A 57671-nucleotide genomic window follows, 5' to 3' on the forward strand; every position below is an offset into this window, starting at 1 on the left:
CTTGGCACCCCTTGTCCTCTTCGTCCTGATTGCAACGATCAGCCCAGGTGGCGCGACGACCCTTGCTAATGCCTCAGGAGCGAACTTCCATGGGGCCTGCCGACTGGAACGGGATCTGGGACAGGTTCAAACCATACGCTTTTGTCTATGACTTCTTGACCACAAATTCCTTGTTATTGAACGCGTGCGATCCACCCCGTCGTGAAAGCAATCCTTTGGCCGTCCGCCTCTACGAGCGACCGCTGGGTGACTGGCCGAAGCTTTCCTTGTAGCGCCGGGCAAAATGCGAGCGTGAGGCGTATCCGGCGGCCTCCGCTGCGGCAAGGCTCGATGCGCCAGCCGCGAGTGCTGCCTGACCAGCCCGCAGGCGCTCGATGCGAAGGATGTGGCGGAAGGACATTCCCATGATCGCAAGTCGACGGCGAAGTGTCGACGCCCCGAGCCCAAGGCGGTCGGCGGCCCTCCTGACCGTCCAGTCCTCCGATGGCGCGCTTCCGATAAGCCAAGCCACTTCATCAGGTAGGCTGGCCTCGAACAATGGACGGGCGGCTGCGAGCGGCCGCAAAAGCGTCAGCACCTCCGTTAATCGCACGGCCTTGACCGCATCCCCCAGCGCCTCGCTGGCGATCCCGGTTGCTGCATGAACGAGTGTTTGAACCAGATCTGAATCGAGCGGTATGCGGAACTGACGGTGACCGTCGCCTGTACTCGTCTTCTCGCCTCCCATCAGTGGCGCCATGCCGGCCGGCAGCGCCGGCACCTCCAGCAACAAGGATTCATAAGAGGAGGTCGGCCCGGCCGGAATATTGACGATGTCCATCGGCACATGCGCCGGCAGAACGAAGACAGTGCCCGGCTGGAAGAAATGCGGCGTGTCGCCAAGCCACACTTCCTTGCGCCCCCTCAACATGATGCCGATGAGGGGGCAGGGCAGCTCGATCGCCTTCAGACGCTCCCGGTCCAGGGAACAGTAGGAAAAGAGCTGGTGGCCGTGCGCATATCGTCCGGCCGTGCCGTCCGGCGCCATTATCGGCCGCAGGCGCTCCACGAGCACGGACCTGAGATGGTCGTCATCGCTGCTTTTATAATGAATGTTCATGGGCGCAACGATAACGCAGGTCGTGCCGATAAAAAACTGCATAGGTGAGCGTTTCGGGCTCGAAATCGTTCGAACCGGACCCTCCACGGCGAACGGGATGCGTCAAAAGCGGTCTCCACACCCAAGGAGACCAGAATGAACCCGATTGCAACAATCCTCTTTTCCACCGCTGCCCTGGCGGCATCCACGGCGCACTCCGCCGAGGTCGAACTCTGGCGGCTCGATTGCGGCGAAATCGAGGTCCGCGACCTATCGCTGTTTTCCGATACCTACAATCATGTCGGCGAGAAGCGGACGCTGACCGACAGCTGCTATGTAATCCGTCACGACCGGGACTACATGCTATGGGACGCCGGATTGCCGGCCGCTCTCCTCGGGGCGAAGCTCGATTCAAAGGCGGTGCTTGCGCCAACGCTGGCGAGGGACATTCCGACCCAGCTCGCCGAAATCAGCCTCAAGCCCGAGCAGATCACTCGCCTGGGTATCAGCCACAACCATTTCGATCATGTCGGACAGGCAGCATCCTTTCCGCAGGCAACGCTGATGATCGGCGCAGCCGATCTGGCCCAGTTCAAGGCCGATCCCCTGCCCTTCGCCGTCGATCCTGCCTTCATCAAGCCGTGGCTCGACGGCGGCTCGAAGGTTGACGCCATCTCAGGCGACCGCGACGTCTTCGGCGACGGCACGGTGACCATTCTCTCGACCCCCGGCCACACGCCTGGCGAAACAAGCCTGCTGGTTCGCTTGGCAGAAACCGGACCGGTCGTGCTTTCCGGGGACGTCGCGCATTTCGAGGAGCAGTTCCAAAACCGTGGCGTACCTGGCTTCAACTCCGATCGCGCCGAAACGCTGGCATCGATGGAACGGCTGACCGGGATCGCTAAGGCGCTGGATGCCATCCTTATCGTCCAGCATGACGCCAAGGATATCTCCAAGCTGCCGGCTTTTCCGACAAGCGCCAAATAGCGAGACCCGCTATACCGGCCAGTTAACAAATTGGCCGGTTGCTTTCTTGCCGCCTGAGCTATGTCAGGGAATGGGTCGCTCGTGACGACCGTGGCGATAAACAAGCCGTCACGGCCAGGCGCCGTCGCGGTAAAGTTCCTTACTCCCGAAACACATGATTACCGCACAAGCATCGAACCCCGAGAGGAGTCCGGCGCGGGAATGCCTCGGTGATACTGAAGATCGCCTTGATGGCGATCAAACCGTCGACCCCACCTCTTGCTTCGCAAGTCGCCAACTACCAGCAACCAACTCGTGGCTAAAGGCGATCGCCGGCGGGTCCTAACTCGGCGACCCAAGCCCATTGCGGGTGCTCCGAGCTTTAAGCCGGCCTTTCAAAGGCATGCTTATGCTGAGCGCTCGCAACAGGTGCCGTATAGATCTAGCTCTTCACACCATTACTGGGCGGGAGGCACCTTGTTGAACATGTACCGCGCGATCTTCCACTCGCCGCCATCCTTTTTGAAAATGAACAGCTCGCGATTCTCTTCGGAATGGGATTGATTGTCTTGCAATACGGTGACCCTCACCTGCGAATGCGATCTCGCGAACGCGAAGTCTCCGGTAACGACTACCTCGTCGATATCGATTTTGGGCTCGAGTTTGATTAAACCGAAGCCGTGGTCAAAGAAAGCCGTAAGCTGCTCCGCCCCTTCCACCGTTGGGGCGTCCGCTCCCATCAGCACGGCATCCGAGGTGAACAACGCAACCACCCCATCGGGTTTCGACTGCTTCAGAGCGCCGATATATTTTTCAATAAGCTGCTCAATTTGGATTTTGTCTGCCTGGTTATGTGACATGCGATTTTTCCTTACACTTTGCGTTCTTACCTGAACGAGCGACAGAGATAGACCTCCGCAGTCGGGTGTATTAGCCCGTACATTTCGATTATATTATCCGCCTGAGCGGATAGTGAATGGAGCGGTCTGTGGACTTGAATGGTGCGAAGATATTCATTCGGGTCGTACAGCTGGAAAGCTTCACCAGAGCCGCGGCTGAATTGGGCCTTCCCAATTCGACTGTGAGCGACAGAATTTCCGACCTCGAGAAAGCGCTGGGGGTAAGGCTTCTAGTGCGGACGACCAGAAAACTCCGTCTCACCGACGCTGGAAGCATATTCTTCAAGAAAGCCGAGCTGGCTGTGGCTGCCTTGACAAGCGCCGGCGAAGAAGCCTCGTCATTCCAGCGACATCCATCAGGCACCCTAAGAATCACAGCGCCCGTCGACTTTGACTACACGTCTATCTGCGAGGCGGTGATAGAGTACGCCAATAAGTTCCCCGACGTGAAAGTTGAGATGCTGCTGACGGACCGCCTCGTGGATTTGATCGGTGAAGGGTTTGATATCGCCATCAGGGCAAGTCCGCTCAAAGATGCAGGGTTTACGACAAAACGATTGGGAGAAGCCGGGCTGATACTGGTTGCCTCTCCCCGATACCTGAAGCAGTCATCCGCGATAAGTCAGCCAGGCGAACTGGCAATTCATCAGTGTCTTGTCGTTTCGCCCGAGCAGGATGCCAACAGCCTTGCCACTTGGAATCTGGTTTCCGCTGACGGCGAAATAGCCAAGATAACTCCGCGAGCCCGGATTTCATCGAATTCCGTTGGCGCAATCAAGCACCTCGCTCTAATCGGCGAAGGAATTGCCCTCATGCCGCCAACTTTGGTTCATGGCGACATTTCCAGGAAACGGTTGATCCGTGTACTTCCCGAGTGGTCAACGGCCCCGTGGCCGAGCTACCTTGTGTATGCCTCTCAAAGGAATCTCTCTCCGAAGGTCAAAGAAATGATTCCGCTGCTCGAGCCCCGTATCCGAAATATCATATGGTAAGCAATGACATGACATGGTGATCATAAGGGAATTTATGGAACTTCAGCGTTCAAGTCTGCAGAAATTAGCAGTCCTGAATCAGGCCGTTGTGATTGCCGTTCGACGCACATCCACATGTTAAAACCACGATTAGCCCAGTCTTGCGGGCGCTCGAATCTTGTCAAGCCACATGCTTAACAGCCAACTAAGACGCATACGACCGAAGGTTCACTTACACGAGAGTTCGGCCTGGCCGTCCTCCAGGAGCGAACGCGACAGACTTCGTCCTGTAATTCCGCAAGGCCCTAGGGTCCGGACTCGTTACAGCCACCAGATGACGGCAGCTGCGAGTGCGATGGCGCTCATGAAGTTTTGGATGTTTCGGTCGAAGCGCGTTGCAATGCGCCGCCAATCCTTGAGGCGGCAGAACATGCGTTCGATGACGTTACGCTTTTTGTAGACGGTCTTGTCGTATTCATACAGGATTTTGCGGTTCTTGGGTGGCGGGATCACGGGTTGGGTGCCACGCGCTTCCAGCCATTCACGCAGAGCCTGACTGTCGTACCCGACGAGTTCGCCAGAGGGCGGCATGGCCGCGATACACAGCTCAGCGACCTTGCAATCGTTGACGTTTCCGGGCGTCAGGAGCAGGACGCACGGGCGGCCTTTCTCGTCGCAGACAGCATGGAGCTTGGTGTTACGTCCACCTTTCGTGCGGCCGATACCATGGGCCAAGGCCCCCCTTTTCCACCGCCCGCACAGCGATGCACCTTGATGCAGGAACTGTCGATAAACAGTTGATCGGGTGCGTCTTCGGACCCGGCAAGTGCGCTGAAAATGCCTTCCCATATACCGCGCTCTGACCAGCGGACGAACCGGTTGTAAAGCGTCTTCTTCGGTCCGTAGACATCGGCGCAGTCGGCCCAACGGCCACCAGATCGCAGGGCATGAACGATCCCACTCAGCACTCGACGGTCATCAACGCGCTTCATTCCCCGCACATCCGTGGGGAGAAGCGGCGCGATCCGATCCCATTGCGCATCCGAAAACCAAAAGAAATCAGTCATATCGTTGCCTCCAAAACAGAGACACTGAATCACCCTTGGACCGATTTGGGAAGCCAGTTATTGGGTCCGGACCCTAAGCTTGACTGGGAGTGTAAGCCGCTTGTATCGTAAAGTACTTCGAAGATCGCGGACACGTCGCTATTACCAAGCCCCCTATCCGCGGCTAGCTGGTAAACTTCCCGAACACCTTCATATAGCGAGGCAGGCATGCCTTGACTGCGCGTGTAGTCTATCACGATGTCGATAGATGCTAAAAATGCGCCAACTGTAAAGCGGGGCTTGTATTCCCTGTCACCCATTGACGAGATGGCGACGTCCGCTCCGGGGATCCGCTTATTAGGGTTATCAGTGAAGATACCCGATAGTACGGAAAGGGGCAGCCCCTCCCGTTTGTAAACGGCTGCGGGATAGGCGATTGAGATCATCTGGAGTGCGTAGGAGAGCCAATTTGCCATCTCGGCTTTCGTAGCGTTACCGCATTCTCCAACATAATCCACTCGTTGACCGAGCTGCATAAATATTCCCAACCAACTATCGAAGTCCTGCCGCGGCCCTGCCAGCACAAATCGCGCTTCAGCAGCAAGTATCTGATCCGGGTACCCCATTATGCTCACTTCAGAAAGTCGGGCCCCCGAACGATTGAATGTTTTTTCAAGAGAGATGATCTCGTTCAACGAGGTATAACTTACGGACATCAGACGCTTCGCACTAATATCGGCGTCTCCCAGACCGTTGACGACCGCCTCCCGGATTGCCTTTTCGTCCAGCAGCACGATCATCGCGAATTCTGAAGCATTGATCGCTTCTACTGCCGTACCGGCGACCTTTGCTCCGATTGCCACTAGTGACTGTAGCCGTTCCGCAGTTCGATTGAATATCGTTACGTCATAGCCGCATCGTATGAGCCGTTCCGATATGGCCGCTCCCATGTTGCCCGTGCCGATTACAGAGATTGTTTCTTTCACTTAGTCCTCCATGCGCAAACCGAGAAATTGCAAGGAACATGACATTATTAAAGTAGTAATGTCAACATTTTTATGAGACGATTGCCCCTGCATAGTTCGTCCTCACTTGCTCGTGTACGACCTGCGCGCGGATGTAAGGTTGGATCTGCCTGACTTAGGCCAGACGGGTTTGGTGTAAACCCTCTGGCCGACATGGACGACACTCAGCAAGAAAGGACTCATTGACTGATGGCAGCATTCCACAGACCATGCTCACCATGCTGTTTGGAAGAGTGGCGCCTGCGAATGCCACATTCAGGCAAATGGAGAAGTTGTTAAAATGGATGACACAGATCAAACTGATCAGGAAGCGCGCGTCATTTGTGCGGCTGGCTTTAGCTGGATCGATATTGGTCCGCCGTTTAGCCGAGGAGCCTTTGGGAAATCACCGGCCTATGCGCTCTATAAAGCGTCGAATGCGATCCTCATCTCCTTGTGCGCCCCTGTATTGAACTTCGTCAGAGCGAAATGACCTGTGTACTTGCGCTGGCTGGCCCTTGCGGTCCCGCCAGGTGTGGACTGGATGTGCATGCGCTAGTAATTACCTTTTAAGTAAGATAGTTGACATTCTTATAATTGGCGGCTGTATGTTGTTGCCGGCCTGAAGAGGAACAATGGTGATGGAACCACTCTCACTGCGCCCTACCCCCGAGATCATCGCCGACAGAGTTCGATCTCAAATAGTCTCTGGTAAATTCGCCCCTGGAGAGCGCCTGCAGGATGCCAAAATATCGCAACAGCTAGGAGTGAGCAGAGGTCCTGTACGCGAGGCACTGCAGCGCCTTGTCCAAGAAGGCCTTTTGATCAACACCCTGAACCGCGGCGTCTGCGTCGTAGACATCAGCGTGGACGATTTACTGGATGTATTCACTGCGAGGCGCGCCGTCGAGAGGGAGGCTTTTTTAATCGTGTTCCGATCCAAGCCCGTAGCTCTTTTTGAAAAGCTCCGAAAGGTCATTCACAGCATGGAAAAGGCCGCAGCGAACGACGATTGGCGTGCCGCAGCAAACCATGACATTAAGTTCCATACAATGATCGTTGAGGCTTCCGGAAGCCCACGATTGTCGCGTATCTACGCAACACTCGCGGCGGAAAGACACCTTTGTATGTCGAAGGAATTTGCTATCTTCCGAGACCTGAACAAACTTGCGAGTATGCACCAGCCGCTCGTGGAAGCGCTGGAAGGCGACAGCCAGACTACGGTCGTCAAGGTTTTGGACGAACATCTTCGAAGCGGGATGGAGTTGGCCCAACCCGGTAAACAATCCCTCGCTTCATAAGCGAGCGGATGGTCGACGATCAGCCGAGCCTGGAAAGCACTGCAACCGTGATTGCGTCCGTCTTATGCTCGCCCGGAACGGTCCCGATACCGTCAGATGTGACCATCTCTACAGCGGTCATAACACGCCTAGCGGCATCCGGTTCACCGAGGTGTTCCAGCATCATCGCGCCCGACCAAATCGCCGCGATCGGATTGGCAATACCCAAATGTGCAATGTCGGGAGCGGAGCCGTGAACGGGCTCGAACATCGACGGGGCCGTTCGGCCGGGGTTGATATTGGCAGAAGCAGCGAAGCCCAATCCGCCTTGGATGGCCGCACCAAGATCTGTCAGGATATCTCCAAACAGATTCGAAGCGACAACAACGTCAAGGCTCTCAGGAGCCATTACCATTCTCGCCGCCATGGCATCGATGTGATAGCTCGACACCTCGACGTCCGGGTATTCCAAGGCCAACATATTGGTAATCTGGTCCCAGAACACCATCGAGTATTTCTGGGCGTTAGACTTCGTAACAGAGGCGAGCTTGCCGCTGCGCTGTCGCGCCTGGTCGAACCCAAAACGCAGAATTCGCTCGACGCCCCGGCGGGTGAAGATTGACGTCTCGACAGCGACCTCGTCACTGGTCCCTTGATGGACCCGTCCGCCAGCTCCCGAATATTCACCTTCCGTGTTCTCGCGGATGCAGAGAATGTCGAAGTTGCCAAACTTTAGCGGCCCCTGAACACCTGGTAAAAGTCGATGCGGGCGGACATTGGCGTACTGGACGAAAGCCTTTCGGATAGGAAGCAGCAAACCGTGCAAGGAGACGGCGTCAGGCACCTCAACGGGCCAACCCACGGCACCCAGCAGAATCGCATCGTAGCCACGGAGGGTTTCGATCCCATCCACCGGCATCATGGCGCCTGTTTCCTTATAGTAAGCACATGACCAGGGGAACTCCGTCGCGCGAAGAGCAAACCCATAATTTTTTGCAGCTGCCTCCAGGACAGCCCAAGCGGCCAGTGTGACATCGCGACCGATCCCATCTCCTGGAATGAGGGCGACTGAATATGTTTTCAACGACATGTTTTTCCAATCGGGTCTTGGCACTTCAGATCCTGTAAGTGCATTCGAGAGTAGCTATGCTTTTTTGAGTGCGTTCTCAAAAGATTTGAGAAAGCTGTCGACGTGCTCGGCTGCGCAAATAAGAGGAGGACGAACCTTCAGCGTGTCCTCGTTTGCGCCGGTAGTGCTGATCAATACAGCGTCATCCCGCAGGATATTGACGATTCTCAGTGCGGCCGCTCTACGCGACGCAAGGTTTTCGTCCAAACCAACGTCGATACCAAAAAAAAGACCTGCGTTTCTTATGCCTCGTATCACCGATGTTCTCTCGGCAATCGCTTCCAAGCCCTCTCGCAGCCTATTGCTCATCGCAAGTGCGCTGTGACGAATGTTATCGCGCTCGATGACGGTTAGGACGGCACCTGCAGCGGCAATACCCATGGTATTCCCGGCAAACGTATTCACGTATCGAGCGGTTGAACCAAAGCGCTCCATGGGGTTTTGCCGCCCGACGACCGCGCCGATCGGGAAGCCGTTACCCATCGGCTTTCCGAGCGTAACTAAGTCGGGTACAATCCCGTGCCGCTCAAAACCCCACATATGATCACCTGTACGCCCAAAGCCTGGCTGGACTTCATCAGCGATGAGCAGCCCGCCGGCTTCCCTCACTGCCTCCACACCTCCCGTGATAAAGCCTGGAGGGTCGACCCATACTCCATCGCTTGAGAAAATGCTGTCCATGACCAGAGCTGCCACACCGATGCCGCGGCGCGTCAGATCGATGATCGCCGCACGAACCTGTGTCTCGAAGAAATCGGCTGCTTGCGATGCTGGCACGCCCTCTGGACCCGGAAGAGACACCATTCTTACAAACGGACTGAGCTTTACCGCGTCGCCCAGGTTCGGCGAAATAGCAGCGATCGCCGCGCTGGTGCCGTGGTAAGCATAGGATGAAACGATCACGCCTTCATTATTGCTGATCAATCGAGCGACTCGTAGAGCAAGGTCGTTCGACTCGCTCCCGGTGCACGTGAAAACCACGCGGTTAAGCTCCTGCGGAAAAGTCGCAACAAGACGCTCTGCGTAGGAAACCAGGCTGGGCTCAAGGTAACGCGTATTGGCGTTCAAGCGACTGGCCTGCTCGGCGATCGCTGCGGTCACCTCGGGATGGCAGTGTCCAAGCGACGGCACGTTGTTATAAAAATCGAGATATGGCTTGCCGTCAGGATCGTACAGCCACATCCCCTCGGCCCTGACGAAATGCACCGGCCGTCGGTATTGAAGCCTATAAGACGATCCTAGCACATTGTCACGTCGCGAAATCAGTTCCGCCTCACGCGCTGGAACATCAGCCTCACCAGGTATGTAGCGATTGGGCATAAGATCTGTAGACATGGCTTCAACCTATGTTGGAGAGGGGACGAAACGCCTGTTGTCGCGTTGCTGTCCGAAGCAGTTACTGTTCAACGAGAGCGGCGAATGCAATCCAAAACACTCGCCTCAGCTTCCGCGGGAGCTAAAGCGGCGAGGATGCTCAAACCCCGCTCAGCCCGGGAGACGTTTTTCTTGATATAATCCGCATCAGCTGGAAAGAGATGCGCTCTCCAGTGGTTCACGAGAATGAGAGCGCTTTGCCGCGCCCGCATGAGGGGAACCAACAAGTTTGTTTCCAATGTCGAGAGTGCAAAAACGGACGCATAGCCGGCAATCAAGTCCTCCGCTCCCCCTAGGGCACGGTTTGTATCCGTCACCAAATGGCTTGCCGCGATTGCAAGATCCTGGATTCTAGGACCAAAGGTGCCATCTCCGAAGTCGATAAACGCAACCTCCCTATCGAGAAAAAACACATTATGCGGGCTCGGATCGTTGTGCGTAATCTGCCATTCGACCATCGCTAACTGCGGCTCGACGATTTTAGAGAAGTCGCTCATCGAGGAGCGGACATGTTCACTAATAGCCCCCGTAGGCAGATATTGCTGCAGTTGTGTCAAGTGCGACCAACACCCGATGTGCCACAGGATCGGCCGATATTTCCCCGGTACGTCGAGAGGTCGAAGTGCAAGATTAAGGTGTGCCAGCGCGCGACCGGTTTGGTAGTACGCATCGGGATTCGCGCCTAGACTGTGAAGTTGTCTGCCTAGAAGTTTCGTTTGGAGATATCCGGAGAAATCAGCTTCCTCAAAGGTTAAGCCGCCGTCAATCGTGCGTATAATGGTCGGAACGGTAAAGGTGTACGAGTCTTGCAGGGCCGCTATTGACGTTGCTTGAAAGCAAAAACTATCTCGCGCCTCGGCTCTTGCCGAAAGTTTCAGGATCAAGCTCCTCCCGTCCCAGGTTATGACCTGAGCGGTGAATTCAGCCTCGGACGATAGCGCAGTGATCTCTCCTTGCAAGCCATAATGGCGTAGCAGAAGCTCGGCCACAGTCGATATGCTGGGAGGATTTGGAGGCATTGAAAGCCCCTTAGACGCCGCCAGGAAATAGTCTTCACTAGCCGATGTCGAGAAAAAGTCCCGGGGCTTGTCGTCCAACGTGTTTGCGGCTTCCGCGTAAGCATCTCCGCGGTTGGTCTTCAAGTCCTTCATCGATCGAATTTCCCTGCCGATAACTATAGGCCCTCGCCGCGCGACCCGTCACCGCGCAGCCTTGACCTTACGCCCCCTACGTCCCGCACATGGGACATCGGCTTCGACAGCTGAGTCGAAGCCTGTCACGGCGCACCTACTTTGCAACTTCCAGTTCGTACGGATTTTTTGCCGAACTCACGCTGCCTTCAACCGTCATCTTGGAGATGCGTTTAAGCCCTTCCTTGACCAAGGGAACGGTCTTCTCGGGATCAGTTACGACACTGCCATGAGCGGACGCGATGATCCGGGTCGGATATTCTTCCTCAATCATCTTCCGCAGTCGCTCAAGCTCAGGCTCAGCGCTTTTAAGACGCGTCCAGTAGAGCGCGTACTCGAGAAAGATCCCGGTAAGCTCGGGAATTGGCAGATCCGGGATTTCTTCAGCGAATTTACCGCATTGCTCAGCCTCATGATAGTGGCCGAACCCGAGCCCGTCAGACGAAAACAGTACCTTCTCCGTCGGGTCGTAACCCCAAAGCGAATTTACCAGATCAAGCAAGACGGCCTCGACAAAGACGAACTTTCGTTCGCCCAAATCGATCTCGTCGCCCTGCTTGACAGTCACGAAACGATCGACATGCTTCGGGAAAATCAACTGCATGTCACGCATGTCCCCGATGCCACGGGCATTGGGGTAATGATTAAGCCATCGTCCGAGGTTGCCTGAATGCGTTACCTCAGGATGCGTCGGGAAAATGTACTCCGGTGCTGGAACACCTTTAGCGACCAGACTTTCCACTTGATCCCTGACGACAATCCAGTCCTTGATATGGCCCGTATCGACGAGGATGCTGCGTTCCTTTCCTGACACCAGATAAACTGACGAATAGGAATGCTCCAAACCGGCGCGAGTTTCCCAAAGAAAACAGTCACCCAGCCAATACACGCCCTTTGCTATTTCGCGTGGTAGGCGATGATGGACGATGCCGTGCGGGTCACAATGGTGAGACTTAACCATTCAAGTTCTCCTTTCCGTCGAGTTTACGAAGTGCATCGATCACAAAATCTCTGTGGCGAACAACTAGATTGCGCCCGGAAATTGCGCAGCCTATTGTCGGCGCAATGTGCTCAATGTCGTACTTTTCAAAGGTTTGCTGCACGAATTCACGCAACGGCTCTGTGTCGGCACCTTCGATCCATTTGAACTTCGTTCGCAGGTGCTCGGTTACGTCGTCAGCGGTCGTGCTGTCCGTTTCTTCCGTCACGACGCGCACACCAGGCTTAGGCGCCATTACGTGAGAGAATGCATCAGACGTGAAAAGCGTCCGACTTGTTGCATCGTAGAGCCATGCCGCATTGAGCAGTTTCAGCTTGGCGTTGATTGTCTCGAGAACGCGCCCACCCGACAGCGCGACTTCGCCGTCCGCCCCAAACATCTTTGATTCGTAATTGGGCACAGGAAGCGGCTCTTCGGTGCGAAGGTAGACCCAGTCAGACGCCGCAAAGTGAGACCAAATCTCGCTTACCGGAAACTGATCGACGATCACATCTGCGTTCGCCATACTGTCAAATTCAACAGCACGGGTGAAAACGATCTTTAAATCGTTAAGCCCGAAAGTCTTCAGCTGGCCGATGAGTGCATCTTCGATAATCGGATAGTTGGTATCAACCAACAGCCCCTCTTTTCCTTCTGTGAGGAGATATGCATTAAGCGCGGCATCCCCCTTCCGCCCTTTTGCGACCCAGTGGATGTCCCCGTTTTGAGAGACAGTTGCACCCAGGGCATAAAGCTTCCCGGCGACGATTGGAGCAGGCGCTCCGTCTGTAACTTGTGTCACTTTACTCTCCAAGACTGGCAAGCCATCAACAGTAGGAATGTCAACATTATGCAGTTAAAGCACTATTCCGTCCAGCAAAATCTTGACGTTGTCCCGCCGTAAGTTTGCGTTTGATTGGGTTTGCTGCGGCCACCGTTCGGCGGCCGCAATTGCGACCTGTGGGGCCTCAGGCGTGAAGTTTGATCCAGGTGGACTTCAGGTCGCTGTATTTTTCGATCGCATGCAACGATTTGTCTCGACCGAACCCGGAGCGCTTGAAGCCCCCGAAGGGCGTGGTAATGTCGCCGTCAGCATAGTTGTTGATTGAGACGACGCCGGCGACCAAGGCCTTGGAGGCAGCAATAGCCTTGTTGATGTCACGGGTCCAAATACCCGATGCGAGACCGTAATCCGTGTCATTGGCTATTTTGATCGCCTGATCGAGATCAACGGCTTCAAGAATTGACAAAACCGGTCCAAAGATCTCCTCCTTTGCGATCGTCATGTCATTGGTCACGTGGTCAAACACCGTCGGCTCAAGGAAGTAGCCGTCATAGCCGGCAACTCGGTTGCCTCCCAGTTTAAGTGTGGCACCCTCGGCCGAGCCTTTTTCGATGTAGCCTTGAATTCGCTCCATCTGGGTGTCGCTTATGACGGGCCCAAGCTCCGTCTCTGCGTCCAACGGATCCCCAACCTTATAAGCTGCTGTCAGTTTGAGAACGCGCTCAACGAACTCTTCCTTGATTGAGCGCTCCACGATGAGGCGCGCGGCCGCATCGCAGGACTGGCCGCTATTGTGAAAAAGACCCCAAGCCGCAGAGCGGGCAGCAGCGTCAAGATCAGGCGCATCCGCGAGAATGATCAGAGGCGATTTGCCTCCGCATTCGAGCGTCACGCGCTTCATGTTCGACTGCCCAGAGTAAATCATAAACAGCTTGCCAACTTCGGTGGAGCCGGTGAACGCGATCGCGTCGACATCCATATGCAGTCCAAGGGCACGGCCAGCCGTTTCACCATAGCCCGGTACCACGTTGAAAACGCCTTCGGGGATTCCGGCTTCCATCGCCAGCTCTCCAAGCCTCAATGCACTCAGCGGCGACTGCTCCGCGGGCTTGATGATAATGGAATTACCAGCCGCAAGAATTGGGCCGATCTTCCATGAGGTCATGAAAAGAGGGTAGTTCCAGGGGACGATCGCTGCAACGACACCAAGCGGCTCTCTCCGGATCAGCGAAAGGGCATTCGGTGCGGTAGGCGCAATTTCATCGTAGAGCTTATCGATAGCTTCACCGCACCACCGGATAGTTCTGGCACTTTTAGGCACGTCCATTACTATTGCGCTTGATATCGGTTTTCCGGCATCAATTGTGTCCAGGAGAGCAAGTTCCTCCAGGTTAGCTTCGATAAGATCCGCGAATCTGATCATGCGCTTTCTACGGTCGTCCGGTGCCATTTTGGACCAAACACCTTTGTCAAAGGCGGCGCGGGCCGCAGCAACGGCCCGATTGACGTCCTCACCGTCGCATTCGGCAACCTCAATGATAGGCTTGCCCGTCGTCGGGTTGATCGTCGGGAACCGTTTCCCGGAGGCTGCTGCTACCGCTCTTCCGCCAATAAACGCGTCGGTGCGCAGTGAAAGCGCAGCCGCCTTCTTCGCCCAGCTCACTGAACCATTCTCATTTATCGCCACGATATTTCCTTTCTCGAATAAGCTCCGAAGCCAGCAAAACCAGCCTTTCAGATGCCGTGAATTGTAGAGATGTTGACATTCTACGTTTTGCGTGTCAACGATCCTTTATCGATTTACATACTTGAGGGGCCCACATGCCGGATAAGAAAAAAGTTGTCGCGCTGATTCCAAACGAGCACGTCAAACTCGAAATCCTCGCAAGTGCATCGCGTTTCGCGGATATGGTTTACGTGGGGACCGACAAAGAGGCTGAACTTGCCCTACCTAACGCCAATGCCCTTTTTCTCTGGGATGTTTCAACGCGAGTCATCCGGGATAATCCGCATTGGGTAAACCTCGAATGGATCCACACTGCAAGCATTGGCGTCGACGCTATTCTGTCGGAAGAGGTCGTCTCGTCAGATGTGGTTGTCACACACACACGCGGAGTTTTCGAACGTCCAATCGCGGAGTATGTGCTCGGCCTGCTGATCGCAATCACCAAGGAGTTCTATCCAACATACCGCTACCAGCAGGCAGAAGAATGGGTGCCTCGGTCCACTCGCTCAATAGCGGGGCAGACTGTCGTGATCGTGGGACCCGGAGCCATCGGTCGTGAAATTCATCAGATGTTGTCGGCCGTCGGCTACAACCTGATTGTCGTGGGCCGTAACAATGTGGAGCGTGACGACACTTTTGGCCGGGTCTACTCGATAGACAAATTTAGCGAAATACTTCCAACAGCCGATGCCGTGATACTTGCGATGCCTTTGACTGCGCAAACGCGGAACTTCATGGATGGGCCGCGTTTCTCTTTGTTGAAACCTGGCGCGACCTTTATCAACATTGGTCGGGGCGGGCTTGTCGATGAAGTAGCTTTGATGCACGCGTTGGAACAGGGGCGCGTCGGCACCGCCGCTCTCGACGTATTCGTTACCGAGCCACTGCCAAAGGGGCACCCATTCTGGAAAATGGAACAGGTCATTGTCTCGCCCCACATGTCGTCGGACCTCCATGACTACCCGGTTGCGGCCGCCAAGCTTTTTCTATCGAACCTAGAGCGTTGGGCCAACGGGCAGCCGCTCGAGAACATCGTCGACAAGCGGAAACTTGCCAGCGGCGGCGTCAAATAGCGGCGGCGTTTTATTAGCGGGGCTTTCGAACTGAAGAACAGCATTGCCGACCGTTGCGATCCTCCTCGGGTCTAAATGCACAGACGCAAACTAGGGCTTGGTAGGGCCTAAAGGGAATGACAATGAGAACAGTTTCATACTGGCTTGACGATTCTTCAAGGCCGCACTTTGAGGCGCCACCGTCAGTCTCGGGAGAAGTTGACGTGCTTGTCGTAGGCGGCGGCTTTACTGGTTTGTCGTGCGCTTATCACCTTGCCCGAACCGGTACGGCTGTCGTGGTTGCCGACGCCGGACGTATCGGCGCCATGGCGTCCGGTCAGAACGGTGGACATCTGAACAACGGTCTCGGGGGATCCTATCTGGTCGCAAAGCAGAAATACGGTCAGGAGCTCGCCTGCGAACTCTATCACGCCTATGATCGTTCGGTGGATTTGATTGAAACGATAGTCAAGGACGAAAGCATCGATTGTGAATTCAGACGCGTCGGTAAATTAAAAGCGGCCGTTAAGGCTTCACACTTCGAAAGTCTGAAGTCACAATTCGAGGTGATGATCAAGGAAGTGGATGCAGATCTCGCCCTTGTGGGACCGGAGGCGATCCGATCAGAAGTTCAGACAAATAAGTTGAGCGGCGGTCTGCTCTACAAAAAGTCTGCACAAATGCATATGGGCCGTTATTCCGCAGGTTTGGCGCAGGCAGTAGTTCGGCACGGTGGGCAGGTGTGGGAGGAAAGTCCCGTCACCGAGATCACACGCGTGGGAAATCGATATCGCATCCAGACACCGCGTGGAACCGTTACGGCGCGCGAGGTCGTGCTCGCGACAGGTACGTCCAGGATCGGCCCCTTTTCGTGGTTTAAGCGACGGCTGGTGCCTGTCGGAAGCTTTATAATTGTGACGGAACCACTCGCCCCGTCCGTCATCAACCTTTTGATGCCAAACCACCGGAATGTCACAACGACAGCCAACATTGGCAATTATTTCCGCATCCTTCCCGATAACCGTATGCTTTTTGGTGGTCGAGCGAAGTTCGCTGCTTATACAGGCGAAGGTCACGCAAGATCATGCGAGGTCCTGAGCACGTCTCTTAAGGAATTTTTTCCCCAACTGGCGAACGTCAAGGTCGACTATTGCTGGGGCGGAGCGGTTGACATGACTGCAGATCGTCTTCCTCGAAGTGGCACCTACCGCGGTATGCCATACGCGATGGGTTACAGCGGTCATGGTGCGCAGTTGTCGACATACATGGGTCGCCACCTCGCGCAAAAGGTCTTGGGCCACCCGCAATACCTTCCATTTGAGGATCTTCCGTGGCCAGCAATACCCGGTTACTTCGGTTGGCCCTGGTTCCTGCCCGCTGTCGGCGCGTACTATAGGTACAAGGACCGGGTGAGCTAGCTTTTCAAGGCGGCATCGACAGATACATTCTGACGCGGCCAACGGGCGGGAGCTTTCGGTGAAAAAAAGACCGAAGTCAGCCGAGCAACGATTGCAGGCGCGGGGGACGGTGAATTCATCGCCAGTGCAAATCGAATTTTTTTGAAGTTTCTAGGCTACAGCGAGAGACACAAGCCTGTCGCAAGGCATCCTTTGTTGTGTCGATCGATCGCCCCATCAAATCACTCAAAGCCTAAGCAACCATCATTCGACAGGCGGAAATCATGCTTCATCACAGTCAAAAGGAGATCGAGCGCATACTGAAGCTGTCTCGTCCGCACGGCGCAGGTAGAAAGACATTGCTAGAACGCGTGACATCACTGCTTCGCTGGTGCCGACACTTGCGAAACACCCTATACATCGACAAAAAGCCTTGAGGTCCAGATAGGCGCGATTGCACGAATACCGGGGAGTTTAATGTGAATTCGCACACCGACGGGTGTCAGTTGATGACCAAGCAATGGTGGGCTATCGATGAGATTAAAGGGGATATATGCCGCCGTAGCGCCCGGCGCAGTCAACCGCGTCGAAAAGATTCCACCCTCTCACATAGGCGCGAAATCAGGCCATCGACAAAGCAATTGGTATGGACGAAAATCGGTTGGGGTATTTGCGAGCTCTACACCCATTCTAGAAAATAACCGGGAGGAAGGGCTTGAGTGTCCGTTCCGGAAGTTCGATGAACTCGGACAACTCGTAAGCACATGGTAAATTACCGCAGCTTCATCCGGCGATGAGTTGATCACCGTGGGTCAGTTACGAAAACGGCAAGCTCACGGGGCACTTGGCTGGTTCGCTCCGAAACCACTGCCGATGAAACGCGAAATTCAGCAAAATCGCGCTCGGAAGCGTATATTGCTGTCGGTAAAGTATAATACCAACCGACAGTGAGTGTGACTCTTATGGGGGATTCCCATGGGCCGACGAATCTGAATCTCTTGTGCAAACTGGAGGTTTGCGATGGGTTCAGCGCTTTGCTTGCGGTCGGATTTCGCCGGAGCCAGGTTGCGCCTTTTGGCTCGGCAGACACGTGATGCCGATCAGGCGCGACGGCTTCTGGCGCTTGCATCGATCTATGATGGCGGCTCGCGCGCGGATGCAGCTCGGCTCGGCAGCGTTACGGTTCAGATCGTGCGCGACTGGGTGGTGCGCTTCAATGATCGCGGGCCCGACGGTCTGATCAACGGCAAGGCTCCGGGCAAGCCTTCTCTCCTGAACGACGAACAGCGAGCGGCCTTGGCGCAGGCCATAGAACGCGGACCGACCCCGTATCTGGATGGCGTTGTTCGCTGGCGTCTGTGTGATCTGGCACAATGGATTTGGGAAGAGTTCCGCGTCTCGGTGAGCGAGGAGACCTTGGGCCGCGAAGTGCGCGCCATGGGCTATCGCAAGCTCTCGGCTCGTCCAAGACATCATGCGCAGGATCCGGAGGAGGCCGAGGCATTTAAAAAAACTTCCCCGCCGCTGTGGCAGAAATCGCCGCAGGTCCCGCCAAGGGCAAAGTGATCGAAATCTGGTTCCAGGACGAGGCTCGTATCGGGCAGAAGAACAAGATCACCCGCCGCTGGGCCAAGCGGGGATCAAGGCCATCTGCGCCCCATGACCAGCGAACGCGCTCGGCCTACATCTTCGGTGCGATCTGCCCCAGGCAGGGCAAGGCTGATGCTCTCGTCATGCCCTGGTGCGACACCCATGCCATGAACCAGCACCTGATCGAGATATCCCGCAACGTCGCCGATAATGCACACGCCGTGCTCATCATGGATCAGGCGGGATGGCACATGCCCAACAATCTCCTCGTCCCCAAAAACATTACCATCCTGCCACTGCCGCCCAAATCACCCGAGCTGAACCCCGTCGAAAACATCTGGCAGTTCATGCGGGACAACTGGCTCTCAAACCGCGTCTTCAAGTCCTACGAGGATATCGTCGACCACTGCTGCTACGCTTGGAGAAAACTCCAGCAACGACCATGGAAAATCATGTCGATCGGCAGACGCAATTGGGCACAAGGGTTCTGATCAATGACGGTTGGTATAAGACGTAAAGAAGCCGAACAGGGGACGTAATTGATGTTCAACCATGAGCGAATGATGATCGCCTCCCCCTGTCGCTGGGTCGTTGCTTGTCAAGTCCTAATCAATATCCCGGCCACGCCGAGATAAAACGGTTGAGATCTTGATGATGATGGAAAGGATTCCCACCTGCCCAATACACGAGTTTTATGTCCGGATAAAAGTAGATACCGCCATTGTAATCAAACCTTCCACCCGGGTTCAGAAGCATGTCAGCGATACGTGCGACCGGAATGAATTCCTCAACCGGGTTCTTGCCTTGCGGCAGCCTCGGTCCTGAAACGCGTAGCTCTTTGGAGCCTATCGAGTTCAACGTCCCGTATCCGAGACGGAAGCCTCCTGGTGTACCGATCTGGCCCAAATGAGACGCCAGGGTAACCAGCGCCCAATAGGCCTGTTCCCCGTGGCTCTGCCGTTGAAGGGACCACGAGGCGTTGATTATCGTTTTCGAAGCAGCCATATCCCGCGCTAGTTGGACGATCGTTTCAGACGGGACGCCGGTGATTGCCGATGCCCATTCCGGCGTCTTGGGCACTCGGTCGCTTTCTCCCAGGATGTATGCCCTCACCTCTTCCTCGCCGGTACAAAACTTCTCCAGATAGGCGCGGTCGTGCAGATTCTCAGTCACGAGGACGTGGATAAGCGAAAGCATAAGCGCAACGTCAGTGTTCGGGCGGATCGGTATCCAGTCCGAAGAACCGTCGATATCTTGCCTAAAGGGGCTAATGTTGACGATCCGCACTTGCCTCGATCTCATCATATCGAGAGCCTCGTGCACCCGATGGCGGCTCGCACCACCTGAGTCATCTGCGTGTTGCGTAGCGGAATGCCACCGAAAGCGACAAAAATCTGGGTGTGGTTGGACAGGGTATCCCAATCGGTATGCTGCTCGAGAAGTTGTTCCATCGGCGCCACCACATGCGGCATGATTACGGATCCCGCGCCAAAACTGTAGGAATCGCGACCGCGCACATACCCTCCGATAACGTTTAGAAACCGGTGAATTTGACTCTGAGCGTGGTGAAAGCGACCTGCGCTTCCCCAACCGTAGGAGCCACCAAATATCGCGCGATTCCCGCTGGCGTTTTTCACACGTTGGAGCTCCCCCGCAACAAGATCGAAGGCTTCGGGAACCTCGACGAACCGTTCATTTCCCCTACCTTCTCGATGAGCGCCTGGGCCATGTCGGAGCCAGCTCTAACGGAACGCTGGTCGCTGCGCAGTGACTGCACCTCAGATGAGAGAAGATCGAGCCCTATCATGCTGGGATTCTTATCGCCGTCCCTTCGAGGCGTGGATTCCCGATCGCATCGCGTGCGATACGATGAACGCCCCAGTGGCTGACTGTGAGCTCCGGTGTCGGGGTTCCCCCGCTGAACGATCCCTTCATCAAAACAAATTTCCCGGTTTCAGCCTAGGATAAGAGGTATCTGCATGCGAGACAGTTGTGCTCCGTCTGCATAAAGGTGCGCTGGGTTGACATGAGCATGACGAGTTAGCTTCTGCTCGCAACGCCGCGAATGCATACTATCTACAAGAATAATGTCAACATTCGCTTACTCCGATGCCTTCATAGCATTTTGCATCAGAGCGCGGCGGCGTTTCCAGTAATGTCGGGCGTACCAAAGAGTGTCCCCAGGCCTAACGTATGAATGTTGACATTATGACGAGACAGCCATAATGTTGGGCTGCAATTATCTATTTGACGCCGACGAGGCGACATTGCCGGAACACTCTTTCCAGAGATCACGAGGACAACTGATGAAACTTGATGACCCGACCTTGCTCAAGCAAGCTGCGCTCGTTGGCGGCGAATGGATTGAAGCCAACGGCAGTGGAATTGCAGTGACGAACCCATCCGGCGGCGAGACGCTGGGCTTTGTCCCTCGCCTTGGTCGTGCCGAGACACGTCGTGCGATTGAGGCCGCTGAGGTCGCACAAAGACAATGGGCCACCACGACAGCGAAGGAACGATCGGCCTTTCTGCGCCGCTGGTTCGAGTTGATCGTTGCTAATGCCACGGATCTCGGCCGCATCCTGACCGCCGAACAGGGTAAGCCACTCGCAGAGGCGATCGGTGAAATTACATATGGCGCAAGTTTTATCGAGTGGTTTTCGGAGGAGGCTCGTCGCGTCTATGGCGATACCATCCCTGCTCCACAGGCTGACAAGCGGATTTTGGCGATTAAGCAGCCGATTGGGGTTGTGGCAGCAATCACGCCGTGGAACTTCCCCAACGCCATGATTACACGAAAAACGGGACCAGCTTTTGCCGCTGGGTGCGCCGTGGTGTTGAAGCCGGCGTCTCAAACACCCTTTTCGGCAATTGCTTTGGCAGTTTTGGCTGAACGCGCTGGCGCTCCGAAAGGACTCTTTAGTGTACTGACCGGATCCGCATCCGAAATTGGAGCCGAATTGACCGCTAACCCGAGCGTACGAAAGATCACCTTTACGGGGTCGACCGAGGTGGGCGTTCAACTTTACGAGCAAAGCGCAAAGACCATTAAGAAACTTGGTCTCGAGCTGGGCGGAAACGCGCCCTTCATCGTCTTCGAAGACGCTGACTTGGATGCGGCCGTGGAAGGCTGCATCGCAGCCAAATTCCGTAACAATGGCCAAACATGTGTGTGTGCCAACCGTATCTACGTTCAGGAAGCAGTATACGATGCGTTCGCAGCCAAACTTGCTACAGCTGTCTCTAAGCTCGAGATCGGCGATGGTTTCGGCGAAGGTGTCGTTCTTGGGCCGCTTATCGACAGGGCTGCCTTAGAAAAGGTTCAGGAGCATGTCGACGATGCTGTTGGCAAAGGTGCTAACATATTGTCTGGCGGTAAGGCCCATAGCCTGGGAGGTACCTTTTACGAGCCGACCATTTTGACTGACGTTACCCGCGAGATGATTGTCACCAATGAGGAAACTTTCGGGCCCTTGGCGCCCCTATTTCGGTTCTCAACCGAGGCTGAGGTCATAAGGGAGGCAAACGCTACGGAATTCGGCCTGGCTTCTTACTTCTATGCCCGAGATATGGCCCGAGTCCTGAGAGTGGCCGAAGCTCTCGAATACGGCATGGTCGGCATTAACACCGGTCTTATTTCGACCGCCGAGGCACCATTTGGAGGCATTAAGCTATCCGGGCTTGGCCGAGAAGGCTCCAAGTATGGAATAGAAGATTTCCTCGAGGTCAAGTACCTTTGTATCGGAGGTGTCGCGTAGTCAGCGCAATCGCTGAACAGCGCCGACCAGGTACGCGTCAAGGAATGGCAGGAGAAACTCGATGGGCGAAATGCATTATGACCATATCATCGTTGGCGGCGGGTCAGCCGGCTGTGTTCTCGCAAATCGGCTATCGGCAAATCCTTCCACGAGCGTCCTTCTCATCGAAGCCGGCGGTACGCACAAGAAGTGGAGGGTCGACATGCCAGCGGCGTTGGACGCCTTCATGGGCCCATGCGACGAGAACTGGGGTTTCCGGACGGACCCGGAGCCCGGCCTGCAGGGGCGACAAATCGATCATCCTCGAGGTCGCCTCCTCGGCGGCTCCTCCTCTATCAATGGAATGGCGTACACCCGCGGCAACGTGATGGATTTCGAGAATTGGGCCGCTCGGCACGGATGCATTGGCTGGGACTACCAAAACATTCTGCCGTATTTTGCCCGATCGGAGCACTCGGTTAATCAGCACGGTCCGGGTCGCGGAAGAGACGGCCCGCAGTACACACGGGCGCCAAATCCGTTTGCAGATGAGGTTAATACGGCTTTCATGAATGCTGGCGTTGAGAGCGGATTTGATTATCTCAACGATAGTAATGGAACGGTCCAGGAAGGCTTTGCTCCGAACGAACAGACGATCTATCGGGGAAGGCGCTGGTCTACGGCGCGGGGGTATCTCGATCCGGTACGAGACAGACCAAATCTCACCGTCCTGACACGTTGCGTCGTTGACCGCCTTTTGTTCGACGGGAAAACGGCGAAGGCAGTGGTGTTCAAACAGCAAGGACATACTCTGACGGCGAAGGCAGACGGTGAGATCATCCTTTCAGCGGGCACGTTCGGATCTGCGGCGATCTTGCAACGTTCAGGCGTTGGCCCCAAAGACCTGATCGAGCGCTTGGGAATCCCGCTTGTCGCCGATCTTCCGGTCGGTGAGAATCTCCAGGATCATCCAGATGTCATCATTCAGTTTAAAGCCTCTCGCGACGTCGGCATTTACCGCAGTACACGAGGGCTAGCCCGCATTAAAACAGGTATCGAATGGTTCCTAACGAAGACAGGTCCTGCTGCTACCAACCACTTCGAGGCCGCCGCTTATCTGAAGACGGACCCCACTAGGGACTATCCCAATATCAAACTCGAAATGCTGCCGATCGCTTTCGAACCGCATAGTTTTACGCCGCGGAATTACCCTGCTTTTCAAGTGCACATGACGCTCCAACGGGCTAGGAGCCGCGGACGTTGTCAAATCAACTCCAGAAACCCTGATGAGACGCTCTCAATTCTTTTCAACTATCTGGAAGATGAGGACGACATCCGCGCTTTAACCGACGCAGTGAGGCTAATGAGGCGGATTGCAGAAGCTCCCGCCTTCAAAAATGTATTGTCCACGGAGATTTTTCCGGGTCCGGGTTGCACTTCAGATTCTCAGATCGAAACCTGGCTCAGAGCCAATGTGAACACGGCCTATCATCCGGGTGGTACCTGCAAGATGGGCTCGGAGGAACGGGCGGGGACGGTTGTTACACCGGATCTGCGCGTACGAGGACTTAGCAACCTGCGCGTGGCAGACGCCTCTGTGATGCCGGAAATCGTGACCGCCAACCTTAACGCCGCTACGATTGCGATCGGTGAGAAGGCCGCAGCAATCGTGTTAAACGAAAACTGCAACGAGCCGGCGACGCCGCTCGAACAGGGGTGAACAGACGCTTCGATGGCGACGAAAGAGAAAACTAACCTGCGCGCGAGCGCCTAGAGAACTGGGTTGACGACATGGAACACGCAAACCAATTCTACATCGGTGGAGAGTGGGTGGCCCCCCTATCTTCTTCGACACGAGAGTTGATCGACCCGGCGACAGAGCTTGCCTTTGCCCTCTGTGCTAGAGGAACGGCAGAAGACGTCGATCGGGCAGCGAAAGCGGCGCGCGCTGCGTTTGAAAGCTTCTCGTCGACCTCTATCACCGAGCGGATTGAAGTTCTTCAAAACATCGACGCTGCATTTCGCAAACGTGAACGAGAGATTGCCGAGATCGTGACTCAGCAAATGGGAATGACGATCTCCCTGAGTAGCAGCGCTCTCTTGGACTGGTGCAAAGCGCATACTGCGGCCACCATCGACATCTTGAAAGACTTCCAGTTCGTTGAGCGGCGGGGAACTACGACGATTCTCAAGGAGCCGGTGGGCGTGCTCGGTCTTATCACACCGTGGAACTGGCCTATAGGTCAGATATTCACCAAGATCTTGCCCGCGATTGCGACAGGCTGCACCATGGTTTTGAAGCCCGCGGAAGCAACACCACTGGACGCTATCATTCTGGCGGAAATTTTCGATGCGGCTGGCGTTCCGGCTGGGGTCTTTAACCTGGTCAACGGTGAAGGCCCAATCGTTGGCGACGCGATCTCGCGTCATCCAGAAATTGACGCAGTGTCCTTCACTGGCTCAACACGTGCAGGCATCTTGATCACGAAGGCTGCGGCTGACACTGTTAAGCGCGTCGTGCATGAACTGGGTGGAAAATCCGCTAACATCCTTCTAAACGATGCTGACTTTGCGTCGGCTATCCCGGCCGCTATCGACAACTGTTTCTTCATCAACGGTCAAGCTTGCGACGCGGGGACAAGATTGCTCGTGTCGTGTGAGCGATATGATGAAGCCGTCGCTCTCGCGATCCAAGCAGCCAATGCCTATGTGGTCGGTTCACCTAGCGATCCGAAAACGACCCTAGGCCCGGTCGCCAATGCTGCTCAGTACGACCGCGTTCAGCAGATGATTCAAGCCGGAATTGACGAAGGCGCGACATTGGCTTGTGGTGGTCTTGGACGCCCAAATGGCGTCAACCGCGGGTATTTTGTACGCCCCACCGTCTTCACTGATGTGACCGCCGAAATGTCAATTTCCCGTGACGAAATATTCGGCCCCGTCCTCAGCGTCATGATGTACGACGATTTGGACGATGCTGTCCGCATTGCGAACGACTCATGTTACGGTTTGGCGGCACATATCACAGGCAATGACGTCGACAGCATCAGTATGCTGTATCGAAAGTTACGCGTTGGATCGGTTTATCTGAATTCCCCTGACTGGGACGCCTACGCGCCCTACGGCGGGTTCAAACAGTCCGGCAACGGGCGCGAAGGTGGTGCACATGCCTTTAACGAGTTCCTGGAGCTGAAGGCTGTCCTTGGTGATGTCAGCTTCAACGCTGGTGATCGTAAAAGCACAGGCCACTGACATGGGACGAAAACTTACAGCCTTTGTCTTGGCTCTGCCAACCCTCCTTTGGTGGGCGATGTTCCTCGTCGCCCCCTTATTGCTCGTTCTGGTCTACGCCTTTTTCACTCGGGGTACCTATGGAGGTGTCGTTCCCGGATTTACCTTCGATAATCTAATCAGGGTATTCGATGGTCTTTATCTCCGGATCTTCCTTGACACAGTGCGTATCTCGGCGATCACAGCCATTGTCTCGCTTGTCATAGGTTATACCGCCGCTTACGCGATCGTTCGCCTGCCCTCGCGATGGCAAATGCCGATGCTGTTTTTGATCATGCTACCGTTCTGGAGCAACTATCTCCTGCGAACGTACGCTTGGATTCTCCTACTGAACCGAGCGGGAGTGGTTAACTCCGTTCTTATGTCCACGGGCGTTATCAACTCGCCGTTGGACATGCTGTACACCGAAGGGGCGGTCATCGTTGGTCTCGTCTATAATTTCTTACCCTTCGTGGTCCTATCGACCTACTCCGCAATCCAGCGGCTCAACTTCGAACTTCTAGAGGCTTCCGAGGATCTCGGTGCTCCGGCTTGGCGAACTTTTGTTTACGTCACCCTACCGCTCACCATGCCCGGTATTGCGGTCGGAGGTGTATTCGCATTCGTTCTATCTGTCGGTAATTTCGTGACCGCGGAACTACTGGGAGGTCGCAAAGTCACCATGATCGGCAATCTGGTACAGAACCAGTTCGCCGTGGCAAGAGACTGGCCCTTTGGCGCGGCGCTGGGTCTGGTTCTTCTCACGATTATGGTCGGCCTGCTTGCGGCGCAGAGCTGGATCCAGCTGCGTGGTCGAAAACTGGAGGATCCACTGCATGCGTAGAGCAAACAGACTTCTTTCCGTTCACCTAGTTCTAACGCTGCTGTTCCTGTATGCGCCAATCATGGCCATGGTGGTTCTTAGCTTCAACGAATCGGGGCTCCCAACCACTTGGTCCGGCTTGTCGTTGAAGTGGTACAAAAAGCTGTTGTCGAACGGAGCAATCCTTGGACCGCTCTTGAACACACTCATCGTCGCAGTAGCGGCCGCGCTACTTTCTACTGTTGTAGGGACCATGCTGGCGCTCAGTGTTAGTAAGATACGCTCTTCGCCGTTGATCAATGGCTTCCTTTATATGCCGATGGTCATTCCAGATATCTTGCTCGCCGTCGCTTTGCTGAGTTTCTTCGCGCTGATCGGATTTCCGTTAGGCTTGCCGACGGTCATCATCGCGCACGTAGTCTTCTGTATCGCTTTTGTAACTGCTGTCGTGCGCACGCGTCTTGAAGGTTTCGATTATTCCCTGGTTGAAGCCTCCATCGATCTTGGCGCCAGCCGCTGGAGGACATTCTGGCGCGTCATGGTACCGGCTCTATTGCCGGGGATCATCGGCGGCGCACTGCTTTCTTTCACACTCTCGTTTGACGAATTCGTTATCGCCTCGTTCACAGCTGGCCCATCGAACACCGCACAAACGCTCCCGATGAAAATATATTCTATGCTGCGATTTGGAATAACACCGGATATCAACGCGCTTGCGACCGTGACGATATTTACCAGCTTTATGCTGGTGCTTCTCGCGCAACGGTTCAACAAGACTACGATTTGAGGCCCACGATGGCAAATGTGATCGAACTTTCAAACATCGTTCTGACATACGGCGCTTTCGTCGCCGTCGACGACGTATCCGTTGATCTGAAGGAGGGCGAGTTCTTCGCGCTCCTTGGCCCGTCAGGGTGTGGAAAAACCTCGCTGCTGCGAATAATCGCGGGCTTCAACACCCCGACGAGCGGCAAAATGCTTCTGGACGGGAAAGACCTTGTCGCGATTCCTCCACGACACCGGCCAGTCAATATGATGTTTCAATCCTACGCGCTGTTTCCGCATATGACGGTTGAGAAGAATCTCCGGTATGGGTTGGAAGCAAAGGGGGTAGACTCTCCCACGATTTCGAAACGCGTCAAAGAGATGCTCGACGTTACGCACCTGGATGAGATGGCTAACCGGCTACCGAGCCAACTCTCAGGTGGTCAGCGGCAACGCGTCGCACTCGCTCGGGCTCTCGTTATGCAGCCCAGAGTTCTGCTCCTTGATGAACCACTTGGTGCCCTTGATAAAAAGCTACGTGAAGCAATGCAATTAGAGTTGAAGCGCTTGCAGCACGATCTAGGAATTACCTTTGTGGTTGTCACCCACGACCAAGAGGAAGCGCTCGTGATGGCGGACCGCATTGCGTTGATGCGCAACGGGAAGATCGAGCAACTTGGCACAGCGTCGGATCTTTATGAGAGACCAGTTTCCCGCTTTGTAGCCGATTTCGTTGGTAAGACGAACTTCTTCGAGGGTATAGCAGATGGGTATGACGTCAAAATTGGGGAATTTGGCGGTTTCAAAGGGGATCGCGAAAGCCGGGGCAATGTGACCTACGCGATCCGACCCGAACGGATCCGGCTGTTCGGTCAGCGCGTTGACTCATTCGACAACTCTGTTCAGGGTGTCATCCAAGAAGTGAACTATCTCGGCCAGCATCTTCACCTGCGGGTTGCTGTGCATGGGAAATCGAGCTTGATTGATGTCCTCCAAGGTGTAGCTGAACAAGATCACCAGGATGTTTCCATCAACACTCCGGTGTGGCTCCATTGGAACGGCTCCGATGGAAAGGTTCTTACTCAATAAGGATAGAAGCAGGCCGATGTCTCCGGACGGGACTTGCTTCCAGATTTCCAAATCGACACGAAAAAGGCGCAATGTTTGACCTGGACATTGCACTTTTTTGTTGCCAGTGTTTAATGTTGACATTATTATTGTTGTCGGCGGCTTTGATCGTCAAACCATAGTCAGAATCGACAAAGGGGAGCAAAAAAATGAGAATTTCAAGCATGCGTGCCGTACTTGCCGCTGGAGTAGTTCTGGCGGCATCCATAGGTGTCGAAGCCCGAGCTGAGAGCTTAACTCTTGTCACCTTCAGCGGTTATTATCCTCCAACCCTCTTCGAAGACTTTAAAAAAGAGACTGGTATCGACGTCAACCTTGTGGAGACGTCTGGGAACGAAGAGACTATGGCGAAAATGGTCGCCAGTGGCGGGACCGGCTTCGATTTGTTGGTTGTGTCGCATCCGTTTGTCGAGGCGCTGAACAAGCTCGGAATGTTGTCGGAAATTGACCATTCAAAACTGCCAAACCTTGCCAACCTTTACGAAGAAGCCAGCAAGCTGAGCTATGATCCTGGCCTGCAATTTAGTGTTCCATGGGCGTGGGATACCTTCGGCCTCTGCTACCGATCGGATCTTGTCTCCAAGGCGCCCACGAGCTGGGGCGATGTTCTGAACCCGTCTGATGACCTAAAAGGCAAGTATACGATGGTGTCAGACGAGCGCTGGTTCCTTGAGCCTGCGCAGCTATACAGCGGCCTTTCAATCAACGACGTCTCTGAGGAGGCGCTCGAAAAGATTCGTCCCCTCTTGGTTAATGCAAAAAAGAACGTCCTAACGTTTGACAGCTTTACGATGCATACGCGCCTTATCTCCGGCGAAATCAACATGGCTGCGGCTTGGGATAACTGGTGCAACTTGGCTATCCGCGAAAATCCGAACGTGAAATACGTTATCCCCAAGGAAGGGACCGACACCGTCCTTGACGTTTATGTGATGCCTAAGAAAGCGGAGAATAAGGAAGCTGCTGAGAAATTCCTCAACTTCATCCTCAAGCCTGAAGTCCAAGGCGGTCTGATCACGGAACTGTTGTACAAGGTGCCTAACCGCGCGGCGATGGAGGCTCATAAGGATATTGTCGAGAAATACTCGCCGCTCCAGATCCCCGCGTCCGATCTCCTGAAATACCCGATGCTCAAGGATCTTGGCGCTGACGCCCCGCGGGTGTCCAAGTTCATTACGGAAGTGATGTCGAGCGAGTAAGCCGATCCGTGAACGTGGTTGCTGCCGTGCTCCCCTCAAATCGAGAGCGAGTGCGGCGGCGACTGGCCTACCCAGTTCGTCCATGACATGCAGTGAGGAGTGTTGATCGATGCCGATTGGGGGAGACGAATTTGCACCGCTTAAACGGCAGACAACACCTTCGCTTATTGCAGATCGCATTCGGCGCAAAATCTTGAGCGGGGCTTTCGGTCCAGGCACTAGGATAGTAGAGCCGCAACTAGCAGAGCAACTGGGTGTAAGCCGGGGTCCAATTCGCGAAGCGCTACAGCGCCTTGTACAGGAAGGGATTCTGACAAACCTGCCTAACAAGGGCGTGTGCGTCGTCACTCTTGGTATAGGCGACTTCCGGGACATTTTCTCCGCTCGCCGCATGGTTGAGAAGGAGGCGGCGCGCTATGTCTTTGCAAGCAAGGACTCGCGTACCATCAATGCCATGCGTGCGACCGTGGATCGTATGTCCGTCTCGGCATCGCGCTCCGACCGGTCCGGTGTCATCGACTGTGATTTAGAGTTTCACACAGTCTTAGTGCGCGGAATGGGGAGCGCACGCATAGATCGAATGTTTTCGACGCTCACAGCTGAGACCTATCTCTGCCTTAAAAATCTCGTGCCCTTCTACGACAATCTCAACGATTTAGTTATCGAACACCAAGAGATTCTGCGACTCATTATCGAAGATGACCTCCCGGCACTTCTGAATCTAATCGACGATCACTTCGATTCAGGGCTCAAAACAGTCGACCAATAGTCGTGAGCTAGCGAAGAGCAGTGCCGGCAGGCCACGGAATGCAACCGCCTGAAAAGAACTAAGCTGGAAGATACTGTTTCCAATGGCTGCGTATAGAGGTGGCTCGGTTTATCTGTAAGCCCCCGGTGAGGGCCGTCTTGCGAGGTTGATGCGAACATCGGAAGTCCTAGTGCAAACACTAGGAGTAGTCCTATGACCAAGCATCCGATTGAAGTCATCACGTCTGTGGAGCGCCGGCGGCGCTGGTCTCGCGAGGACAAAGAGCGGCTCGTTTCAGCCTGCCTTGAGCCTGGTGCGGTTCTTTCCGAGATTGCCCGTGCGGCCGGCATCCACGTGAGCCAGCTCTTTCGGTGGCGCAAGGAACTCTGCCGGTTCTGTCGCAAATTTCTCAGCGCATTTGCCGCCAGGTTGGTGATGCCATAGATCTGGGTTGAAGATGAGCAGGCAGGTTGAGTTCCAGATCATGGTCGATTTCAAAGGCAGCCATTACCCGAAAGAGGTTATTCTATACGCGGTGTTTTTCTACGTCCGATATGCAGTCTCCTATCGTGATCTGGAAGAGATCATGGCCGAGCGCGGCGTTACCGTTGACCACGCGACGCTGAACAGATGGGTGGTGAAGTATTCGCCGCTTCTCGCCTGCCGGGCTCGTCGCCGGAAATCCGCAACCAGCAGCTCCTGGCGGACGGACGAGACCTATATTCAGGTCAAAGGCAAGTGGACCTATTTCTATCGGGCTGTCGATAAATTCGGCAGAACCCTTGATTTCATGCTGTCTGAGCATCGCGATGAGGCTGCGGCCAGCGCTTTCTTCGCCCGCACGATCAAGAACAATGGCTGGCCTGAAAAGGTCGTCATCGATAAGAGCGGTGCCAACCTGGCAGGATTGCAAAACATCAACTGGCTACTGCTGTTGCAGGGATGGTTCTGGCTGATCGAGATCCTGCAGGTCAAATACCTCAACAACATGATTGAGCAGGACCACCGGTTCATCAAGAAGCTGACCGGCCCGATGAAAGGCTTCAAATCCTTTCAGTCTGCGTCAGCGACACTGGATGGTATCGAAGTGGCGCACATGATCCGCAAGGGCCAATTTTCACCCAGTGGCCAATCGCCATTTCAGCAATTCGCTTCACTCGCTGCGTAGGTGTGTCCAGCGTCAGCTGGTTCTGCGACCTTGCTAAAAATTTGCGACAGAACCCAGAAAAACAACCGTCTCGGCGACTGCATCGAGATCGCAAGCCACATCGTCCATCGACTTCATCCTCCCACCAATTAGAGGATGCCGACAGATTCAGCTTTTCAGCCCATTGTCACCTGTTAATTCACCCGATTGCCCTGTCTGCATGCCCCAAGGCAGTTGGCTAGAATAGGAAATTGTTTTAAAAGACTGCAACGGCGCCGCCTGCGAAAGTGGGATCGTTCGCTGACGTTCGAGGTGCGGAGCAGGGCGTATATGGTCTCATCGGATACGGCATTATTCCGCGCGGCGGCGCTATCGTTGCCGCTGATATTCCTGGGCTCTCATTCGGCCTTGAGCCAGAATGCAAAATCCTCCGATAATCAGTGGATCATAACGCTTGGCGGATCCGTGGAATACGGTCCCTCCTATGAAGGATCGAAGCATCTTTCCTTCAGCGGCATGCCGTCTTTCGATTTTCGCCGACTTGGCGAGGCGCCTGAATACAGCGCGCCGGATGATAATATCGACTACGGGCTCTTCGATATCGGCGGCGTCGAAATCGGCCCCGTCGTCGGCCTGAGAGGTGGACGATCGGCATTCGACGAATCCGAACTGCAGGGTTTGCATTCGGTCCAGTGGAATCTGGACGCCGGCGTCTTTGCGCAGTACTGGCCGATAGAGGATCGCCTGCGTGTTCGGGCGGAAACACGTCAAGCGTTGTGGGGCGGCGACGGTGCGCTTGCAGATCTTTATCTCGATTGGTTCCAGCCCGTCGGCGATCGCTGGCTGCTGTCTGCCGGTCCGCGCCTGTCTCTGGCAAACCGCACCTATATACGCAACAATTTCGCGGTTTCCGCAGAGGAAGCCGCCAACAGTGGTCGCGTCGAGGCGTTTGACGCGAATGGCGGTCTCAAATCCATCGGATTCACGGTGGCCGCCACCTATACGCTCTCATCGGCCTGGAGCGTGCAGGCCTACGACAAATATAGCCGCCTGGTAGGCGATGCGGCCGACAGCCCGATAACCTCAAGACTTGGCTCAGCCGATCAGAACGTCATCGGTATCACGCTCAATCGCTCCTTCCAGATAGGCTTTTGAGCTTTGCGCTGCCGCTTTCTCATGCTGGCCGATATAGTCCCGCGTCACGGGAATGACGTTGTTGCGCTTGCTTAACTGGATCTGAAAAACCACCAGATCCTCGTAGCGGAATGCGGCTTCGGCGCATGCAAGGTAGAATTCCCACATGCGGCAGAAGCGTTCGTCGTAAAGTGCGGCAGCCTCTTGCCAGCGCGCCAGGAAGCGCTTTCGCCAATGTGCCAGCGTCCAGGCATAGTGCAGGCGCAGGACCTCGATATCGGTAACCTGAAGACCGGCTTTTTCAATTTCGGGAAGGATCTCCGACAGCGCGGGAATGTAGCCGCCGGGGAATATATATCTGTCGAGCCAAGGCGTGGTGAACCCGGGTGTCGCAGAGCAGCCGATCGTGTGCAAAACCATAATGCCGTCATCTTCCAGCAGATCCGCACATGTGTCGAAAAAGGCGCGATAGGATGCCAGGCCGACATGCTCGAACATGCCGACCGAGACGATCCGGTCGAACCGTCCGCTCAAGCTGCGATAGTCCTGAAGGGCAAACCGGATATCCGCCTCCATCCGCTCGTGTTCGGCAAGCCGCTTCTGGGCGTAGTCATGCTGCTCTTCCGACAGGGTGATGCCGAGCACATGCCCGCGCGGCACATGCCTTGCCATATGCAGGGCCAGCCCACCCCAGCCGCAACCAATATCGAGCACGCTCTTGCCTGGCTCAAGCCGCAATTTCGCGGCGAGATGCCGCTTCTTGGCGCGCTGCGCCGCATCGAGCGACTGGTCGGGGCTGTCGAAATAGGCGCAGGAATATTGCCGGTCCCGATCGAGGAAGAGTTCGTAGAGCCGGCCATCCAGATCGTAGTGGTGGGCGACATTGGCCTTGGAGCGGGCCGGCAGATTGCGATGGCGGAAGATGCGTAGCCAGGTGCGCGCATGATCGATCAGCCGGGCGATGAGCGGATGCTTGGCGTTCTGGGCCTCACGCAGCATCATCGCCAGGAAGTCGAAAAGTGAACCATGTTCGACGAGAAAGCGGCGGTCCATGTAGAGTTCGCCGAGCCGCATATCGGCATCGATCAGGAAGGCCCATTGCGCAGCGAGATCGGCAAAGCGCACATGCACCCGCTCACCGGATGCGTCACCAAAGGAGAGCAGGCGGCCATTGGACATGGTAACGTCGAGGGAGCCGTGCGTGACGATGAGCGAAAGCGCCCGCGCCATGATCCAGTTGGTGAAAGCCGCGGCCGCAGCACCGATCCTATGGAGGATGAAGCCTTGTGCTTGCGCCATCACCGATCCTCGCCAGGATGCGCGCGGCGCAGGGCGTGCACGCTGCCAGGCTCATCGACCGCGTGCGTCGCCTCCGATGCGCCGGCGATCAGCCAGACGCCGGCAAGGATCAGGCCGCTGCCGACGATCTGGAGTGCGACGATCGGCTCGCCGAATATCAACCAGCCGCTTGCAATGATTAGGACATAGCTGATACCCGAGAGCGGGAAGGCCCGGCTGAGGTCGAGTTCGGCGAGCACCGTCATCCAGACGAAGAAGCAGACGACCTCGACGACGAGGGCTGCCAGGATCCAGTGCGAGGCAAGCGCGTCGTGCAGCAAGGTCCCCCCCTCGGCACGGTTCAACTGCATCGCGCCGAGCTTCATGAAAATCTGAAACAGCGTGTTGAGGACAGGCACGGCGAGCCATGTCAGGCGCATCGACGTCATCACTTGGCCTGCTCCGCGGAAAAAAGCGGAGAGACCAGCCGCAGCAATGTCTGCAGCACAGGATTTCGGTGGCGGAAAAACATGGTGTTGGCCGCCAGCTGGCTGCCAAGCCGCACCTTGTTTTCATAATATGCCTGGCCGCTCTGGTAACGGCTGAGACCACTATCGAGGCAGTAACGCAGATTGGTGAACCAGCTCAGGAAATAGAGATTGTACGGCCGTCCCTGTTCGCCATCCATGCAGAAGAACTTGTCGATCGCGACGCGATCATCATGAACGATGAGATTGGCAGCCAGCAGCTCGTCCTCGACAAGATAGAGGACGCAGAACGAACGGCCGCGCATATGGGTCAGTATCCCCTCGAAATAAGCGGGCGTCAGCTCTTCGAACTGCCATTCGCTGCGATTGCGCGTATCGTGGTAGAGCGCCATGATCCGCGGCAGCACGTCACCCACATCCGTTCTGAATTCGACCCTGACGGCGTCGAAGGACTTGATCTTGCGCCGCATGTCCTTGCGCGTGCCCGCAGACAGCCGGGCCATGTATTCGTCGATCGTCCGAAAATCGATATCGAGCCAGGCGGATGGCAGGCCGCAGATTGGGGCATAGCGCCGCTCCGAAAGCACGGCGCCGAATTCCAGGGCGACCGGCGCGGGAACATCCTTGATCCCCATCAGCGCGCAGCCTTCCCGAGCCGCAAGCCTTTCGAAGGCGTCGAGCAGTTCGCCGAACAGCGCCTCACGACGGTCCTCCGGCACCTCGGCATGAAAGCCTATGACGCCGTTTTCGGTGCACGGCGAGCCAAGGCAGGCAAGCCGCAGCACCAGGAAGCCTGAAACGTGTTGTCGCACGCGGCGGATCAGCCGGCGCGCTAAACCCTCTTCTAGTGTCGTGTCCAGCGGATAGGGGCACAGAAACACCGGCATGGCGGCGCTGATCCTTCCGTTCTCGGCGATCGTAATGTAGCGCCAATCGAATTCGCCGATGCCGGCGTCTTCGATCGCAAGCAGGCAATCATAATCTTCGACCTGGCCGCGGTAACAGGCATTCCACGCTTCGCGGCCGATGGCGCGGATCGTGTCGTAGACCTGTGCGACCGGCTCGCCGTCTTCTGCGGGAAATTGTCTATAAGCGAGTTTCAGCATGGCCTGCCTCAAAAAAATTGGCCGTGAATTCCGCGACCTGTCGATGCTGGTCGAGATGGATCATGTGGTAGCTGTCCTTGATCCACTTGAGTTCATGCGGCCCGCCGATGTGATTGGATATATAAAGCGCATGCCGGGGGTTGCTGAGATCGTCCTCTTCGGCGTGGAGGATCAGCGTTGGCGTCTGAATCTCAGGCAGGGTTCCGCGAAGCGCCTTGCCCAATCGATACATCTCGACGATGCCGCGGCCGGGAAATTTGTCGAGCATGCCTTCGCCCGCCATGTCCTCGACCAGGCGGCGCCTGCGATCATCCTTGATGCCGAGCGACTGATTTTCTCTGAAATTGAGCCGGTCGAGAAAGGGCACCCGCGACAGCCAGCCGATATGCGGCGACAGCATCGTATAATGTCGCGGAACATCCCAGCCGTCGTAGTGGAAGCAGGGCGAGTAGATAGCGACAGCCTTGATCAGGTCCGGCCGGTGCTTGGCGGCCAGCAATGACAGCTTGCCGCCGACGCAGATGCCGGCGGCAAAAACCGCTTGCGTGCGCTCTGCCAGGAATTCGGATCCGCGCACAACGCTTGCCAACCAGTCTTCCCACCGCGTGCGGCGCAGCGTCCTGATGTCTTCGCCATGACCGGCCAGCAACGGCGCGTAAACGCTGTAGCCGCGCCGGTTGAGTCGGCGCGCCACGAGCTTCATTTCGGCCGGGGCGCCAGTCAAGCCGTGGATCAGCAGCACACCTTTGCCGTTCGTTCCCGGCAGGAAGAAGCTCAACTGCTCAGACCTCATGCCGAAGCTCCATCTCGCGGTTTTCCGGAGCCATGAAGCCCAGGGCATGGCAGGTGCTGATCACATGCGTGCCTGCCTTTTCCTGGTCTTCCCTGATCTGTTCGTGCAGTGCCGCAAGCCTCGTCCAGTGGGTGCGCGGCCGGTAATGATGTTCGGCATGATAGCCATTGCCGAACCAAAGCCAGTTGTAGAACGGCTTGTGGCTGCTCACGCCCCACGCAATCGGTTCGTCCGGATCGCCATGCAGGTGCTCGTAATAGCCGTTGAGCGACGACAGGCAGTTGCCGGCGTAGTAAAACGGCACGAAGAACAGCACGGCTTTCCAATCGTAGATCAGCGCTATCGCCGCAAGGCCGAGGAAGGCAAGCAGTTCGAAACGGCCCCACGCGGCGTCGAAAGGACGGTTCTTGGCGATGGCCTTGTGAATATCGCCGAGACTGTCACGGAAGAAGCTTTTCAGCGTGTAGGACCAGACATTCTCCGGCTCGCCGTTGCGGCCATAGCGATAGATCGACAGGAGATCGATCGTACCGCCGTTCTCATCTGGCCGGTCGCTGTTGCCGGAATGATGGCGCATGTGCACCCAGTGGTAATAGGTCTGAGAAAAACCGATCGCCACCGATTCCAGCAGGCTGAAGCCGTAATTCATCCAGCGTGGCTTGAAATAGGGCGTGTGGATGAAATTGTGCGAGATGCTGTTGATGTTCCAGGATATCGATACGGCATAAAGGCAACCCAGGATCGCGGAGACCCAGAGCGGCCGGCTTTCAAAGCCGACGATCAGGTAGACGTCAAAGACAAGATGCGCAAAGGCCGCAAGCACGGGGGCGACATCCCATCTGGTATGAGCAAAGATTTTCATAGTCCGGTTGCTCCCACGCAGGCCACGCCGGCGGTAATGAGAAACACGCCCGCCGCGTGGCGAAGGTTGATATTTTCCTTGAAGACGGCGGCACCGGCGACGACGGTTCCGACATAGCTGAGCGCCATCAGAGGAAAGGCGATGGTCAGCGGCACGCGGGTGAGCACGGCCGTCCAGGCAAGCAATTCGATCGCCCAGAAGGCGATGCCGAGCCAGGTCAGAGGCTTGGCCAGGGTTGCCAGAATGGCGGTGTCGCTGGCCGCCTGCTTGAAGCAGACCTCGCGGGCGGTTTCGGCGACCACGCAGAACAGGATCAGGCCGAACATCGGCAAGGTGAGGCCGCCGGTCATTCCATCGATTCCGCCAGGACTTCCAGCAACGCGTGATTTGCGGCGCTGTTGATGTTGCGCACGGCATCCGCCGCCTGCCGCAGCCGCGGCTGATCGATGAAGATTTCCGCCTGCTTCAGCAGCCGGGTCTTGAGGCCGCCCGCGTAACTCGGCACCGAATAATCGCCGATGACGTCGGCGCCGACGACGCGATGGCGGCTGCCGATCTCGCTGATCAGTGCCATCAGATAGGGCAGGCGCATGCGACCCTGATCCCAGTTGGTCACGGCGTCATCGGCGGCAAGCACGTCCTTGTCGATCGTGAAATAGACCGCCTCGGTGCCGATGCGGCTGAGGATCAGGTCGATGAAATTCTCTTCGCCGATCTCGGAGATGGAATTCCAGTACAGGGCGCGCCCGTCCTGCCGGTAGCTGGCGCCGCTGCCATATTCGGCAGAGACGCGGCTTGGCGGATGCTCGTAAGGGAAAAGCTCCAGCTTGCCTTCCCTCAGCCACCGCAGATTGGCTCCCTTGCGTTCGGGGTTGCGCAGATCGCTGCTGCAGACGCCGACGGTGACGACCTTGTCTATCCTCGGGTTCGACAGGGCGCTGTTGATCCACGAGCCGCAATGCATGCCGCCCTCGAAATTCACCCAGTCCGGGTGATTGTCGAAATGAACGAGAGTGGTCGAAACCGGCCGCCGTTCGAGGGCCATATCGAGAAGCAGAGCGGTCACATGATGGAAATCGCCCGAGCCCATGAAGGCAAGCTGCGGTCCCCGGCCTCGAGAGGGCAGCGCCCGGGAGATATCCCGGCCGAGTTCGGACAGCATCTTCTGCCTGCCCCATAATCTGATTGCGCTGCCGCCCCGCTTGTCGGCATGGTGGCACGCGCCTGCAAGCGTGCAGGCGCGCACGAAGTCCGGCTGCAACTCCAAAGCATCGTCGAGATGAAGGAGGAGAAGCTGCACCGTGCTACCTCCGGGCCGCGCGGGTGAAGACGTGGTCGAGCAGCGTCAGCGCCAGATCGATCTCTTCGCGTGAGATCAGCAGGTTCGGCGCCAGGGTGATGACGTTTTTGTGGTAGCCGCCGACATCGAGAACGAGGCCATAGACCTTGTCGCCGACCTGGAGGTCGCCCTTCATGCCTTCGTCGCAAAGCCAGTCCATCGTCGCCTTGTCGGGCGTGAAACCGTCTTCCTTGCAGATCTCGCATCTCAGAGCCAATCCGAGGCCGTCGACGTCGCCGACGATCGCATGACGCTTTTGAAGCTGCTTCAGGCCATCGAGGAAATAGGCGCCCTTGGCCATGATCGCGGCGCCAAAATCCTCCTCCTCCAGCATCTTCATGGTTTCGAGCGCAACGGCCGTGCCCATCGGGTTGCTGGCGAAGGTGGAATGGGTGGAGCCGGGCGGGAAGACCGTCGGATTGATCATTTCCTCCCTGGCCCAGACGCCCGACAGCGGGTTGAGCCCATTGGTGATCGCCTTGCCGAAGACGAGAACGTCGGGCTGAACGCCGAAATGTTCGATCGACCAGAGCTTGCCGGTCCGGTAGACGCCCATCTGGATCTCGTCGACGACAAGCAAGATGCCGTGCTGATCCAGGACCTTCTTGAGTTCGGTGAAGAAGTTCATCGGCGGGATGACGTAGCCGCCGGTGCCCTGGATCGGTTCGATATAGAAGGCCGCATATTCGGCGCTGCCGACCTTGGGATCCCAGACGCCGTTATACTCGCTTTCAAAGAGGCGCGCGAACTTGCGCACGCAATGCTCTCCGTATTCTTCCTTCGACATGCCCTTCGGGCCGCGGAAGTGATAGGGAAACTCGATGAATTGCGCTCGTTCACCGAAATGGCCGAAGCGGCGGCGATACCGGTAGCTGGAGGTGATGGCCGAGGCGCCGAGGGTTCGGCCGTGATAGCCGCCTTCGAAGGCGAACATCAGGCTTTTGCCGCCTGTATAATTGCGCACCAGCTTCAGCGAATCTTCGACCGCCTGCGAGCCGCCGACATTGAAATGAACGCGCCCCTTGCGGCCGAACTTGCGCTCGGCATCTTGCGCGATCATCGTCGCAAGCTCGACCTTCTCGCGATGCAGATATTGCGAGGCGACCTGTGGCAGCCGGTCGAGCTGCCGATGGACGGCGGCATTCAGCCTCTCGTTGCGATAGCCGAAATTGACGGCCGAATACCACATCTGCAGATCGAGGAATGGCGTCCCCTTTGCGTCATAAAGGTAGGAGCCTTCGCATTCCTCGAAGAATTTCGGCTCCGCCGCGTAATGGACCGTATCGCCATGCGAGCAATAGGCTTCTTCCATCAGCCGCAGCTCGGCCTCCGACCGTCCGGACAGCGGGGACTTTTCGGTGAAGGTTTCGACATTCACAATGTTCATCATATGCCTCTTCGTCTGGTTCATGCGATTTGGGATTGGGGGACCGCGCGGCCTTGGCGCGCGATGCCCGGAAGGACTGCTTTCAGCTTGGAACGCAGATCGGTGAAGTCGGCAAAGCCGATAAAGGGGATGCCACGGTCGGTGCAGTAATCGGCAAGCCTGTCCTTGGCGAAGACGAGATCGGCCATGCCGGCAACGCAGAAATCGCTTCGTCCGTCGCCGATATAGATGTGTGGTTCGATGCCCCAGATGACATGGCATTTGCAGACACCCGAACCCGACGAACAACCGGCCGCCGTGAGCGCGGGCGACAGGGCGTAGGCCTCGCGGCCGTCGACGAGGCGCCAGGTAAGGCGGTTGGCAATGATGGCAAGATCGGCAATGCCGTTACGCAGCAGGACGTGACGGATGAAATGGTCGACGCCGTCGGAAACGACGCTCACCGGCAGGCCGGCCAGGCGGCAATCGTCGAGGAAAGACTTGAAGCCGGGGTCGATCGCGACCGTATCGAGCAGTGCGCCGAGGTCGCCGCGGCTTGCGCGGATGAGGGCAATCTGCCGGCGCATGCAATCGGCCGATCCGATCAGGCCGTCCTTCCATTGCTTTTCGATCTCTTCCCATTCGGGATCGGCAAAGTTCGACAGTACGATGTCCGTCACGTCCTGAATGGAAATCGTGCCGTCAAAATCGGAGAAGACCTGCATCAAATGCCCTTTCGAACTCTCTGCGGCGGTGTTTACCGGGCGTCGATGAGGCAGGACTGAAGGGAAAATGATGCGAAAATGAAATATGCGGGACGCCGCGTCCTGAAATGCCTGCGATTCTCGCCGCGCTTTGAGAGCGTGGTCAGTTTCTACAGGGCTTCGATCGGGAACGGGAGATATCGGTCCGGGTTCAGGTCTTCGGCAGTCGCAGCTCCACCCGTAAGCCCTGTCCCCAGACAGGTGTCGAAAGTTTCACCGATGCCGCAAGACGATCCGCGGTATCGGCGACTATGGCAAGCCCGAGGCCGGCGCCCTCGGCGCTGAGGGTGTCCAGACGATAGAAGCGCTTGAAGACGGCCTCACGTTCATCGGGCGGAATTCCCTGTCCGCTGTCACTGATTGAAATCAGCCAGAAGTCAGCCTCCGGGGCGAGAACCACCTCGATCCGACCGCTGGGTGGGGTGTACTTTATCGCGTTGTCCAGGAGGTTGCCGACCATCATCTGCAGCAGCGATGCGTCCGTCCTCACCTCAGCCGATTCAGGACCGACCAAAGAGACATCGAGCTTGCGGCTGGTGATAAAGTTGCCGACTTCCGCGAGCGTCGATGCCATCAGATGGTAGAGACGAACAGGCATCGGATTTAAGGGATGATGGCTTACCCTCGCAAGGCGCAGCAATTGCTCAATCAGATGGGTTGCCCGGTTGTTGCTGGTGACCAGATCGGCAATGATCGCCTTGCGCTCGTGTTCGTCGTCGGTGCCATCTAACATCTGCAAGAGTAGTTTGATGCTTGCTTGCGGCGTACGCAGTTGATGGGCGGCGAGATCCGAAAAGCGCCTTTCCAGCGTCAGCGAGCGCCCGAGCTTGCCGAGAAGCTGATTGATTGAACGGCCGAGCGGCAAGAGATCTCTAGGCAGATCGCCGACCGGTATTTCTGAAAGGTCGTCGGGGGAACGGGTTCGAATCTGGTGGACCAGTCCATGGATGGTGCGCAGGCCGCTATTGATGCCGAGCCAGATCAAGAAGCCGATCACCGGTACCAAGACGAGCAATGGAAAGAAGAGGTTCAACAAGATGTTGGATACCAGTGTCTGGCGTAGCGAGATCTTCTCGCCGACTTCCATGACGATTCCGGAATCCGGGATCGGCAGCGAATAGACGCGCCAGTCCTCGTTGCGATAGCTCAGGTTCGTGAAACCCGCCTGCTGGTGTGGCACGTCGGACTGAAAGGCAGTGCTGCTGAAGAACATGATCTTGCCGTCTACCCAGGCGCGGAACATGTGCGCGTCGGCGTAGTCGTCAGCATCCTCATTTAAGGCGAGCTGATTGTCCATGCTGAAATCGATATCGTCGACCTGTTGCGGCGTGCGGTCGAGCGAATGTTGCAGCCGGTTATGCAACAATCGCCACAAGACGTTTGCATCGTTGATGAGCTGCGCATCATAGATGTTGTTGATCTCGCGTGTGCCACTGTTGAAGGCGAAAGCGCCGATCACCATAATCGTCACCACCACGACAGGTGCGATCCTGAAGAAAATCTTGCGTGTGAGGGTTGACTGGCTCATCGCTCGATCATGTAACCGATGCCACGGATCGATTTGATGAAATCGGTTCCGAGCTTCTTGCGCAGATTGTAGATCGTCACCTCGATGGCATTGCTTTCGACGGTGCTGTTGGCATCGTAGAGAGCGTATTCGATATCGTTCTTGGTCACATAGCGACCACTTCGCTCCATCAAGAGCTTGAGCAGGTGAAATTCCTTGGCCGTGGTGTGAACCTGCAGACTGCCCTTGCGCGCCACCATCGCCGCCGGATCCACCTCGATATCACCGCACCGCAAGATGCTTTCGGCCCGGCCTTCGCGGCGACGGATGAGGGCGCGCAGGCGTGCAAGCAATTCGTCAAGGTCAAAGGGTTTGATCAGATAGTCGTCGGCGCCCTCGTCGAGCCCTTCCACCTTCTGCCTGACGGCATCGAGAGCTGTCAGGAGCAGGACCGGGACCGTGTTACCCTTCCGCCTTATGCCTTTGAGGACGCCGATGCCGCCTAGTACCGGAAGGTTGATGTCGAGGATGACGGCTGCAAAATGCGAGTGCTCTGCCGCTTCAAGACCTGACTGGCCGTCGCGCATCCAGTCGACTCCATAGGCATGTTTCTCCAGCGCCCTCTTCAGCGATGAGCCGAGAATGCTGTCGTCTTCAACAAGCAGAATACGCACGTTCCCTCCGCTTCTCGTGTCGGCAAATGCTGCCGATGTGAATGGCGATTTAAAGCATTGTTGTGGCAGGTGGTGACGGAAACGATCGCGCCTAGATCACAATCTCAAGCCAGCAGCAGACTCGACCTTATGCTCAGACGATGCATAGAAGGGCCCCAAGGTGCGGCGCCAAGGCGTATTGCCTATAAGTTTCGTATCAAGAACAATCTATAAATACGCATATGGAACGCGACGTTCTCCATAACAGGCGGCGCCGCAGAAGTTTGTGGACTCTCACCGGCGACGAAGCGCGATATAAATGGCAGCGTCGCCAATGTTGTTGCATCCGGAGGAATGTGGCGTGTTATCTATTTGAATTAATTGGCAGAGTCTTGTGGCCAGCTGCAAAACGACTTTATCGGCCGGCAGGAAGATGGCTGTCCGCCATTGACCCGCGAGGTCATCGACAGCGCATTTGCCGGACGCTGCTGGCGCCTGCAGGTTCCTCGTGCCACATCGATTTCCGAACTCTCCCGGACTAAACATGGACACTGATCATGACAACAATAACAAGTATCATCTCCACGGTGACAGCAGCCTTTCTAGGCTCCTTCGTCGAGGTCGTCGAAGCGTTCACCATTATCCTTGCGGTCGGCGTGACCCAGAGTTGGCGGCCGGCCTTCATCGGCATGGGCCTGGCGCTTGTCGTTCTCGCCGTTTTGGTGCTGGTCTTCGGGCCACTGCTCGGCCTCATCCCGATCGACATTATGCAATTCGTCATCGGCACGCTGCTGATTCTGTTCGGCCTGCGCTGGCTGAGAAAAGCCATTTTGCGAGCTTCTGGTTTCATCGCTCTGCATGACGAGGAAATGGCATTTGCCGAGGAGACGGACAGCCTTCGTCGGCAGGCGGACAACCGCAGGGCAGACTTTCTGGCCGGCGTTGTATCATTCAAGGCCGTCCTGCTCGAAGGGGTGGAGGTGGTGTTCATTGTGATCGCCACCGGCGCACGTCCCGGCATGCTCGGCTATGCGAGCCTGGGGGCGTTGGCGGCCTGCCTTCTCGTTCTCCTTATCGGCCTTTTCGTCCACAAGCCGCTCTCGACCGTTCCGGAAAACAAGCTCAAACTAGTGGTTGGCCTAATGCTCAGCGCGTTTGGTATTTTCTGGGTGGGTGAAGGCATCGGCACGGATTGGCCAGGCGCCGATCTCTCGCTGCTGCCGATCTTCGGCGTATTGGCGCTTTTCTCGTTGGTGGCCGTCAAAGTGCTTCGCCGGTACCACAACGCGCATATGGAACCTGCCCAATGAACATTCTCAAAATCGCAATCAACGAACTCGTCGGCATGTTCATAGACGACGGCGCACTGGCCCTTTTGGCGCTAGTCCTGATCATCGCCGTCGGCTTTTCGGTGAAATGGGGGTTGCTCGGCGGCTCAATCGGTGCCGGCATACTGATCATCGGATGCCTGCTGATCCTGGCCGAGAGCGTCGCGCGGGCTGCGAGGCGGAAATTCATGCAGAAGTGATGGCCCTATGGAATTTGGAAGGACTCTACCAACTCAGTTCTCCGACAAGTCTCATCGACTGTGCCGTCTTTTCTATGCTAGGAGCAGACATCACTAACGTCGCGACATTCCCGGATGATTTGTAGTATTGTCCTCCTATGAAAATCCTGCTCGTCGAAGACAATCATGAGTTAGCGGCGTGGCTTGGCAAGGCGCTCAAGCAGGCGAATTATGCGGTCGATATCGCACATGATGGCGAAGACGCGGGGCATCTCCTCAAGGTAGCGGAGTATGCCGTCGTCATTCTCGATCTGTCGCTCCCGAAAATTGACGGAATGACACTGCTCAAGGGGCTCCGACAAGCCGGCAACAAGGTCCCCGTTATCATCCTCACCGCCAATGCCAGCCTCGACGGCAGGGTCGCCGGACTGGACGGCGGCGCGGACGATTATCTTGCCAAACCTTTCGAAATAGCGGAGCTGGAGGCCCGCATCCGCGCGCTTGTCCGGCGCGGCCATGACCGGGCAGCGCCCCAGATAGCCATCGGAGACCTAATTTTCGACGGCGGCACGCGCCAGTTCACTCTGGCGGGCGAGACGCTGGTTCTAACGCCGCGAGAACATGCGGTACTCGAACTCCTTGTCCTGAAGGTCGGCACGACGGTCGCAAAGGCAACATTGTTGGAAAGCGTCTTCGGCTTCGACGACACGGCGGACGCAAGCGCGATCGAAATCTACGTCCATCGCGTGCGAAAGAAACTCGAGGGCAGCTCCGCCCAGATTGCAACGCTCCGTGGCCTTGGTTACATGTTGCGCCATGCTGGGTGAAAACGTCAAAAGTCTCGGAAAAGGCGCTTGGCAAACCACCCGGCTGCTCGGCGCAAGTCTGCGCATCCAGCTGTTGACATGGGTGTTTCTGACCCTCATCGGCGCGATCTGCATTAATCTCTACCTCAGCTTCCTCACAGCCAATGCGACGGCTAGCCTTATCTTCGACCAGACATTGATGGCCTCGGCGCGCGTCATTGCCGAAGATGTCACCGTCGACGAAATCGGAGCAGCACAGATCGATATACCGCCGGCGGCGCTTGAAATGTTCGATACCGGTTATCAGGACCGCGTTTTCTACCGGGTGAACACGGCCTGGGGCAATCTCGTCGCCGGATTTCCAGACCTCCCGGAATCGACTGGGCCGGGGATCGGCGAAGAAGCAGTCTTTCACGACAGCCCGGTGCGCCTGCTGACGCTTTACCACCCTCTGGTCGGGTTGAAGCAAGATGGCGATATCTCGGTAACCGTCGCGGCGACCCGCAACGGGTGGACGGCGATGAGGGACCGGCTCTGGTTCTCTGACTTTAGCAAACAGCTGGTCCTCGTACTGCTTGCTGGAACTGTCACGATTGTCGGTCTGCAGCGCGGCCTGGCGCCGGTTCTGCGCCTGCGCGACGCCGTTCGCGACCGGGGGCGCGAGCGGCTTGATCCGCTGTCGCCTGACATTGTGCAGACGGAACTGCGCCCCCTTGTCGCGACGCTCAACGACCATATGGAGCGCGTGCAAAACCAGATCGCGGCACAGAGGCGGTTTGTCGCAAACGCAGCACACCAATTGCGCACGCCCCTCGCGCTCATTGCGACGCAGGCAAGCGTGGCGGCGCGCGAGATCGACCCGGCGCGGCGCGACGAGGCTTTGCAGTCCCTGCGAACCAGCACGCGCCAGATGACACGACTGGCAAGCCAGCTGCTGACGCTCTCGCGTGCCGAGCCAGGAAGCCGTCGGCCTCGTAGCGACAGGATCGATTTTGCAGCAACCGTCCGCCAGGTCCTGGAATATCATGCAGAGGAAGCATTGGGGCGTGGTCTGGACCTCGGCCTCGAGGCCGACGAGCAGCCGATCGTCGTGGAGGGCGATGGCACGATGCTGCGCGAGATGGTCGTCAACCTCGTGGATAACGCTCTGCGCTATACCCCGCCTGGCGGGACCGTGACAGTGAGGACCACGCGAGAGGGTGACCAGGCCGTTCTGCAGATCGAGGACAGCGGCCCCGGCATTCCCGAGCCGGAAAGGGACCATGTGTTCGAGCGGTTTTATAGGGTTATCGGAACACAGGCTGAAGGAAGCGGGCTGGGATTGGCGATCGTGCGCGAAGTGGTGAACGGCGCCGGCGGAAATGTCTCGCTCAGCGACGCAACGACCGGAGGGCTGCTGCTGACGGTCCGGATTCCGGCTGTCAGATCCTGATCGAACAGATCCTGCCAATATAAAAACACCGGCGCCGGGGGGCGTCGGTGTTCCCTTGTGCTGTCCTTGGGGCGATTATTGAATATCGAGGCTCTGCTGCGGGCGCCACTTCGCCAAGCGGTTTTCGATCTGCGTCATGATGAATTCCGCGATCAGCGTTACGATCATCACAAGGACGATGGCGGCATACATGCCTGCGGCGTCGAAGGTACCCTTGGCGATTGAAATCAGCTGGCCGATGCCGAAGCGGGCGCCGACGAACTCGCCGACGATAGCGCCGATGATGGCAAAGCCGAAGGAGACGTGAAGGCTCGCAAAAATCCAGCTCATGGCCGAAGGAACGATCACGGCCCGCGTAACCTGCCAGTCAGAAGCACCGAGGATCCTCGCATTGGCGATCATGTTGCGGTCGGCTTCTCGAACCCCCTGGAACGCATTGGCGAACACGACGAAGAATACCATGATGAAGGCAAGTGCCACTTTGGATGGCAGGCCAAGGCCGAGGATCATGATGAAGATCGGCGCCAGGACCACACGCGGAATGGAATTGATCGCCTTGATATAGACCGACAGAACATCCGACAGAAAACGGTTGCGACCGAGGCTTACACCGACGATGACACCGGTAATGGAGCCGCAGAAGAAGCCGATCAGAGCCTCTTCCATCGTCACCCAAAGGTTATACCAGAGTGAACCTTCACTGGTGCCGTTGACCGCCCAATCATAGAGACGGAAGATAATGTCGCTCGGGCTGGAGTAGAAAAACGGATCGATCCAAAGCAGATTGGATGACAGCTGCCAGAGTGCCACAACCGCGACGAAGATCCCGATCTGCAGCGACAGAACCTGCTGCTTACGTCTCTTGATCGCGCGGAGCGCGGCGGCTTCGATTTCGGAATCCGATGTGCCGGGGCGAAAGATGACGGCCGGCACGTTGTCTGCGATAATGTTTGCCATGCTTGTCTCCTTACGCAGCTTCGCTGGAACGGCGATAGCTGGCCTCGACCTCCTGGCGGAGATCCTCCCAGATCGTCTTGCAATAGTCGATGAAGCGCGGCTCGTAGCGAATTTCCGACACGACACGCGGGCGTGGAAGATCGATCGTGTAGACGGACTTGACCGTGGCTGGGCCGGCTGTCAGCACATAGACCTTGTCGGCAAGCGCGACGGCTTCCTCCAGATCATGGGTCACGAAAACGACCGAAGCCTTCCGTTCCGCCCATAGTCTCAGCAATTCCTCGTGCATCACGGTGCGCGTCTGCACATCGAGCGCCGAGAAGGGTTCATCCATCAACAGGATTTCCGGCTCGTTGATGAAGGTCTGCGCCAGCGCGACGCGTTTGCGCATACCGCCCGAAAGCTGATGCGGATAGTGGTGCAGAAACTTTGAAAGGCCGACGCGCTGAAGCCAGCGCTTGGCGCTATCTTCTGCCTCATTCCTGCTCTTGCCGCGGAACAGGGGGCCGGCCATAACGTTGTCAATGACGTTCCTCCAGGGAAAGAGCGCGTCCGTCTGGAAGACGAAGCCGACCCGCGGATCGATACCGTTGACGGGTCCGCCCATCAGCCTGACCTCGCCCGCACTCGGCCGCGCAAGGCCCGTGACCAGGTTAAGCGTGGTGGATTTGCCGCAGCCGGTCGGACCGACGACAGCGACGAATTCGCCCTTTTCCACGGACATTGTGAAATCGCGCAATGCTGTCAGCGACTTGCCTGTCGGAGAGACAAAGCGCCTGCTGACATTGAGAAGCTCGATTGCCGGCTTCCGAATGTGGATGTCTGACATTGGTTTTTCCTGACGCGCGCCGGTAAGGCTCGCATGCGAAGCCGAGGACATGCCCGCCCCCGGCGAATGTGCCGGAGGCGGTTCTGAAAGCCGCCTACATGACCTTCTTGACGAATTCCGTGGTGTAGGTCTTCGAAAGATCGACCTGCTTTCCCTGCATATTCTTCGAGAAGGAAGAAAGAACAGAGAGAACGGTCTTCGGACCATCTTCCGGCATCACGCCATCGGCGGTAAACATCGCCTTACCTTCGTCGAGCGCTTTGACGTAACCTTCCTTGTCGCCGACATAAAAATCCTTCGGCATCTTGTCGGCGATCTCGGCGCCGGAATGCGTATTGATGAAGCGCAGCGTCTTCACGAAGGCATTGGCAAGCTTCTGGGTATCGTCCTTGTGGGCATCGACCCAGGAAGTTTCCATGTAGAGCGAGGCTGCGGGGTAGGTACCGCCAAGTGCCTGGCGTGCACCTTCCATTGTGCGCATGTCAACGAGGACGGTTGCTTCCTTAGTCTTCAGAAGACGGGAGATCGTCGGTTCTGTCGTCATGCCCACCTGGATCGCATCCTGCTGCATGGCGGCGATAAAGGTCGCGCCTGCGCCGACCGGAACGGAGGTGACGTCGCCGGACTTCAGGCCAGCCTTGTTGGCCATATATTGGGTCAGAAAGTTGGTCGAGGAACCAAGACCGGTGACCCCCGCGCTATGACCCTTGAAGTCCGCGATGGACTTGATTTCCGGATGTTTGGCTGAGACGAGTTCGACTTCGCCCGGAGCCTGGCTGAACTGGACGACCGATTCGACGAACTTGCCCTTCGCCTGCAGGTCGACGCAATGGTCATAGAAGCCGACAACGCCCTGGACCGCGCCCGCCAGAAGCTGGTTCTCCGCGTCGACACCGGCCGGTTCGTTCAGAAGCTCGACATCGAGGCCTTCATCCTTGAAGTAACCGAGGCCTTCAGCCAGTTTTGCGGGCAGATAGATCTGCTTTTCGTAGCCGCCGACCATCAGCGTGATCTTGCCGGCTGCGTGCGCAGAATTTGCTGCAAGCATCGACGCGAGCATGATGACTGACAGTGCAGCTGAATTGAATAACGTGCGTGTAGAACGCATGGGGTCTCCTCCTGAGTTTTCGTATCGCACCTACGTTGCCACGACGGCTACGCGCTCCTCTGCGATAAGGGGAAGATAGCTGGCCCAAGCTTTCAACCAGCTTTCAGGCGGATCAAGGATGAGAAAAAAGGTTCCGACTGAGGCGCAGTGCATATCCGCTGCTGCTCAGTTGGGACGCTTGCGCCATCCCGGTGTCGACGACCCTCAACGAGACCTAGATCCGTTGCATTTTCTCAATCTTCGTAATCTATCCGTCCGCATTCTACCGCATCATACTTGTCAGGCGGGAACTAACGCGACGCCTTCATTGGGACCAGCCGTACAACGAGGCACGCGATAAGGCCGGGCCGGTCCTGGCGCATGGAGAGCGCGACCCGCGCCCCTTGTCTTTCGGCTGCCGCCTTGGCGATCGCCAGCCCCAAGCCGCTCCCCTCGCTATCGTGAGGGTTGGCACGGAAGAACCGCTCGAAGACGCGTGTCATGTCGTCCTCGGCGATGCCGGGTCCTGTGTCGCGGATCTCGATCCGTGCTTCTTCTCCGGTGACCTCCACCGCGACATCGACGGTTCCACCCGACGGGGTGTACCGCACGGCGTTCTCAACCAAATTGTCGAGGATGATTTCGAAATCCGCAAGCGCGCCGATCGTGACGGCCTCATCCCGGCGGGTAATGCCAAGATCGATCGACCGGCTGCCAGCGAGCGGGGTCAGGCGTGCGATCGTGTCGACAGTAAGCTGGGCGAGGTCGACCGGCCGTGGGCTCGGCGCGGGTTCGCGGGCATCGTAACGGGCGAGGCGCAAGAGCTTGTTTACAAGGCTTGTGGACCTGCCGATCCCGGCCTCCAGCTCGGACAACCGCCGGGCAAATCGTCCATCGCGGTCGTCGTGCCGAAGGTTGTCGATCTGAATCTGGAGCGCCGAGAGAGGCGTGCGCAGTTCATGGGCGGCATCCGAAATGAACCGGCGCTGTCGCTCAAGCAATGCCCGCAGTCGCGCGAGCAGCAGGTTGATTGAGCTTACGAAGGGAATGACTTCTGCCGGCACGTCGTCGATCGGTACGGGGTCGTCCGCTGCGGCGTCTCGGGAGGCGATCGCGACGGCCAGGCGATTGAGTCGGGCCATGATCCGATCAATGATCCAGCTCAGCGTTAGCAAAGACAATGGAATAAGCACTGCTATCGGGAGCGCCGCCTGGAGCGCTGCATTGGCTGCCAGTTCCTGCCGTACGCTCCTCTCCTGGGAAACCTGAACAGTCCGATCCGGCGTCACCAGCGTGTAAACCCGCCAGTTGTTATCGGCGGCTGAAATATCGGCCAAACCGGTTAAGCGTTGCAAGGGAATTGCGATCGACGGATCCGATTGTCGTAGCGGCTGTCCCTCCGCACCCCAAACCTGGATGACGAAGTCGTCCTCGGGATCGTGCGGCACAAAACCATCCGTGCCTGACGGTGCAGCAGGCGTATCTCCGACATAGAGGGCGACCTGCCGAAGCTGATTGTCGAGGAAGTCAGATGCCTCGTTCTGGACGAGGAAGTATGACGTCGCCGCCGCACAGACGCCGATGGTCGCCATCAAGCCCGCGAGCCATAAGAAGGCAGTGCGTCGGATCGATAGGGTGTTGGTCACCTCGGGACCATCCAGCCGGCCCCGCGGACGTTGCGTATGATGTCCTTGTCGAACTTGCGTCGCACGTAATGGATGAGCACGTCGATAGCGTTGCTTTCCACCTCCTCACCCCAACCATAGAGCCGTTCCTCAAGTTGGGTGCGGGAAAGAATGGTTCCAGGACGGTCCATCAATGCCTGAAGCAATGCAAATTCGCGCGCTGGCAATACTTCGCCGCAGCCACGATATTTCACCTCGTGGCTCGATAGATCGAGCTCGATTTCGCTCGTACCAAGCACCGAAACCGCCTGGCCGCCATGCCTACGCAAAACCGCACGCATTCGTGCCAGCAGTTCCTTGACTTCAAACGGCTTCACTAAATAGTCGTCAGCCCCGAGGTCGAGCCCCGCGATGCGATCTTCGAGTTCGTCACGGGCGGTGATCACAAGGATCGGCCTCTTGTCGCCGGCGGTCCGCAGCGAACGGAGGATTTCCAGTCCCGAGCGGCCGGGCAAGCCGAGGTCAAGCAGCACGAGACCGTGGCCGCCAACGGCGACGGCCTCGTGCCCGAGCTGCCCGTCACGCACCCAGTCACCGACATGCCGGCATCGTCCAGAGCTTGTACGAGGCCTTGCCCAGCATGGCATCATCTTCGATCACGAGAACACGCATCCCCCATCATAGACCGAACGTCTGCCAGAATAGAAGTCCTCGACGCGGCTTGGGGGCGAGCAGCCGCCTAAGACCCTCCTAATTCTACGAGCGTCATATGCCCTTGCAGGTTTGAAAAGGAGTCTCAGTCATGACCGTTCGTTGTTGGATCGCCGCCGCATTCGCCACGCTGCTGATGGTGGCATCTGGCGCACTTCTTCCAGCCGCGGCGCAGGAAAAACTCGTTGCGCCTGAAACGAACCCGCCGGGCGACATTCCCGACAGCCAAGTCTTTGTGGTTTACACCGCGCCGGATGGGTTCAGCTTGAAAGTGCCAGAGGGATGGTCGCGGAAACTGAGCGGCGCCAGCGTTCGGTTCTTCGACAAATACGATGAAATAGACGCCGCGCTGGGGACGGCGAGTGCGGCTCCGACGGTTGCCTCAGTCCGGGCCGGCGAAATCCCAGACCTCGAGAAAACCGGGCACGCCGTCAAGGTCAACGCGGTCAAGGCCGTGAAGCTCGTGGCCGGACCGGCTGTTCGCATCAGCTACCAGTCGAATTCCGCGGCAAACCCGGTCACGAATAAGCAGATCCGCCTGGAGCACGAGCGTTTCATTCTGTTCAAAGGCGGCAAGACGATCACCCTCGATCTGGCTGCGCCGGCCGGCGCGGATAACGTCGACCAGTGGCAGCTGATCTCCAATTCGCTGCAATGGAAGTGAACGCATGACCGTGCTGGAGACAACCGAGCTCTACCGTTTCTTTCACGCCGGTGACGACGAGGTCGTGGCGCTGCGCGGGGTCACCATGACACTTGAGCGTGGGGAATTCGCGGCATTGCGAGGCCCGTCGGGTAGCGGCAAGTCGACACTGCTTGCCTGTCTTTCCGGCATCGACGAGCCGGATGGCGGCACAGTGTCGATTCTTGGCGAGCGCATGACCCGGCGCCCGGAACCCGATCGGGCTCGCCTGAGAGCCCGTCATTTCGGCATACTCATGCAGTCCGCCAATCTGTTCGAGCATTTGACGGTGCGGGCGAACGTTCGTCTCCAGATGCAGATATCTGGCTCCGACCGGCCTGGCGAAATCAATGGCCTGCTCGGCAATCTCGGCCTCGACGGTCTCGCCAACATGTTGCCCGCCCAGCTTTCGGGCGGCGAAGCAGCGCGAGCCGGACTTGCCGTCGCTCTCGCGGCGAAGCCGTCGATCCTACTCTGCGACGAGCCGACCGCCGAGGTCGATGCAGCAACGGAACAGGGTGTCATCGATCGCCTCATCGACATTTGCCGCGCTGGTACAGCCGTTCTCGTCGTCACCCATAGCAGCGCGCTCGCCGCCCGCGCCGATCGCATTATCGATATCCGAGACGGACGCATCGTACATGATTAAGCCCTTGGTCAGTGCTGCCGATCTGTGGCGCAGCTTTCAGCGCGAGCGGGGGGTTGTCTCAGCCGTCCAGGGCTGCTCGTTCAGAATTGACGCTGGGGAGACCGTCGCAATCATCGGGCCTTCTGGCTGTGGCAAGACGACACTCTTGAACCTGATCGCCGGGCTGGATCGCCCAAGCTCCGGCCGAATCGAGTGGCCCGGGCTCGGTCCGCCCGGCACGTTGCGCCCGGAGCGGATCGGCGTCGTCTTCCAGTCGGCAAACCTGATGCCCGCGCTGACTGCTTCCGAGAACGTCGAGTTACCAATCCTTCTTAGTAACGGCGCCGAAGCTGAGGCGCGGGCCCTGGCTGCGCTTACCGCTTTCGCGGTCGAAGCCCTGGCGGCAAAGCTGCCGGAACAGCTCTCCGGCGGCCAAGCCGAGCGGATCGCCGTAGCCCGGGCCGTAGCGACCAGTCCGCAACTGATCGTCGCCGACGAGCCGACGGGACAACTCGATCAGGCAGGCGGCGCCATGCTGATCGACCGGCTCCTCGCCTGGGGTCGGCAGTCGGGAAGCGCCATCGTCATCGCTACGCATGACGAGCGTGTGGCTGCAAAGATGAACCGCATCTGGCGGATGCGACACGGCAAATTCGAGATTATGGGCGCGAGGTCCGAATGTACGAGCACTGGTTGATCGGACTTGTCCGAACCCGTTCGGGTCGCCTTGTCGGCACCATCGGAGGCGTCGCGCTGACCGTTGCCTTCGTCACGTGTCTGGGTACCTTTTTGCAGTCCAGCGCGGCCGAGATGACCGCGCGATCGATCGCCCAGGTTCCCGTCGACTGGCAGGTCCAGCTACAGCCGGGGGCAGATAGTGGAGAGGTCGAGGCCGGAATCCGCTCTGCCGCGCCGGTTGCCGCACTGCAAACGGTCGGCTATGCCGACGTGCCCGGCTTCGAGGCGAACACTGGGGGCACCGTCCAGACCACGGGCGGCGGCACGGTACTCGGCATGGAAGCGAGCTATGTTGGCCAGTTCCCGGCCCAGATCCGGCGTTTGCTCGGATCGGTCGACGGTGTCCTGGTGGCGCAGCAAACTGCGGCCAACCTGCATATCTCGTTGGGCGATGAAGTCATCATCCGCCGCCACCGAGCGCCTGATATCAGCGTGACGGTCGCCGGCATCGTCGATTTGCCGAACGCCGATGCGATGTTTCAGGCGATCGGTGTCCCGCCTGGCGCCGCACCACAAGCCCCGCCCGACAACGTTTTGCTGTTGCCGATGTCTCAGTGGGAGCAGGTGTTCCAGCAGCAAGGCGCCGGCCGGCAGGATACCGTTCGGAGCGAGTTCCACATCAGGCTCGATCATCACGACCTGCCATCCGATCCGCTTGCCGCGAGCACATGGGCGACCGAGCGCGGCCAAAATTTCGAGGCCCGCGCCGCCGGTGCGGCGCTGCTTGCAAACAATCTGGCGGCTCGCCTGGAAGCCGTGCGCGAGGATGCCCTCTATGTGCGGCTGGTCTTCCTGTTCCTTGGCGCCCCAGGGGTCATCCTCGCTGTCCTGCTCACACTTGCCGTCGCAGGCGCCGGACGGGACAGGCGCCGCCGCGACCAAGCGTTGCTGCGGCTGCGCGGAGCGACGGTTGACACTGTTCTTCGCCTTGCCGCGGTCGAGGCGGCTGTCGCGGGCATCGGCGGCTCGCTACTTGGTATTTTCGTCGGAGCTGTGGCCGGATACCTCATCCTTGGGGTGGCGCTCTTGCGCAGCGAAGCCGTTGCCCTGCTCGGCACGGTGGTCGTGGCCGGAGTGGCGCTTTCTCTTGCGGCGATCCTGATCCCCACTTGGCGCGACGCTCGCGGCTCGACGGTTGCCGCCGCACGCCGGTCAATCGGCAAGCACCGGACGCCGCTCTGGAGTCGCGGCTACGTCGACTTGGTGTTGCTCGTGCTAGCCGCCGCGTTCTACTGGCGGTCGGCGGCGAGCGGATACCAAGTCGTCCTTGCCCCGGAGGGCGTGGCAGCGACGGCGGTCGACTACACGTCCTTCCTGCCTCCTGTCCTCCTATGGAGCGGGTTGGCGCTGCTTGCCGTGCGGCTGGTCGGGGCCGGGCTGCAGCACGGCCGGTCGGTCATCGCCAGAGGCCTGCGACCTGTCGCCGGTTCTCTCGCGGATGTCATCGCCGCGACCTTCGGGCGGCAGGGCCCGCGGCTGACCGCTGGCGTAGGCCTTGCAGCGCTTGCCTTCGCTTTCGCGGCATCGACCGCAATCTTCAACGCGACCTACGAGGCTCAGGCCCGGATCGACGCCGAGCTCACCAATGGCGCCGACGTCACCGTTACGGGCACACCCGCCGAGCCCGCATCCAAGGCATTCGATCGTCTTTCCAAGCTGCCGGGGGTGCTGGCCGCCGAGCCGATGCAACATCGATACGCTTACGTTGGAACGGACCTTCAGGATCTCTATGGTATCGATCCGGCGCGCATCGGGTCAGCCACAGCGATGTCCGATGCCTATTTCGCCAATGGCGACGCCGGGGCGACGCTCGCCGATCTCGCACGAACATCCGATGGCGTGCTCGTATCGCAGGAGACCGTGAACGATTATCAGCTCAGTCGCGGCGACAGCATCAATCTTCGTCTGCAAAACGCGGCTGATCACCAATACCACATCGTGCCTTTTCACATCGTAGGCGTGGTGCGCGAATTCCCCACGGCGCCCAGGGATTCGTTTCTGGTCGCCAACGCAGCTTACATTGCGCAACAGACCGGTTCCGCGGGAAGCGAGATTGTCCTGATCCGATCGAACGGCGATCCGGCCCGGGTCGCCCGAACTGTCCGAAGCGCGATCGCGGATCTGCCAGCGCTCAAGGTCAGTCAGATTGGTGATGCCGTTGCTTTGATCGGATCGAGCCTCACAGCGATCGACCTCGCCGGTTTGACGCGGCTTGAGCTGATCTTCGCGTTGGTCATGCTTGCCGTCTCGGGCGGACTGGTCCTGGGGCTAGGGCTGGCCGACCGGGAACGCTCTTTCGCCATCCTCGTCGCGCTTGGTGCCAAGCCGCGGCAGCTTGGCGCCTTTGTTTGGAGCGAAGCTGGATTGGTAGTCGGCGGCGGCATGCTTCTCGGCCTCTCGGCCGGAGCGCTCATAGCCCATGTGCTCGTCAAGTTGCTGACTGGGGTATTCGACCCGCCACCCGAGTCGCTTTCGTTGCCCTGGGGCTATTTCGCTGCCCTCGTCCTCACCGCGACCAGCGCCGCTCTGCTGGCCGCGACGAGCGAGGCGATGCGCAGCGGGGCACACGTCACCGAGAAGTTGAGAGGCGAATAAGCATCGGCCGCGCCGGCGCTGCCTTGCGAAAAATTCTACAGATTGGGGGCAGAAACCATGAAAGGAGAAAGAAATGAAACCACAAATGCTTATGGCCGCAATACTGGCGCTGGCACCGATGGGCACGGCACTCGCTGCCCAGACGTCCGGCATGATCACCGCGATCAGCAAGAGGGCCGATACGATCACGTTGTCGGACGGCAAGAACTATACCCTGCCCGAAGGGATCGAGGATACCAAACTCCGCGTCGGCGAGAAGGTTCAGCTAACCTTCGCGATCAAAGGCGGCAAGGCGGTCGTCTCTACCTGACCCCGGAGAAGTGAGGCTTGCGGGGGCCGGCGGCACCGCCGGCCCCCGCTTAGTACGCGATTGCGACCGATTGATTACCGTGTCAGGACCGACACAGGCACCGGCTCTAATTCTCCGCTAATAGTATCTGCGTAGTCATTGCCGGACAATGCAAACGCCAACGGCTAGACGGGGAGCGCGCCGGCGGTAGCGAGGGGCAGCCGATCACCCCGAAGCCGATGCAGGCGTGACGCGTTCCAGAATTTAGGGGATTTTTGAATGAGACAGCTTTTTCTCGCCATCGCGCTCATTATTGCTCCGGTGGCGGCTTTCACGGGTTTTGAACTCTATGCCAACAATGCGCCCGCCAAAACGGCAGACCTCGGTGATCTCTCATCGTTCAAGACCATCGTTGCCGACGTTCAGGCCCTCGCTGCCAAGGGTGATCTGACATCGGCCGCAAAGCGGATCACGGACTACGAGACCGCATGGGATCAGGCAGAGAGCGCAATCCGTCCGCTGAATCCGAACGACTGGAACAGCATCGACGCTGCCTCCGATGCTGCGCTCAAGGCGCTACGCCAATCGGCCCCGTCGGCCGACAACGTCAACAAGACGCTCGCCACCCTTATGGCGGTTCTCAATCATCCGGCCCAGCCATCTCAGTAGGCCGACGCGAACCGTTGTTCCGCGCCCTTCGCGCCGCTCAACCGCGAGACGTTTAATCGCCCATTCAAGGATACTCGCCATGCCCGCTACGACAGAAACCGCGAAAGCTGTTGTCTACAATCGCGTTCCCCGCGTCACGGCCGACTTCTGGCTCATCAAACTGATGGCCGTTACCATGGGCGAAACGGCGGCCGATTATCTCGATATGCAAATGGGCTTGGGACTGACGGCGACATCGCTGATCATGTCCGCGATTCTGGCCGGCGCACTGGTTTGGCAATTTGCCCAGAAGAAGTATGTTCCTGCCGCCTATTGGCTTTCGGTGGTGCTCATCAGCATCGTTGGCACATTGATTACCGACAACCTGGTCGACAACTTCAATGTACCGCTGCTGCATACTACCATCGCTTTCTCGATCGCCTTGGCGCTGACTTTCCTTCTCTGGTTCCAGACAGAGCATACGCTGTCAATCCACTCCATATTCACCGATCGGCGCGAGGCCTTTTATTGGCTCGCCATTCTGTTCACCTTTGCGCTCGGCACG

56 protein-coding genes and 2 pseudogenes (1 of these 58 cut by a window edge) are annotated in these 57671 nt (G+C 57.4%); 29 read left to right on the forward strand and 29 right to left on the reverse strand.

All coding sequences use genetic code 11. The features are described from left to right. Window positions 1–229 precede the first annotated feature (229 nt). Entirely contained in the window at window positions 230–1099 is an 870-nt protein-coding gene (locus HJB83_RS22645; protein ID WP_259671386.1) for a helix-turn-helix domain-containing protein, read from the reverse strand. A gap of 135 nt (window positions 1100–1234) precedes the next feature. On the opposite strand from HJB83_RS22645, the gene HJB83_RS22650 reads away from it, so the two are divergent. After that, a complete protein-coding gene (locus HJB83_RS22650) occupies window positions 1235–2065 on the forward strand; it encodes an N-acyl homoserine lactonase family protein (protein ID WP_221159633.1) in 831 nt (276 codons plus the stop codon). A gap of 437 nt (window positions 2066–2502) precedes the next feature. Here HJB83_RS22650 and HJB83_RS22655 read toward each other — a convergent pair whose 3' ends face one another. After that, window positions 2503–2904 carry an SgcJ/EcaC family oxidoreductase gene (locus HJB83_RS22655; protein WP_221159634.1) on the reverse strand — a complete coding sequence of 134 codons (402 nt, stop codon included), beginning with the start codon at window positions 2902–2904 and terminating at the stop codon, window positions 2503–2505. A gap of 116 nt (window positions 2905–3020) precedes the next feature. Between HJB83_RS22655 and HJB83_RS22660 the strand changes: the two genes are divergently transcribed. Beyond that, a complete protein-coding gene (locus tag HJB83_RS22660; protein WP_259671387.1) occupies window positions 3021–3935 on the forward strand; it encodes a LysR family transcriptional regulator in 915 nt (304 codons plus the stop codon). A 300-nt stretch (window positions 3936–4235) separates the two neighbouring features. On the opposite strand, the gene HJB83_RS22665 is transcribed toward HJB83_RS22660, so the two are convergent. Both HJB83_RS22665 and HJB83_RS22670 read right to left on the reverse strand, forming a co-directional pair. Then, a protein-coding gene (locus HJB83_RS22665; RefSeq protein WP_409079156.1) for an IS5 family transposase occupies window positions 4236–4981 on the reverse strand; the annotation gives its coding sequence in 2 pieces (ribosomal slippage) (window positions 4236–4637 and window positions 4640–4981; 744 coding nt in all). 29 nt (window positions 4982–5010) lie between these two features. After that, entirely contained in the window at window positions 5011–5946 is a 936-nt protein-coding gene (locus HJB83_RS22670; RefSeq protein ID WP_221159636.1) for an NAD(P)-binding domain-containing protein, read from the reverse strand. Window positions 5947–6265: 319 nt separating this feature from the next. Between HJB83_RS22670 and HJB83_RS22675 the strand changes: the two genes are divergently transcribed. After that, a complete protein-coding gene (locus HJB83_RS22675; protein WP_221159637.1) occupies window positions 6266–6457 on the forward strand; it encodes a hypothetical protein in 192 nt (63 codons plus the stop codon). Window positions 6458–6605: 148 nt separating this feature from the next. After that, the gene (locus tag HJB83_RS22680; protein WP_221159638.1) at window positions 6606–7265 is read left to right on the forward strand and encodes a GntR family transcriptional regulator; all 660 of its coding nucleotides are present in this window, start codon (window positions 6606–6608) and stop codon (window positions 7263–7265) included. Window positions 7266–7284: 19 nt separating this feature from the next. Here HJB83_RS22680 and HJB83_RS22685 read toward each other — a convergent pair whose 3' ends face one another. The 6 genes from HJB83_RS22685 to HJB83_RS22710 form a co-directional block, all read right to left on the reverse strand. Then, window positions 7285–8328, reverse strand: coding sequence for a tartrate dehydrogenase (locus HJB83_RS22685; RefSeq protein WP_221159661.1), 1044 nt, complete (start codon window positions 8326–8328; stop codon window positions 7285–7287). Between the two features lie 60 nt (window positions 8329–8388). Then, entirely contained in the window at window positions 8389–9708 is a 1320-nt protein-coding gene (locus HJB83_RS22690) for an aspartate aminotransferase family protein (protein ID WP_221159639.1), read from the reverse strand. 68 nt (window positions 9709–9776) lie between these two features. Continuing rightward, window positions 9777–10898 (reverse strand): phosphotransferase enzyme family protein, encoded by a 1122-nt coding sequence (locus tag HJB83_RS22695; protein WP_259671388.1) that lies wholly within the window; start codon window positions 10896–10898, stop codon window positions 9777–9779. 136 nt (window positions 10899–11034) lie between these two features. After that, entirely contained in the window at window positions 11035–11898 is an 864-nt protein-coding gene (locus HJB83_RS22700; RefSeq protein WP_221159640.1) for an MBL fold metallo-hydrolase, read from the reverse strand. Continuing rightward, window positions 11891–12718, reverse strand: coding sequence for a hypothetical protein (locus tag HJB83_RS22705; RefSeq protein WP_221159641.1), 828 nt, complete (start codon window positions 12716–12718; stop codon window positions 11891–11893). Before HJB83_RS22705 ends, HJB83_RS22700 begins: the two co-directional genes overlap by 8 nt. Window positions 12719–12884: 166 nt before the next feature. After that, entirely contained in the window at window positions 12885–14381 is a 1497-nt protein-coding gene (locus HJB83_RS22710) for an aldehyde dehydrogenase (RefSeq protein WP_221159663.1), read from the reverse strand. A 140-nt stretch (window positions 14382–14521) separates the two neighbouring features. Here HJB83_RS22710 and HJB83_RS22715 point away from each other — a divergent pair, with 140 nt between their 5' ends. From HJB83_RS22715 to HJB83_RS22725, 3 genes are all read left to right on the forward strand, one after another. Continuing rightward, a complete protein-coding gene (locus HJB83_RS22715) occupies window positions 14522–15499 on the forward strand; it encodes a D-2-hydroxyacid dehydrogenase (RefSeq protein ID WP_221159642.1) in 978 nt (325 codons plus the stop codon). A gap of 203 nt (window positions 15500–15702) precedes the next feature. Then, on the forward strand, window positions 15703–16896 hold the full coding sequence (locus HJB83_RS22720; protein WP_311044492.1) for an FAD-binding oxidoreductase: 1194 nt from the start codon (window positions 15703–15705) through the stop codon (window positions 16894–16896). A 999-nt stretch (window positions 16897–17895) separates the two neighbouring features. Beyond that, window positions 17896–18956 (forward strand): IS630 family transposase gene (locus HJB83_RS22725; RefSeq protein ID WP_221159644.1). Its coding sequence is split into 2 segments (ribosomal slippage): window positions 17896–18388 and window positions 18388–18956, totalling 1062 coding nucleotides; the frame shifts between segments, so codons are not numbered across the junction. 12 nt (window positions 18957–18968) lie between these two features. Here HJB83_RS22725 and HJB83_RS22730 read toward each other — a convergent pair. The 3 genes and pseudogenes from HJB83_RS22730 to HJB83_RS34255 all read right to left on the reverse strand — a co-directional run. Continuing rightward, window positions 18969–19049: pseudogene (locus tag HJB83_RS22730) on the reverse strand (FMN reductase); the annotation flags it as partial. Between the two features lie 25 nt (window positions 19050–19074). Beyond that, a complete protein-coding gene (locus HJB83_RS34250) occupies window positions 19075–19752 on the reverse strand; it encodes a molybdopterin-dependent oxidoreductase (RefSeq protein ID WP_311044493.1) in 678 nt (225 codons plus the stop codon). A gap of 14 nt (window positions 19753–19766) precedes the next feature. Further along, the gene (locus HJB83_RS34255; protein ID WP_259671389.1) at window positions 19767–20102 is read right to left on the reverse strand and encodes a hypothetical protein; all 336 of its coding nucleotides are present in this window, start codon (window positions 20100–20102) and stop codon (window positions 19767–19769) included. Window positions 20103–20771: 669 nt separating this feature from the next. Between HJB83_RS34255 and HJB83_RS22740 the strand changes: the two genes are divergently transcribed. The 11 genes from HJB83_RS22740 (at window position 20772) to HJB83_RS22790 (ending at window position 32437) form a co-directional block, all read left to right on the forward strand. Next, a complete protein-coding gene (locus tag HJB83_RS22740) occupies window positions 20772–22223 on the forward strand; it encodes an NAD-dependent succinate-semialdehyde dehydrogenase (protein WP_221159645.1) in 1452 nt (483 codons plus the stop codon). Between the two features lie 61 nt (window positions 22224–22284). Beyond that, window positions 22285–23922 carry a choline dehydrogenase gene (locus tag HJB83_RS22745; protein ID WP_221159646.1) on the forward strand — a complete coding sequence of 546 codons (1638 nt, stop codon included), beginning with the start codon at window positions 22285–22287 and terminating at the stop codon, window positions 23920–23922. A 71-nt stretch (window positions 23923–23993) separates the two neighbouring features. Next, the gene (locus HJB83_RS22750; RefSeq protein WP_221159647.1) at window positions 23994–25454 is read left to right on the forward strand and encodes an aldehyde dehydrogenase family protein; all 1461 of its coding nucleotides are present in this window, start codon (window positions 23994–23996) and stop codon (window positions 25452–25454) included. Next, on the forward strand, window positions 25411–26316 hold the full coding sequence (locus HJB83_RS22755) for an ABC transporter permease (protein ID WP_259671390.1): 906 nt from the start codon (window positions 25411–25413) through the stop codon (window positions 26314–26316). The genes HJB83_RS22750 and HJB83_RS22755 overlap by 44 nt, the downstream gene beginning before the upstream one ends. After that, window positions 26309–27082 (forward strand): ABC transporter permease, encoded by a 774-nt coding sequence (locus HJB83_RS22760; protein ID WP_221159648.1) that lies wholly within the window; start codon window positions 26309–26311, stop codon window positions 27080–27082. The genes HJB83_RS22755 and HJB83_RS22760 overlap by 8 nt, the downstream gene beginning before the upstream one ends. Before the next feature lie 8 nt (window positions 27083–27090). Continuing rightward, window positions 27091–28149: an ABC transporter ATP-binding protein gene (locus HJB83_RS22765; RefSeq protein ID WP_221159649.1), complete on the forward strand. Its 1059-nt coding sequence runs from the start codon at window positions 27091–27093 to the stop codon at window positions 28147–28149. Window positions 28150–28337: 188 nt separating this feature from the next. Then, a complete protein-coding gene (locus HJB83_RS22770) occupies window positions 28338–29387 on the forward strand; it encodes a spermidine/putrescine ABC transporter substrate-binding protein (protein WP_221159650.1) in 1050 nt (349 codons plus the stop codon). Window positions 29388–29496: 109 nt separating this feature from the next. Further along, window positions 29497–30156, forward strand: coding sequence for a GntR family transcriptional regulator (locus HJB83_RS22775; RefSeq protein ID WP_221159651.1), 660 nt, complete (start codon window positions 29497–29499; stop codon window positions 30154–30156). Between the two features lie 192 nt (window positions 30157–30348). Continuing rightward, entirely contained in the window at window positions 30349–30579 is a 231-nt protein-coding gene (locus HJB83_RS22780) for a transposase (RefSeq protein WP_221159652.1), read from the forward strand. Between the two features lie 40 nt (window positions 30580–30619). Then, on the forward strand, window positions 30620–31303 hold the full coding sequence (locus HJB83_RS22785) for an IS6 family transposase (protein ID WP_221159653.1): 684 nt from the start codon (window positions 30620–30622) through the stop codon (window positions 31301–31303). Window positions 31304–31612: 309 nt separating this feature from the next. Next, window positions 31613–32437 (forward strand): MipA/OmpV family protein, encoded by an 825-nt coding sequence (locus HJB83_RS22790; protein WP_221117898.1) that lies wholly within the window; start codon window positions 31613–31615, stop codon window positions 32435–32437. Here HJB83_RS22790 and HJB83_RS22795 read toward each other — a convergent pair. From HJB83_RS22795 to HJB83_RS22845, 11 genes are all read right to left on the reverse strand, one after another. Beyond that, a complete protein-coding gene (locus tag HJB83_RS22795; protein WP_221159654.1) occupies window positions 32378–33715 on the reverse strand; it encodes a cyclopropane-fatty-acyl-phospholipid synthase family protein in 1338 nt (445 codons plus the stop codon). The genes HJB83_RS22790 and HJB83_RS22795 overlap by 60 nt on opposite strands. Then, on the reverse strand, window positions 33715–34143 hold the full coding sequence (locus HJB83_RS22800; RefSeq protein WP_221117896.1) for an EamA family transporter: 429 nt from the start codon (window positions 34141–34143) through the stop codon (window positions 33715–33717). Before HJB83_RS22800 ends, HJB83_RS22795 begins: the two co-directional genes overlap by 1 nt. Continuing rightward, on the reverse strand, window positions 34143–35288 hold the full coding sequence (locus HJB83_RS22805; RefSeq protein WP_221117895.1) for a GNAT family N-acetyltransferase: 1146 nt from the start codon (window positions 35286–35288) through the stop codon (window positions 34143–34145). Before HJB83_RS22805 ends, HJB83_RS22800 begins: the two co-directional genes overlap by 1 nt. Further along, entirely contained in the window at window positions 35269–36081 is an 813-nt protein-coding gene (locus tag HJB83_RS22810; RefSeq protein WP_221132990.1) for a carboxylesterase, read from the reverse strand. The genes HJB83_RS22805 and HJB83_RS22810 overlap by 20 nt, the downstream gene beginning before the upstream one ends. Next, on the reverse strand, window positions 36071–36943 hold the full coding sequence (locus HJB83_RS22815; protein ID WP_221132991.1) for a fatty acid desaturase: 873 nt from the start codon (window positions 36941–36943) through the stop codon (window positions 36071–36073). The genes HJB83_RS22810 and HJB83_RS22815 overlap by 11 nt, the downstream gene beginning before the upstream one ends. Continuing rightward, window positions 36940–37293, reverse strand: a complete 354-nt coding sequence (locus tag HJB83_RS22820; protein ID WP_221132992.1) for an EamA family transporter — start codon at window positions 37291–37293, stop codon at window positions 36940–36942. Before HJB83_RS22820 ends, HJB83_RS22815 begins: the two co-directional genes overlap by 4 nt. Beyond that, window positions 37290–38243 carry an arginase gene (locus HJB83_RS22825; RefSeq protein WP_221117891.1) on the reverse strand — a complete coding sequence of 318 codons (954 nt, stop codon included), beginning with the start codon at window positions 38241–38243 and terminating at the stop codon, window positions 37290–37292. Before HJB83_RS22825 ends, HJB83_RS22820 begins: the two co-directional genes overlap by 4 nt. A 4-nt stretch (window positions 38244–38247) precedes the next feature. Further along, window positions 38248–39669: an aspartate aminotransferase family protein gene (locus tag HJB83_RS22830; RefSeq protein ID WP_221117900.1), complete on the reverse strand. Its 1422-nt coding sequence runs from the start codon at window positions 39667–39669 to the stop codon at window positions 38248–38250. A 20-nt stretch (window positions 39670–39689) separates the two neighbouring features. Continuing rightward, window positions 39690–40373 carry an MtnX-like HAD-IB family phosphatase gene (locus HJB83_RS22835; RefSeq protein ID WP_221117890.1) on the reverse strand — a complete coding sequence of 228 codons (684 nt, stop codon included), beginning with the start codon at window positions 40371–40373 and terminating at the stop codon, window positions 39690–39692. A gap of 190 nt (window positions 40374–40563) precedes the next feature. Continuing rightward, the gene (locus tag HJB83_RS22840; protein WP_221117889.1) at window positions 40564–41940 is read right to left on the reverse strand and encodes a HAMP domain-containing sensor histidine kinase; all 1377 of its coding nucleotides are present in this window, start codon (window positions 41938–41940) and stop codon (window positions 40564–40566) included. Continuing rightward, window positions 41937–42593 (reverse strand): response regulator transcription factor, encoded by a 657-nt coding sequence (locus tag HJB83_RS22845; RefSeq protein ID WP_221132993.1) that lies wholly within the window; start codon window positions 42591–42593, stop codon window positions 41937–41939. Before HJB83_RS22845 ends, HJB83_RS22840 begins: the two co-directional genes overlap by 4 nt. Window positions 42594–43129: 536 nt before the next feature. On the opposite strand from HJB83_RS22845, the gene HJB83_RS22850 reads away from it, so the two are divergent. The 4 genes from HJB83_RS22850 (at window position 43130) to HJB83_RS22865 (ending at window position 46317) form a co-directional block, all read left to right on the forward strand. Continuing rightward, window positions 43130–43882 carry a COG4280 domain-containing protein gene (locus tag HJB83_RS22850; RefSeq protein ID WP_221132994.1) on the forward strand — a complete coding sequence of 251 codons (753 nt, stop codon included), beginning with the start codon at window positions 43130–43132 and terminating at the stop codon, window positions 43880–43882. Then, entirely contained in the window at window positions 43879–44100 is a 222-nt protein-coding gene (locus tag HJB83_RS22855) for a hypothetical protein (protein ID WP_221132995.1), read from the forward strand. The genes HJB83_RS22850 and HJB83_RS22855 overlap by 4 nt, the downstream gene beginning before the upstream one ends. Before the next feature lie 137 nt (window positions 44101–44237). After that, window positions 44238–44906 carry a response regulator gene (locus tag HJB83_RS22860; protein WP_221132996.1) on the forward strand — a complete coding sequence of 223 codons (669 nt, stop codon included), beginning with the start codon at window positions 44238–44240 and terminating at the stop codon, window positions 44904–44906. Continuing rightward, window positions 44896–46317: a sensor histidine kinase gene (locus tag HJB83_RS22865; RefSeq protein WP_221117886.1), complete on the forward strand. Its 1422-nt coding sequence runs from the start codon at window positions 44896–44898 to the stop codon at window positions 46315–46317. The genes HJB83_RS22860 and HJB83_RS22865 overlap by 11 nt, the downstream gene beginning before the upstream one ends. Window positions 46318–46392: 75 nt before the next feature. On the opposite strand, the gene HJB83_RS22870 is transcribed toward HJB83_RS22865, so the two are convergent. The 5 genes and pseudogenes from HJB83_RS22870 to HJB83_RS22890 all read right to left on the reverse strand — a co-directional run bounded on the left by HJB83_RS22870 (window position 46393) and on the right by HJB83_RS22890 (window position 51487). Next, window positions 46393–47274 (reverse strand): ABC transporter permease, encoded by an 882-nt coding sequence (locus HJB83_RS22870; RefSeq protein WP_221132997.1) that lies wholly within the window; start codon window positions 47272–47274, stop codon window positions 46393–46395. 10 nt (window positions 47275–47284) lie between these two features. Further along, window positions 47285–48103: an ABC transporter ATP-binding protein gene (locus HJB83_RS22875; RefSeq protein WP_221132998.1), complete on the reverse strand. Its 819-nt coding sequence runs from the start codon at window positions 48101–48103 to the stop codon at window positions 47285–47287. A 94-nt stretch (window positions 48104–48197) separates the two neighbouring features. Next, a complete protein-coding gene (locus tag HJB83_RS22880) occupies window positions 48198–49211 on the reverse strand; it encodes an ABC transporter substrate-binding protein (RefSeq protein WP_221132999.1) in 1014 nt (337 codons plus the stop codon). 290 nt (window positions 49212–49501) lie between these two features. Continuing rightward, window positions 49502–50836 carry an ATP-binding protein gene (locus HJB83_RS22885; RefSeq protein WP_221133000.1) on the reverse strand — a complete coding sequence of 445 codons (1335 nt, stop codon included), beginning with the start codon at window positions 50834–50836 and terminating at the stop codon, window positions 49502–49504. Further along, window positions 50833–51487, reverse strand: a pseudogene (locus HJB83_RS22890) (response regulator). Before HJB83_RS22890 ends, HJB83_RS22885 begins: the two are co-directional and overlap by 4 nt. 130 nt (window positions 51488–51617) lie before the next feature. Between HJB83_RS22890 and HJB83_RS22895 the strand changes: the two are divergent. The 7 genes from HJB83_RS22895 to HJB83_RS22925 all read left to right on the forward strand — a co-directional run. Continuing rightward, window positions 51618–52190: a hypothetical protein gene (locus HJB83_RS22895; RefSeq protein ID WP_221133001.1), complete on the forward strand. Its 573-nt coding sequence runs from the start codon at window positions 51618–51620 to the stop codon at window positions 52188–52190. Window positions 52191–52194: 4 nt separating this feature from the next. Next, entirely contained in the window at window positions 52195–52857 is a 663-nt protein-coding gene (locus HJB83_RS22900; protein ID WP_221133002.1) for an ABC transporter ATP-binding protein, read from the forward strand. Next, window positions 52850–53533: an ABC transporter ATP-binding protein gene (locus HJB83_RS22905; protein ID WP_221133003.1), complete on the forward strand. Its 684-nt coding sequence runs from the start codon at window positions 52850–52852 to the stop codon at window positions 53531–53533. Before HJB83_RS22900 ends, HJB83_RS22905 begins: the two co-directional genes overlap by 8 nt. Further along, window positions 53515–56169, forward strand: a complete 2655-nt coding sequence (locus HJB83_RS22910) for an FtsX-like permease family protein (RefSeq protein ID WP_221133004.1) — start codon at window positions 53515–53517, stop codon at window positions 56167–56169. The genes HJB83_RS22905 and HJB83_RS22910 overlap by 19 nt, the downstream gene beginning before the upstream one ends. A 73-nt stretch (window positions 56170–56242) precedes the next feature. Next, on the forward strand, window positions 56243–56479 hold the full coding sequence (locus HJB83_RS22915) for a DUF1344 domain-containing protein (RefSeq protein ID WP_221133005.1): 237 nt from the start codon (window positions 56243–56245) through the stop codon (window positions 56477–56479). A gap of 258 nt (window positions 56480–56737) precedes the next feature. Continuing rightward, the gene (locus tag HJB83_RS22920) at window positions 56738–57127 is read left to right on the forward strand and encodes a hypothetical protein (RefSeq protein WP_221133006.1); all 390 of its coding nucleotides are present in this window, start codon (window positions 56738–56740) and stop codon (window positions 57125–57127) included. Between the two features lie 79 nt (window positions 57128–57206). Next, on the forward strand, window positions 57207–57671 hold the 5' portion of the coding sequence (locus HJB83_RS22925) for a hypothetical protein (protein ID WP_221133007.1). Its footprint extends 381 nt past the window's final position; the window shows 465 of its 846 coding nt (coding positions 1–465); its start codon is at window positions 57207–57209; its stop codon lies beyond the right edge, outside the window.

The sequence above is a fragment of the Rhizobium sp. NZLR11 genome (assembly GCF_019685115.1).
In the GTDB taxonomy this organism is placed as follows: domain Bacteria; phylum Pseudomonadota; class Alphaproteobacteria; order Rhizobiales; family Rhizobiaceae; genus Rhizobium.

Bases quoted from the DNA above. Each gene is read 5' to 3' on its own strand.
- HJB83_RS22645 (WP_259671386.1), bottom strand. From the start codon at position 1,099: ATGAACATTCATTATAAAAGCAGCGATGACGACCATCTCAGGTCCGTG.
- HJB83_RS22650 (WP_221159633.1), top strand. From the start codon at position 1,235: ATGAACCCGATTGCAACAATCCTCTTTTCCACCGCTGCCCTGGCGGCA.
- HJB83_RS22655 (WP_221159634.1), bottom strand. From the start codon at position 2,904: ATGTCACATAACCAGGCAGACAAAATCCAAATTGAGCAGCTTATTGAA.
- HJB83_RS22660 (WP_259671387.1), top strand. From the start codon at position 3,021: ATGGAGCGGTCTGTGGACTTGAATGGTGCGAAGATATTCATTCGGGTC.
- HJB83_RS22675 (WP_221159637.1), top strand. From the start codon at position 6,266: ATGGATGACACAGATCAAACTGATCAGGAAGCGCGCGTCATTTGTGCG.
- HJB83_RS22680 (WP_221159638.1), top strand. From the start codon at position 6,606: ATGGAACCACTCTCACTGCGCCCTACCCCCGAGATCATCGCCGACAGA.
- HJB83_RS22690 (WP_221159639.1), bottom strand. From the start codon at position 9,708: ATGTCTACAGATCTTATGCCCAATCGCTACATACCTGGTGAGGCTGAT.
- HJB83_RS22695 (WP_259671388.1), bottom strand. From the start codon at position 10,898: ATGAAGGACTTGAAGACCAACCGCGGAGATGCTTACGCGGAAGCCGCA.
- HJB83_RS22700 (WP_221159640.1), bottom strand. From the start codon at position 11,898: ATGGTTAAGTCTCACCATTGTGACCCGCACGGCATCGTCCATCATCGC.
- HJB83_RS22715 (WP_221159642.1), top strand. From the start codon at position 14,522: ATGCCGGATAAGAAAAAAGTTGTCGCGCTGATTCCAAACGAGCACGTC.
- HJB83_RS22740 (WP_221159645.1), top strand. From the start codon at position 20,772: ATGAAACTTGATGACCCGACCTTGCTCAAGCAAGCTGCGCTCGTTGGC.
- HJB83_RS22745 (WP_221159646.1), top strand. From the start codon at position 22,285: ATGGGCGAAATGCATTATGACCATATCATCGTTGGCGGCGGGTCAGCC.
- HJB83_RS22750 (WP_221159647.1), top strand. From the start codon at position 23,994: ATGGAACACGCAAACCAATTCTACATCGGTGGAGAGTGGGTGGCCCCC.
- HJB83_RS22755 (WP_259671390.1), top strand. From the start codon at position 25,411: ATGTCAGCTTCAACGCTGGTGATCGTAAAAGCACAGGCCACTGACATG.
- HJB83_RS22760 (WP_221159648.1), top strand. From the start codon at position 26,309: ATGCGTAGAGCAAACAGACTTCTTTCCGTTCACCTAGTTCTAACGCTG.
- HJB83_RS22765 (WP_221159649.1), top strand. From the start codon at position 27,091: ATGGCAAATGTGATCGAACTTTCAAACATCGTTCTGACATACGGCGCT.
- HJB83_RS22770 (WP_221159650.1), top strand. From the start codon at position 28,338: ATGAGAATTTCAAGCATGCGTGCCGTACTTGCCGCTGGAGTAGTTCTG.
- HJB83_RS22775 (WP_221159651.1), top strand. From the start codon at position 29,497: ATGCCGATTGGGGGAGACGAATTTGCACCGCTTAAACGGCAGACAACA.
- HJB83_RS22780 (WP_221159652.1), top strand. From the start codon at position 30,349: ATGACCAAGCATCCGATTGAAGTCATCACGTCTGTGGAGCGCCGGCGG.
- HJB83_RS22785 (WP_221159653.1), top strand. From the start codon at position 30,620: ATGGTCGATTTCAAAGGCAGCCATTACCCGAAAGAGGTTATTCTATAC.
- HJB83_RS22790 (WP_221117898.1), top strand. From the start codon at position 31,613: ATGGTCTCATCGGATACGGCATTATTCCGCGCGGCGGCGCTATCGTTG.
- HJB83_RS22795 (WP_221159654.1), bottom strand. From the start codon at position 33,715: ATGGCGCAAGCACAAGGCTTCATCCTCCATAGGATCGGTGCTGCGGCC.
- HJB83_RS22800 (WP_221117896.1), bottom strand. From the start codon at position 34,143: ATGACGTCGATGCGCCTGACATGGCTCGCCGTGCCTGTCCTCAACACG.
- HJB83_RS22805 (WP_221117895.1), bottom strand. From the start codon at position 35,288: ATGCTGAAACTCGCTTATAGACAATTTCCCGCAGAAGACGGCGAGCCG.
- HJB83_RS22810 (WP_221132990.1), bottom strand. From the start codon at position 36,081: ATGAGGTCTGAGCAGTTGAGCTTCTTCCTGCCGGGAACGAACGGCAAA.
- HJB83_RS22815 (WP_221132991.1), bottom strand. From the start codon at position 36,943: ATGAAAATCTTTGCTCATACCAGATGGGATGTCGCCCCCGTGCTTGCG.
- HJB83_RS22820 (WP_221132992.1), bottom strand. From the start codon at position 37,293: ATGACCGGCGGCCTCACCTTGCCGATGTTCGGCCTGATCCTGTTCTGC.
- HJB83_RS22830 (WP_221117900.1), bottom strand. From the start codon at position 39,669: ATGAACATTGTGAATGTCGAAACCTTCACCGAAAAGTCCCCGCTGTCC.
- HJB83_RS22835 (WP_221117890.1), bottom strand. From the start codon at position 40,373: ATGCAGGTCTTCTCCGATTTTGACGGCACGATTTCCATTCAGGACGTG.
- HJB83_RS22840 (WP_221117889.1), bottom strand. From the start codon at position 41,940: ATGAGCCAGTCAACCCTCACACGCAAGATTTTCTTCAGGATCGCACCT.
- HJB83_RS22850 (WP_221132994.1), top strand. From the start codon at position 43,130: ATGACAACAATAACAAGTATCATCTCCACGGTGACAGCAGCCTTTCTA.
- HJB83_RS22855 (WP_221132995.1), top strand. From the start codon at position 43,879: ATGAACATTCTCAAAATCGCAATCAACGAACTCGTCGGCATGTTCATA.
- HJB83_RS22860 (WP_221132996.1), top strand. From the start codon at position 44,238: ATGAAAATCCTGCTCGTCGAAGACAATCATGAGTTAGCGGCGTGGCTT.
- HJB83_RS22865 (WP_221117886.1), top strand. From the start codon at position 44,896: ATGCTGGGTGAAAACGTCAAAAGTCTCGGAAAAGGCGCTTGGCAAACC.
- HJB83_RS22870 (WP_221132997.1), bottom strand. From the start codon at position 47,274: ATGGCAAACATTATCGCAGACAACGTGCCGGCCGTCATCTTTCGCCCC.
- HJB83_RS22875 (WP_221132998.1), bottom strand. From the start codon at position 48,103: ATGTCAGACATCCACATTCGGAAGCCGGCAATCGAGCTTCTCAATGTC.
- HJB83_RS22880 (WP_221132999.1), bottom strand. From the start codon at position 49,211: ATGCGTTCTACACGCACGTTATTCAATTCAGCTGCACTGTCAGTCATC.
- HJB83_RS22895 (WP_221133001.1), top strand. From the start codon at position 51,618: ATGACCGTTCGTTGTTGGATCGCCGCCGCATTCGCCACGCTGCTGATG.
- HJB83_RS22900 (WP_221133002.1), top strand. From the start codon at position 52,195: ATGACCGTGCTGGAGACAACCGAGCTCTACCGTTTCTTTCACGCCGGT.
- HJB83_RS22905 (WP_221133003.1), top strand. From the start codon at position 52,850: ATGATTAAGCCCTTGGTCAGTGCTGCCGATCTGTGGCGCAGCTTTCAG.
- HJB83_RS22910 (WP_221133004.1), top strand. From the start codon at position 53,515: ATGTACGAGCACTGGTTGATCGGACTTGTCCGAACCCGTTCGGGTCGC.
- HJB83_RS22915 (WP_221133005.1), top strand. From the start codon at position 56,243: ATGAAACCACAAATGCTTATGGCCGCAATACTGGCGCTGGCACCGATG.
- HJB83_RS22920 (WP_221133006.1), top strand. From the start codon at position 56,738: ATGAGACAGCTTTTTCTCGCCATCGCGCTCATTATTGCTCCGGTGGCG.